50 protein-coding genes (2 of these 50 cut by a window edge) are annotated in these 57671 nt (G+C 45.6%); 32 read left to right on the top strand and 18 right to left on the bottom strand.

Annotated elements, in window-relative coordinates; translation table 11 throughout:
• Positions 1-354, top strand: the 3' end of a protein-coding gene (locus tag GVN20_RS29745; protein WP_166560033.1) for an ATP-binding protein. 1872 nt of this gene lie to the left of the window's left edge; 354 of the gene's 2226 nt are visible here — the last part of the coding sequence; its start codon lies beyond the left edge, outside the window; the stop codon is at positions 352-354.
• A gap of 63 nt (positions 355-417) precedes the next feature.
• Positions 418-1485, top strand: coding sequence for a hypothetical protein (locus tag GVN20_RS19915; RefSeq protein WP_166560032.1), 1068 nt, complete (start codon positions 418-420; stop codon positions 1483-1485).
• On the opposite strand, the gene GVN20_RS19910 is transcribed toward GVN20_RS19915, so the two are convergent.
• The gene (locus GVN20_RS19910; RefSeq protein WP_166560031.1) at positions 1482-2078 is read right to left on the bottom strand and encodes a Pycsar system effector family protein; all 597 of its coding nucleotides are present in this window, start codon (positions 2076-2078) and stop codon (positions 1482-1484) included. The two genes, GVN20_RS19915 and GVN20_RS19910, sit on opposite strands and share 4 nt — an antisense overlap.
• A gap of 147 nt (positions 2079-2225) precedes the next feature.
• Here GVN20_RS19910 and GVN20_RS19905 point away from each other — a divergent pair, with 147 nt between their 5' ends.
• The gene (locus GVN20_RS19905) at positions 2226-3257 is read left to right on the top strand and encodes a S9 family peptidase (RefSeq protein WP_166560030.1); all 1032 of its coding nucleotides are present in this window, start codon (positions 2226-2228) and stop codon (positions 3255-3257) included.
• A 57-nt stretch (positions 3258-3314) separates the two neighbouring features.
• Here the strand turns inward: GVN20_RS19905 and GVN20_RS19900 are convergent, their stop codons facing one another.
• The 4 genes from GVN20_RS19900 to GVN20_RS19885 form a co-directional block, all read right to left on the bottom strand.
• On the bottom strand, positions 3315-3770 hold the full coding sequence (locus tag GVN20_RS19900; RefSeq protein WP_166560029.1) for a Uma2 family endonuclease: 456 nt from the start codon (positions 3768-3770) through the stop codon (positions 3315-3317).
• A gap of 72 nt (positions 3771-3842) precedes the next feature.
• Positions 3843-4430 carry an HD domain-containing protein gene (locus GVN20_RS19895; RefSeq protein ID WP_166560028.1) on the bottom strand — a complete coding sequence of 196 codons (588 nt, stop codon included), beginning with the start codon at positions 4428-4430 and terminating at the stop codon, positions 3843-3845.
• Positions 4431-4493: 63 nt separating this feature from the next.
• A complete protein-coding gene (locus GVN20_RS19890; RefSeq protein ID WP_166560027.1) occupies positions 4494-5972 on the bottom strand; it encodes a PLP-dependent aminotransferase family protein in 1479 nt (492 codons plus the stop codon).
• A gap of 8 nt (positions 5973-5980) precedes the next feature.
• Positions 5981-7414, bottom strand: a complete 1434-nt coding sequence (locus GVN20_RS19885; protein WP_166560026.1) for an amidohydrolase — start codon at positions 7412-7414, stop codon at positions 5981-5983.
• Between the two features lie 115 nt (positions 7415-7529).
• Here GVN20_RS19885 and GVN20_RS19880 point away from each other — a divergent pair, with 115 nt between their 5' ends.
• The 3 genes from GVN20_RS19880 to GVN20_RS19870 are packed head-to-tail and all read left to right on the top strand — an operon-like array spanning position 7530 to position 9073.
• Positions 7530-8165, top strand: a complete 636-nt coding sequence (locus GVN20_RS19880; RefSeq protein WP_166560025.1) for a pyridoxamine 5'-phosphate oxidase family protein — start codon at positions 7530-7532, stop codon at positions 8163-8165.
• A gap of 24 nt (positions 8166-8189) precedes the next feature.
• Positions 8190-8717: a DinB family protein gene (locus GVN20_RS19875; RefSeq protein WP_166560024.1), complete on the top strand. Its 528-nt coding sequence runs from the start codon at positions 8190-8192 to the stop codon at positions 8715-8717.
• Positions 8718-8746: 29 nt separating this feature from the next.
• Complete coding sequence (locus GVN20_RS19870; protein WP_166560023.1) at positions 8747-9073, top strand: cupin domain-containing protein; 327 nt, start codon at positions 8747-8749, stop codon at positions 9071-9073.
• A gap of 55 nt (positions 9074-9128) precedes the next feature.
• On the opposite strand, the gene GVN20_RS19865 is transcribed toward GVN20_RS19870, so the two are convergent.
• The 3 genes from GVN20_RS19865 to GVN20_RS19855 all read right to left on the bottom strand — a co-directional run bounded on the left by GVN20_RS19865 (position 9129) and on the right by GVN20_RS19855 (position 12214).
• A complete protein-coding gene (locus GVN20_RS19865) occupies positions 9129-9779 on the bottom strand; it encodes a YggS family pyridoxal phosphate-dependent enzyme (RefSeq protein WP_166560022.1) in 651 nt (216 codons plus the stop codon).
• A 143-nt stretch (positions 9780-9922) separates the two neighbouring features.
• Positions 9923-11302 carry a sulfatase gene (locus GVN20_RS19860; RefSeq protein WP_166560021.1) on the bottom strand — a complete coding sequence of 460 codons (1380 nt, stop codon included), beginning with the start codon at positions 11300-11302 and terminating at the stop codon, positions 9923-9925.
• 399 nt (positions 11303-11701) lie between these two features.
• Positions 11702-12214, bottom strand: a complete 513-nt coding sequence (locus GVN20_RS19855) for an NUDIX domain-containing protein (RefSeq protein WP_166560020.1) — start codon at positions 12212-12214, stop codon at positions 11702-11704.
• Positions 12215-12436: 222 nt separating this feature from the next.
• Here GVN20_RS19855 and GVN20_RS19850 point away from each other — a divergent pair, with 222 nt between their 5' ends.
• Complete coding sequence (locus tag GVN20_RS19850) at positions 12437-13252, top strand: hypothetical protein (protein ID WP_166560019.1); 816 nt, start codon at positions 12437-12439, stop codon at positions 13250-13252.
• 49 nt (positions 13253-13301) lie between these two features.
• Here GVN20_RS19850 and GVN20_RS19845 read toward each other — a convergent pair whose 3' ends face one another.
• From GVN20_RS19845 to ligA, 3 genes are all read right to left on the bottom strand, one after another.
• A complete protein-coding gene (locus GVN20_RS19845) occupies positions 13302-13640 on the bottom strand; it encodes a nucleotide pyrophosphohydrolase (protein WP_166560098.1) in 339 nt (112 codons plus the stop codon).
• A 105-nt stretch (positions 13641-13745) separates the two neighbouring features.
• Entirely contained in the window at positions 13746-14279 is a 534-nt protein-coding gene (gene pyrR / locus GVN20_RS19840; RefSeq protein ID WP_166560018.1) for a bifunctional pyr operon transcriptional regulator/uracil phosphoribosyltransferase PyrR, read from the bottom strand.
• Between the two features lie 173 nt (positions 14280-14452).
• Positions 14453-16558 carry an NAD-dependent DNA ligase LigA gene (gene ligA / locus GVN20_RS19835; protein ID WP_166560017.1) on the bottom strand — a complete coding sequence of 702 codons (2106 nt, stop codon included), beginning with the start codon at positions 16556-16558 and terminating at the stop codon, positions 14453-14455.
• A gap of 113 nt (positions 16559-16671) precedes the next feature.
• Here ligA and GVN20_RS19830 point away from each other — a divergent pair, with 113 nt between their 5' ends.
• On the top strand, positions 16672-17580 hold the full coding sequence (locus GVN20_RS19830) for an MBL fold metallo-hydrolase (RefSeq protein WP_166560016.1): 909 nt from the start codon (positions 16672-16674) through the stop codon (positions 17578-17580).
• A 1-nt stretch (position 17581) separates the two neighbouring features.
• On the opposite strand, the gene GVN20_RS19825 is transcribed toward GVN20_RS19830, so the two are convergent.
• The 4 genes from GVN20_RS19825 to GVN20_RS19810 form a co-directional block, all read right to left on the bottom strand.
• Positions 17582-18790, bottom strand: coding sequence for an FtsX-like permease family protein (locus tag GVN20_RS19825; protein ID WP_166560015.1), 1209 nt, complete (start codon positions 18788-18790; stop codon positions 17582-17584).
• Between the two features lie 3 nt (positions 18791-18793).
• Positions 18794-20203 carry a glycoside hydrolase family 140 protein gene (locus tag GVN20_RS19820; RefSeq protein ID WP_206023326.1) on the bottom strand — a complete coding sequence of 470 codons (1410 nt, stop codon included), beginning with the start codon at positions 20201-20203 and terminating at the stop codon, positions 18794-18796.
• Positions 20204-20954: 751 nt separating this feature from the next.
• Complete coding sequence (locus GVN20_RS19815) at positions 20955-23513, bottom strand: PspC domain-containing protein (RefSeq protein WP_166560014.1); 2559 nt, start codon at positions 23511-23513, stop codon at positions 20955-20957.
• A gap of 50 nt (positions 23514-23563) precedes the next feature.
• Positions 23564-23932 (bottom strand): PadR family transcriptional regulator, encoded by a 369-nt coding sequence (locus GVN20_RS19810; RefSeq protein ID WP_114070216.1) that lies wholly within the window; start codon positions 23930-23932, stop codon positions 23564-23566.
• 438 nt (positions 23933-24370) lie between these two features.
• Between GVN20_RS19810 and GVN20_RS19805 the strand changes: the two genes are divergently transcribed.
• From GVN20_RS19805 to GVN20_RS19765, 9 genes are all read left to right on the top strand, one after another.
• Complete coding sequence (locus GVN20_RS19805) at positions 24371-24940, top strand: MarC family protein (protein WP_114066626.1); 570 nt, start codon at positions 24371-24373, stop codon at positions 24938-24940.
• A 76-nt stretch (positions 24941-25016) separates the two neighbouring features.
• Positions 25017-25778: a TSUP family transporter gene (locus tag GVN20_RS19800; RefSeq protein WP_206023325.1), complete on the top strand. Its 762-nt coding sequence runs from the start codon at positions 25017-25019 to the stop codon at positions 25776-25778.
• A 181-nt stretch (positions 25779-25959) separates the two neighbouring features.
• Entirely contained in the window at positions 25960-26655 is a 696-nt protein-coding gene (locus GVN20_RS19795) for an NrtR DNA-binding winged helix domain-containing protein (RefSeq protein WP_166560013.1), read from the top strand.
• 7 nt (positions 26656-26662) lie between these two features.
• Positions 26663-28309: a ribulokinase gene (locus tag GVN20_RS19790; protein WP_166560012.1), complete on the top strand. Its 1647-nt coding sequence runs from the start codon at positions 26663-26665 to the stop codon at positions 28307-28309.
• Entirely contained in the window at positions 28293-29777 is a 1485-nt protein-coding gene (gene araA, locus GVN20_RS19785) for an L-arabinose isomerase (protein WP_166560011.1), read from the top strand. The genes GVN20_RS19790 and araA overlap by 17 nt, the downstream gene beginning before the upstream one ends.
• Positions 29778-29819: 42 nt before the next feature.
• Positions 29820-31367 (top strand): alpha-N-arabinofuranosidase, encoded by a 1548-nt coding sequence (locus GVN20_RS19780; RefSeq protein ID WP_166560010.1) that lies wholly within the window; start codon positions 29820-29822, stop codon positions 31365-31367.
• 33 nt (positions 31368-31400) lie between these two features.
• Positions 31401-32129, top strand: a complete 729-nt coding sequence (locus GVN20_RS19775) for an L-ribulose-5-phosphate 4-epimerase (protein WP_166560009.1) — start codon at positions 31401-31403, stop codon at positions 32127-32129.
• A gap of 159 nt (positions 32130-32288) precedes the next feature.
• Positions 32289-33944: a sodium/sugar symporter gene (locus GVN20_RS19770; protein ID WP_166560008.1), complete on the top strand. Its 1656-nt coding sequence runs from the start codon at positions 32289-32291 to the stop codon at positions 33942-33944.
• A gap of 120 nt (positions 33945-34064) precedes the next feature.
• On the top strand, positions 34065-34820 hold the full coding sequence (locus GVN20_RS19765) for an MBL fold metallo-hydrolase (RefSeq protein WP_166560007.1): 756 nt from the start codon (positions 34065-34067) through the stop codon (positions 34818-34820).
• 99 nt (positions 34821-34919) lie between these two features.
• Here GVN20_RS19765 and GVN20_RS19760 read toward each other — a convergent pair whose 3' ends face one another.
• A complete protein-coding gene (locus GVN20_RS19760) occupies positions 34920-35819 on the bottom strand; it encodes a polyphosphate kinase 2 family protein (protein ID WP_166560006.1) in 900 nt (299 codons plus the stop codon).
• Positions 35820-36144: 325 nt separating this feature from the next.
• On the opposite strand from GVN20_RS19760, the gene GVN20_RS19755 reads away from it, so the two are divergent.
• From GVN20_RS19755 to GVN20_RS19700, 12 genes are all read left to right on the top strand, one after another.
• Entirely contained in the window at positions 36145-39600 is a 3456-nt protein-coding gene (locus GVN20_RS19755; protein ID WP_166560005.1) for a response regulator, read from the top strand.
• A gap of 3 nt (positions 39601-39603) precedes the next feature.
• Positions 39604-40431, top strand: coding sequence for a protein-glutamate O-methyltransferase CheR (locus GVN20_RS19750; protein WP_166560004.1), 828 nt, complete (start codon positions 39604-39606; stop codon positions 40429-40431).
• Between the two features lie 15 nt (positions 40432-40446).
• Positions 40447-41022, top strand: coding sequence for a chemotaxis protein CheB (locus GVN20_RS19745; protein ID WP_166560003.1), 576 nt, complete (start codon positions 40447-40449; stop codon positions 41020-41022).
• Between the two features lie 12 nt (positions 41023-41034).
• Positions 41035-42138 (top strand): ATP-binding protein, encoded by a 1104-nt coding sequence (locus GVN20_RS19740; RefSeq protein WP_166560002.1) that lies wholly within the window; start codon positions 41035-41037, stop codon positions 42136-42138.
• 801 nt (positions 42139-42939) lie between these two features.
• Positions 42940-43320, top strand: a complete 381-nt coding sequence (locus tag GVN20_RS19735) for a PleD family two-component system response regulator (RefSeq protein WP_166560001.1) — start codon at positions 42940-42942, stop codon at positions 43318-43320.
• Positions 43321-43390: 70 nt separating this feature from the next.
• Entirely contained in the window at positions 43391-44545 is a 1155-nt protein-coding gene (locus GVN20_RS29990; protein ID WP_166560000.1) for a sugar transferase, read from the top strand.
• Entirely contained in the window at positions 44542-45486 is a 945-nt protein-coding gene (locus GVN20_RS19725) for a glycosyltransferase family 2 protein (RefSeq protein ID WP_166559999.1), read from the top strand. The genes GVN20_RS29990 and GVN20_RS19725 overlap by 4 nt, the downstream gene beginning before the upstream one ends.
• A gap of 13 nt (positions 45487-45499) precedes the next feature.
• Complete coding sequence (locus GVN20_RS19720) at positions 45500-46711, top strand: glycosyltransferase family 2 protein (RefSeq protein ID WP_166559998.1); 1212 nt, start codon at positions 45500-45502, stop codon at positions 46709-46711.
• Positions 46712-46730: 19 nt separating this feature from the next.
• Positions 46731-48191 (top strand): O-antigen ligase, encoded by a 1461-nt coding sequence (locus GVN20_RS19715; protein WP_166559997.1) that lies wholly within the window; start codon positions 46731-46733, stop codon positions 48189-48191.
• 35 nt (positions 48192-48226) lie between these two features.
• The gene (locus GVN20_RS19710; RefSeq protein ID WP_166559996.1) at positions 48227-48799 is read left to right on the top strand and encodes a gluconate 2-dehydrogenase subunit 3 family protein; all 573 of its coding nucleotides are present in this window, start codon (positions 48227-48229) and stop codon (positions 48797-48799) included.
• A gap of 32 nt (positions 48800-48831) precedes the next feature.
• Positions 48832-50541, top strand: a complete 1710-nt coding sequence (locus GVN20_RS19705) for a GMC oxidoreductase (protein ID WP_166559995.1) — start codon at positions 48832-48834, stop codon at positions 50539-50541.
• Between the two features lie 11 nt (positions 50542-50552).
• On the top strand, positions 50553-51389 hold the full coding sequence (locus GVN20_RS19700) for a beta-1,6-N-acetylglucosaminyltransferase (protein ID WP_166559994.1): 837 nt from the start codon (positions 50553-50555) through the stop codon (positions 51387-51389).
• On the opposite strand, the gene GVN20_RS19695 is transcribed toward GVN20_RS19700, so the two are convergent.
• Together GVN20_RS19695 and GVN20_RS19690 are read right to left on the bottom strand one after the other, a co-directional pair.
• On the bottom strand, positions 51386-52024 hold the full coding sequence (locus GVN20_RS19695; protein WP_166559993.1) for a DapH/DapD/GlmU-related protein: 639 nt from the start codon (positions 52022-52024) through the stop codon (positions 51386-51388). The genes GVN20_RS19700 and GVN20_RS19695 overlap by 4 nt on opposite strands.
• Entirely contained in the window at positions 52021-53247 is a 1227-nt protein-coding gene (locus tag GVN20_RS19690) for a glycosyltransferase (protein ID WP_166559992.1), read from the bottom strand. Before GVN20_RS19690 ends, GVN20_RS19695 begins: the two co-directional genes overlap by 4 nt.
• A 607-nt stretch (positions 53248-53854) precedes the next feature.
• Between GVN20_RS19690 and GVN20_RS19685 the strand changes: the two genes are divergently transcribed.
• The 3 genes in view from GVN20_RS19685 to GVN20_RS19675 are tightly spaced (at most 27 nt apart) and all read left to right on the top strand, a layout consistent with a single transcriptional unit that may run on beyond the window.
• Positions 53855-54547 carry a TolC family protein gene (locus tag GVN20_RS19685; protein ID WP_166559991.1) on the top strand — a complete coding sequence of 231 codons (693 nt, stop codon included), beginning with the start codon at positions 53855-53857 and terminating at the stop codon, positions 54545-54547.
• A gap of 9 nt (positions 54548-54556) precedes the next feature.
• A complete protein-coding gene (locus GVN20_RS19680) occupies positions 54557-56764 on the top strand; it encodes a hypothetical protein (RefSeq protein WP_166559990.1) in 2208 nt (735 codons plus the stop codon).
• Positions 56765-56791: 27 nt separating this feature from the next.
• A protein-coding gene (locus GVN20_RS19675; protein WP_166559989.1) for an MOP flippase family protein crosses the window boundary here: on the top strand, positions 56792-57671 show its 5' portion. 557 nt of this gene lie beyond the right edge of the window; only the first 880 of its 1437 coding nucleotides appear in the window; it begins with the start codon at positions 56792-56794; its stop codon lies beyond the right edge, outside the window.

Genomic DNA, 57671 nt, shown 5'->3' with positions numbered 1-57671 from the left:
CGTGTATTACTGAATCTAATAAACAACGCTTTTTATGCCGTTCAGCAAAAAAATGGGGCAAACCCGAACGATTTGTCGGCTCCCTATCACCCAATGGTTATCGTCTCTACCCGAAAAAAGGGGAATCGGGTAGAAATCAAGATAAAAGACAACGGAACGGGCATTCCTGACGCGGTCAGAGAAAAGATTTTCCAGCCTTTTTTTACCACCAAACCTACCGGCGAAGGCACAGGTTTGGGTCTGAGTTTAGCGTACGATATCATCACCAAAGGCCACGGCGGTAGCATCGACGTCATCAGCACTGAAGGTGAAGGTACCACGTTTGTGATTAAATTACCGTACGAAAAAACGTAATTTTACCTTTTGCAATTATTTATCCGAAAGTACATCAGCCAAAACTAAAAACGCTCTTTCTCCGTGACTCATTCTTTCTACCGTAGCCTCATCGCCGTCGCCCTGTTTTTGATTAGTTTACAGGGCTTTACGCAAAAAGAACCCAAGGACTCCACCAAGGTCAAGCTGGGGCCTCTCTTCAAAAAAGAGGATATGTTGGAGCTTAATCTCACGACCAATTTCAGCTCCCTCATGAAAGACCGGAAAAATGCCAAGCAGCCTTACCGATGGGCAAAATTGGAATACAATCGTAAGAAAAAAGGGGAAGTAGCCCTTAATATCCGGGTGAAGGTACGGGGAAATTTTCGGCGCTCTCCCTCCAACTGTACGTTTCCTCCGTTGTTGCTAAATATTCCGAGCAAGAAAGATAAAAATACCATCTTTGAGCGTCAGAATCTACTGAAACTGGTGACGCACTGCCAAAATGAAGAGTACATTTTTCAGGAATATTTGGTCTATAAAATGTATAACTTACTCACCGATGATAGTTTTGATGCCCGTTTGGCCAGGGTCACTTATAAAGATTCGGCTGGCAAGCGCGAAACCGAAACCCGATTTGCGTTTTTGCTCGAAGATGAAACCTTTCTGGCCAAACGCAACAAAGCCAAGAATATGTACCGAAAACAAATACCTATGTACCTCATCGACTCGGTCAGCATGGCTACGGTGGCAGTTTTTGAATACATGATTGGTAATTCAGACTGGTCGGTGCCGTATTTGCACAACATCAAACTGCTGGACAAAACCACTTACATTACGGCGGTTCCTTATGATTTTGACCATTCGGGCATTATTGAGGCCAAATACGCCCGCCCGCCCCAAGCCCTTGACCTATACTCAGTACGGCAGCGCATTTACCGAGGCATTACGTATTCAACCTCGGTGTATCAGCAGGTATTTGATAATTTCAGGCGGGTAAAACCGCAGATTTACGCCTTGTACGAAAACAATCCTCAGCTCGAAAAAGGCTACATCAAGCGCACCATCAACTACCTCGACGAGTTTTATAAAACCATCGACAATCCCAAATCAATCAAAGAGGTATTTACCGTACAAAACGGCACCAAACCCACCATCAAAAACGGCAACTAAGCCCAATACAAGGTGATGAGATAACAAATCAACACGAGCGGAAACCCAAAGATAAAAATCGTGTAGGCGATTTTTATGCGTCGGTATTTACGCTCCATGACTTTGCCTTGGGCGTAAATATTTTTGATGAGGCTATCGTGCAATCGGTCTTCTTTGACCATCATTTCTTTCATTGCTTTTTGGTATTCTTCCAACGTAAGGGCCGTATAATCGGCAAAAAACAGCAAATCCATCTTGTGCACATGCTCCGCACCCAGTTTTTGCGATTGGGACTTTACCGAAGGGCGCGTCGCCAGAAGCGCCACCGTAATGGTCGACAAACACACCACCACGAGCAAGCACGTAGGTATAATCAGGTAAGCATTGTCAAACGATTCGCGCACCATAAAGGAGGCCATAATCGAAATGATAATGGCATTGACCGACACCAGCAAGCCCGCTTTCTGATCGGCCAACGTGCTCAGTTGCATGTGATTGGCCAAGGTAGAGCGGTACATCGTTTCAACGGTCCGGTCAGCTTTCTTTTTTTTCTCTTTTTTGGTTTTGTCCTTGATTTTTTCAGGTTTGGCAAACTCCATCGGTTCCTGCTCCATAAATGTTGATTATGTCTATGCTGATTTTGTGAATACGCAATTTAAGAATATATTTACTTATAGCCATCAATGAGGAATACACCCGTTGTTTTCATCGTCGACCTACTATTTTTCCCTTTTATTTTCATCAATAAACCCTCTATGCCCATGCGTAAATATTACTTTATTTTGCTCTTGAGTTTCATTTTCAAAACGGCGATGAGCCAAACTCCCCCAACCGACCTCGCCGACCGCCTCAAGGCACTTGAAGACAACCTTCGTTTTACCGACCAAGCCCTGACCAAAAACATCGACGACTTGCTGTGGTATCAAAAATTGGGAGATATCGCCATCATCGACAAGGTACGCTACGCCAGTAAGCCCCCGCACGTGGTCAAAAATCCAACGGGACAGGGCGCCAACAATCCCGTGGTGATTCCTGCGTATACTTTTGTCCCAAAGAAATTTTCTTCTTCCAAAAAACTGCCGCTCATGGTACTCATTCATGGCGGCATACACGGCGATTTTAACACATCTAATGCGCACATTGTCAAGGAATTGATTGACCAAGGCTACATCGTCATTGCCCCCGAATACCGAGGCAGTACGGGCTACGGCAGTGCGTTTTACCGCCAAATTGATTATGGTGATTACGAAAACGACGATGTATTGGCAGGCAAGCGCTGGGCCGTCGAAAACATGCCGCAGGTAGATGCCGAGCGGGTAGGAATCATGGGTTGGAGCCACGGCGGCATGATTACGCTCATGAATATCTTTGACCATCCAGAAGACTACCGGGTGGCCTACGCGGGTGTGCCCGTCAGTGATTTGATTGCCCGAATGGGGTACAAAACCCAGACCTATCGCAATGAATTTGCGGCTACAACTCACCTCGGCAAGGATGCCTCCGAAAACGTGGCCGAATACCGGCGGCGGTCGCCAATGTGGAACGCCCACAAGCTCAAAACCCCGCTTTTGGTCCATACCAATACCAATGATGAAGACGTGAATGTGCTAGAAGTAGAAGGGCTTATCAATGCCCTAAAAGCCCACGGCAAGAAATTTGACTATAAAATTTATCAGGACGCTCCAGGAGGGCACATTTTCAACCGGATTGACACCAAATTGGCCCGTGAGTCACGCGAGGAAATTTACCGTTTTATGGCCCCACAGCTGTCGCCGCCCAATCCGGTGAAGTAGTTTTAATTCCAAGGTCTTATGGTGAGCATAAGACCTTGGCTTAAAAGAAAAATCGGGTTATTCTGCAAATAGGGTTCCTACGTCAAGAGAAATTCCAGTAGTAGCATTGTGTATGATGCCAGTTGAAATATTTTCATGTCCTGTAAGGGTCATGATTGTAATTTGCTTAAACTGAGCGATAATCACCCATACTGTATCAACCCCCGAAGGGAAATAAATATCCAACGATTTATCGGTTAAATCACTCAATGCCTGACGAGGTGAAAGTATTTCTATTGCCAGTAAAGGAGGTTGAGTAGGTCTTATAATATCTCTTAACCAACTCACTTTATTCCGATGACAAATGGCGACATCGGGCTTGGCTCGGCCATGAGATAAATCAAATTCCAACTCGGGCAGAATATCGTATTGTTCATCATAAATGCTCAACATTTTAGCCAGTCTATTGGTAATTTTAGCATGATTATAAGACACAACATCCTCTGTTTCAAATTTTAAGGCGGGTGTTTCCATAATCGCTAAATATTTATTTTATAAGATAAATCAATTATTCAATGATAACAAATCTACCTATGTCCAAGCCAATCAATACGTCTTTATGATCTCAGTGAGTTCATCCAGATAAGCCTGTTTTTGCGCATTTCTTCCTGCTTGCGCCGACGCGGTCCAGTAGGTATGAGCCGTTAGAAAACTCACCTGAATTTTGTTCCAAGCCTGTATATCGGGCACCATTTCCCGTTCGCGGAGTTCTTCGTATAAGGAATTGGCAATCGGCCAAAAATCATCGCGCCCCAAATAATCAAGGTCGGCATCGGCAATGATTTGTTCTAGGTGCGTATGGGGAGTTTGCGGGATTTTGGTGGCCCTCACCATTCCGCATATTTTTTCAATCTGAACCGTATCGTACCCAAAATGAGGCAACATAAGCCGCGCAATGCGACAACCTTCCTCTTCGTGGCAGCGATAAGTAGTAATAAAGCCCAAATCATGATACAGGGCCGCTGTTTTGAGCAAAATCAAGGATTCTTCATCCACAATCCCCTCCGCTTCCGCGATTTTAAGCGCCGAAGCCACAACATCGTCAGTGTGATGAGCCCCATGATAATAGAGCGTAGGCGAAAGGCTTTTACGAAGCTTTTCAAGTATATAATTTTCTACGTCTTCAATATTCATTGGTGCCGAAAAAATAAAGGTACAATTTTTAGGAAAAGATTGAGATTTCCAATTATTAACGTTTTATGCCCCCTTCAAAATTATATTTCTCAAAATATTCACACACTTTTCAAGTTCTTCTACCGTCGACGATGCAAAACCCAAACGGGTGGAATTCAGTGCATTACCACGCGAATCATGGTGTTTTCCGTTTGAAAAAACCAGTTCTTTTTTAAGGGCTTTTTCGGCCAAAAGTTCCAAATTAATTTCTTTACTAAACCTACTCCATACGGCCATACCGCCGTCAGGAACCTGAAAATCAAGGTACTCGCCCAACTGTGTTTTCAGTAATTCGCAAAATACATCGCGCCGCTCGCGGTATTCGCGCAATGACTTACGCAAATGCCGCTGAATAACGCCATTTTGGAGCAATTCGGCAAAGCTGTTTTCCAAAATCAAATCCCCCTGCCGGTCAATAATGCGCCGCAATTGGGCCAAATGACTGATGACATTTTCGGGTCCAACCAAATATCCCACCCGAAACGCGGGTGAAATAGCCTTGGTAAATGAGCCGCAGTACAGCACCGTACCAGCGGAGTCGGCACTCGCCAATGGCAAAAGAGGTTTGCTCAAATAATGAAAGTCGTAGTCATAATCATCTTCAAAAACGATAAAACCGTACTCTTCGGCCAAGCGCAGGAGTTTTAGGCGGCGGTCGGCCCGCAATGCAACGGTCGTAGGATAATGGTGATGAGATGTAAGATACACCAAACGAACGGGCCGTTTTTGACAATGTTGCTCCAACTCTTCCACCACCAACCCGTGCTCATCAATGGGAAGTTGGAGCAGATTTGCCCCCGCTTGCAAAAAATTCATGTTGGCCCCCGACCAGCTCAGTGCTCCTACCGCCACATTATCCCCTTTTTTTACTAAACCTGTGGCCACCAGATACAGCCCCATCATCGTGCCGCGCGTAATCAAGATATTCTCTTCGGTGATTTTCAAACCCCTGGTTTCGTTCAAATACAGAGCTAGCTCCCGCCGCAGCCACGCCGAGCCTTTGGTATCTCCATACCCTAGCCGCACGTACTGATTCCCCTGTAAAAGATTGCTACGATACGCCCTCGTTAGCTCGTTTAGCGGGGCCAACCGAGGGTCAGGGAAGCCATCGTCCAAGTGAAGGTCTTGGCCTGAAACCAACGCCGGACGCCATAAATGCGGCAATGTTTCGAAAGAAAACCCCGCCGTTTTAGCGGGGTTCCTGCGTTCTTGTTGCCCATCAACCAGTTTTTGCGGTTTCACTTCGGGCAAATTCTCCACGACATAAGTGCCGCTGCCAGTTCTACTTTCGAGCCATCCTTGCGCCAACAATTCGTCGTAGGCCTGCACCACAGTTTTACGATGAATGCCCAAAAACTGCGCCAATTGGCGTGTCCCGAGGAGTTTTTGCCCCGCCCGCAACTCTCCCCCGCGAACCAAATTCATCAGCTGGTTCGCCAGTTGGAGATACGCGGGCAGTTTTGACGTTTTGTCAATGGCCAAAAGGGTTTGATAAGCAATCATTTTGGCTTTTAATCCCGATAATTTAGGGCTGGTTTTCGGTTGCCTATCAATGCGTTGTATTTAAAATCAGCTCCTCGCCGTTTTTCAAATTCGGCTTTGGCATCGGCAATGGTTTTTTCATTTTGAAACAAATCAATGGCCGTCATCGCCAATGTTTTGGCCGCCACCATCATGCCTTTGCGCCCGATGCTCATTCCACCAGCCGCCACTGCCTGCCAGCTGTGCGCGGGGGTGCCTGGTACCCAAGTGGCAGTACGTAAACCCACCGTCGGCACGTTCCAACTTACATCACCCACGTCGGTAGAGCCACCGCCACCGCCCTCCGTTGCCAAAGGATCCACTTCGGCTGCCGACATAATTTCACGAATTCCCATACCTTGTGAAGTACTGATTTGTTCGGCAAACTTCACTTCTTCGGGAGTGTATTTTACCCCTCCGACTGTTTTCAGGTTGCGGTGCATGACTTGCGATAACACTTCGTTGGGAAGCAGTTCATGAACCCCGCTTATTACTTCTTCATCAACGGTAGTGCCCGTTGCCAACGCCGCACCTTGTGCTGCTTTCTGGACGCGTTCCCAAATAGACACTACATACTGACGGCTCGGGTGACGTATTGTGTAATATACTTCTGCAAAATCAGGAACGACGTTAGGGGCTTTGCCTCCGTTGGTGATGACGTAGTGAATCCGCGAAGCAGAAGGAACGTGTTCTCGCATCATATTGACGGCATAATTCATTACCTCTACGCCGTCCAACGCCGAACGGCCCCGATCGGGGGCTCCTGCCGCATGGGCTGAGATACCGTGAAAACGGAATTTAGCCGATTTGTTGGCCAGTGAAGAGGAAGAATTGGCACTGTTGCCATCACCGGGATGCCAATGCAACACCACGTCTACATCGTTGAATAGCCCTTCCCGAACCATGTATATTTTACCCGCGCCACCTTCTTCGGCGGGTGTTCCATAAAAGCGAATCGTACCTTTGTGCCCTGACTGAACCAACCAATTCTTAACGGCAATCGCCGATGCCATCGAAGCTACCCCAAACAAATGGTGCCCGCAGGCATGACCTGCAATACCACCAATGGCTTTTTTGACAGGAATGGAGTCTTGCGAAAGGCCCGGCAAGGCGTCAAATTCTCCCAAAATTCCGATGACGGGTTTTCCTTCGCCAAAGGTCGCCACAAACGCCGTAGGAATATCGGCCACGCCAGCCTGCACTTTAAAGCCTTCTTTCTGAAGTTCTTGTTGAAGCAATGCGGAGCTTTTTACTTCCTGATAACCCACCTCGGCGTAGTTCCAAATCTGCTTGGCCATCGCACCATACATTTTTTCTTTTTGGTTGATTTCTTTGATGGCGTTTTCGTGGGCTTTATTGGGCGGCGTTTGGGCTAACACACTCCCCATGAGCGAAAATAAGAATAATGTAAAAAACTTTCTCATCGTTGGTTTTTAGTTTTAGGTGAAAGAAGTGGACTACTTAATTTGTCAAAAGTGGACACGTATAGCAATCCAGTAAAGGTATAATTTTGTCAAAAAAAAGCCAAATATTCAACCCATGCAGCCCACCTCCCGTACAATCCCTAGTCGCTCTGCTAAACGCGCTCATTATGACGAAGAAACCGTTTATTCCATTCTGGACGAAGCACTTTTTTGCACCGTCAGTTGTGTCATCAATGGCCAACCGTTTTCCATTCCGACGGCCTTTGCCCGCTACGAAAATGTATTTTATCTGCACGGCTCGGTGGGCAGTCATTTCATTCGTGAAATCGAAAAAGGCATTCCCGTATGCATTACGGTGATGCTGACTGATGCACTCGTAGTGGCAAAATCGGCCTTTAGTCACTCCGTTAATTATCGTTCGGTTATCCTGTTTGCTAAAGCTGAAAAAATTGAAGAATACGATAAAAAAGTAGAAGTCTTGAAATGGATTACCGAAAAAATGGTTCCGAACAGTTGGGAGTATCTCCGCCCCATGACCGAAAGCGAAGTAAGAAAAACGACCGTTTTGGGTTTCAAAATTGAGGAAGCATCGGCCAAGACCCGCACTGGAATGCCCAACGACGAAAAAGAGGATTTGGACTTACCGATTTGGTCGGGCTTGATTCCGTTGCGGAGCGGTCGAGGGATTCCCTTTGCCGATGATTTCAGTAAAAATGTACCTTTGCCTGAGCATCTGAGTCATTTATCCTAAATGTTACAAACAGGAATAATCAATATGAAACGTTCTGATATTAAGCACATGCCCCAATTTTTTGACCGTTATATCCTCCTCGCCGACGACATCGACGTGGTGGAAGGACTCAAACAAACAGCCAATCTATACCATGATGAGGGCATCCGGCAGGCCATGCTTCAACTAGGCGACCAAGTGTATGCTCCAGGCAAGTGGACAGCCAAAGATATTATGCAACATCTCATTGACAACGAGCGCATTATGTCGTACCGTGCCATGCGCTTTGCCCGCAATGATAAAACTGCGCTTCCCGGTTACGACGAAGAGTTGTTTGGGGCCAATACAACAGCCAACCAACGCAGTATCGACGATTTATTGGAGGAATTCTCGTTGGTTCGTCAAGCCACGGTTGCCCTTTTCAGAAGTTTCAGCCCTGAAATGCTGCACCGCGAAGGCATTAGTTTCAACCAACGCATCAGTCCGTTGGCGTTGGGATTTGTGCTGATTGGGCACCCGATTCACCATTTGAAGGTTCTGCAGGAACGTTATTTCCCTTTGATTCAAGCGTAGATTTCAACATTATTTTAACCTATACAGCCATGTTCGCCAACAAAGTAAGCCTCGCCGATGCCAGCGAAAAGTTAAGCCAGCACCACAAAGAGTTCTTGTTGCTTTTTCAAAACGGTACGTTGGAAGTAGAGTTGTATAAACCTCATCTTGTCGATAAGCAGACCCCGCACGACCGCGACGAGGTGTATATTATTGCTACCGGCGAGGCTACTTTTGAATTGGAAGGCAAAACCACCGACGTCAGAACGGGCGATTTTTTATTCGTACCCGCCTACGCCGCCCACAAATTCACGACATTAAGTGAAGATTTTTCGACTTGGGTCTTGTTTTTCGGCCCAGTTGTCATTGAAGAATAAATCCTAACCGTCGGACGGGTACAGCTACTCAAACCACACCCGTCTGACGGTTATGTTATCTTGAGCCAAAAATAGCGCTGCCTACGCGCACCAGCGTGCTGCCTTCTTGTACGGCGAGGAGATAATCTCCGCTCATGCCCATCGACAATTCTGTCATTGAAGAATGAGCCGCCCGGAGGCTGTCAAAAAACTGCTTCAATCCCCTAAATTCCCGACGAACTTGGTCTTCGTTTTCGGTATTGGAAGCCATCCCCATAAGTCCTACAATGCGCACATTTTCCAAAGCCTTAAATTCATCCGACGCCAGCAATTCGTTGGCTTCTTCTTCCGAAAGGCCAAATTTGGTTTCTTCTTGGGCGATAAAAATCTGCAGCAAGCAGTCAATCACACGGTTATTTTTTGCCGCCTGTTTATTGATTTCCTGTAACAACTTAAAGCTATCGACCGAGTGAATCAGGGCCACAAACGGCGCAATGTACTTCACTTTATTGGTTTGCAAGTGCCCAATCAAATGCCACTCAATGTCTTTGGGCATTTGTTCGTATTTGGTCACCATTTCCTGCACTTTATTTTCTCCGTACCGCTTAAAGCCCGCCTCGTAGGCTTCCATGAGCATTTCGACGGGCTTGGTTTTGGTGACGGCAATCAGGCGGGCATTGGGGGCAATCTCCGCCTTTATTCGTTGTATATTCTCGGCAATTGACATAACTCATTGAATCATTTCCCGTAAAATTACCTCTTTCAGGCGCTGAAAAAAAGTGATTTGTCGAAAAAGCAAAGGTTTTGACAAGTTACGACAATGCCTACCAACCCGATTCCAAACATAACAACCAATAACAGAAAAACAACTCATTTTTTTATTGGCATGTTGGCATCAATCTTCGTCAGCCATTCGGTCAACTTTTGGTGTAACTCCTTGGCTTTATCAGGGTTTGCTTTACTGACATCGGTGGTCTCGGATTCATCATTTCGGAGGTTAAACAGCGCCGTTTCGTTGGTTTCGTAGCTTTTTACCAACTTCCAATCTCCCAGCCGCACTGCTCCCGATGGTCGACTCAGTTGATTGCTAAAATGCGGGTAATGCCAAAAAATCAGTCCACGGTCAAACGCGGCATGGGGGTTTTTGAGCAGGGCATAAAAACTTTTGGCGTCAGGAGATACGTTGGGCTCTTGCCCGAGCATTTCCAGCAGTGTAGGCGTATAATCCGTATTGATAAAATACCGGTCACACGTCAGCGACGCAGGCAGGGTGCCTTTCCACGAAATAAGGGTAGGAACCCGAATACCCCCTTCGTAGGTAAATCCTTTCCATTTACGCAGGTTACCCGCCGTAGTAGGAATGGGCCCAAGCTCAGGAATTCCCACGCCGCCGTTGTCAGAAGTAAAAATAATGAGGGTATTTTCGGCCAAGCCTTGCGCCTCCAGCACCTTCATAATTTCGCCGACGCCATCGTCCATGCTTTCAATCATCGCGGCGTAATAGGGGTTATACTTCCCTTGAAATTTTTCGTATTTTTTGAGGTATTTGCTCACTTTATCGCCCCTGGGAATCAGAAATACGTGCGGTGCCGAATAGCAGAGATAAAGGAAAAAAGGCTGGTTTTTATCCGATTTTTTGACAAAATCAAGGGCGTAATCCGTAAGTTTATCGGTCAAGTAAGTGGTTCCTTTATCTTCAAACGTTTTTTGGAAACTATCTTCGTAAATACCATAATTGTAGTAGTCCAGTCCATTTTTACCAATCATTCTGGAATAATCAAACCCCTGTCCCCAGGGAGCCAGCGAATCGCCACCGCCCAGATGCCATTTTCCCACAAAGCCAGTACGATAACCTTGGGTTTTGAGCCGCTCGGCCAAGGTTATCTCTGATGCCCCAAGGTATTTTGTCCATTTGGCAGGCAACAGCGGCGACAATGAATCTGTACGTTCGCCCACCAAAAAGTTGGTCAGTTTGAGTCGAGCAGGATGCTTGCCCGTCATGATAGCGGCCCGTGAAGGTGAGCATACGGGACAAGCCGAATAACTTTGGGTGAATTTTATGCCGCTTTTGGCAATTCGATCAATATTGGGGGTTTCGTTGAATGGATTGCCGTAGCACCCCAAATCTGCCTGCGCCAAATCGTCGGCCAAAATGAAGATGATATTGGGCCGCTTGGTCTGGGCAACACTTTGTTGACTCAACAAAAAGCCCACGGCAGTCACAACCAAGAAAATCGTTGCTTTATTCATTTTACGTACCCCAAGAAAAGTTTATACTATTCATTACCTTTATAAAAGGCACTCCTGTCGTTTTTATCGTGGGTTATTTCCCATTATTTATGATGGCGTCCTCAGAATTTTTCATTTCGACCACCAAGCTTGCTCAGCCCAAGTCTATGACACCTGAGTGGGTACGTTTTTGTCTTTACAAGGTTTAGCCTATAGCCCTGATGCTCAACAAATCGTTAGCTTAGAGCAGGAAGTCGAGTTGCTGCGAAGGCCACTGAAACAAACTAAAATGGAGCGGGACGCGGCGCGAAATCCAAAAAAAGCTGGATAGCGTATGTTTTCGTGTATTTAGATAAAGCTAAAATTCTGTTTTCTGTGCATTAAAGCCTTCCTTGTATGGGAGAATTTAGGCGGGGTTAATTAATTTTTGTTTTCGCCATTTTCTATTTTTCTCTTCGCTAGCCATTCCTTTACGGCTACACCCGTACCAAACGGCCAAGGGCGCAACTTATGTATTGGCACCACTTTATAGGCTTGTAGCTCTTTTTCATCCATCCGTATCTCACCCGTTGCGCGTACATGATAAGCGATGATAAGCTCATTACGTTTAAAAAAAGGATACACGCCCACCTGCTCGACCATTTTGGCCTCCAGCCCTATTTCCTCTTTTACTTCGCGCAACACCGCTTCTTCTGGCGATTCACCCTTTTCCAAAAAACCGCTCACTATCCCGAACCATTCGGCAGGCCAACCTTTGTTCTGAATCAAGATAACGGTATCATTGTCGTACTCCACAATAGCCCCCACCACAGGGAGTGGGTTGTCCCAATAAACATAGCCGCAGCGTACTGAACAAACCAAACGCTCTCTCTGATTTAATTGGACGGCTTCAAGGGTATTTCCGCACTTAGGACAAAATTGAAAGGATGACATGATTTAGGTTGTTAAAAATGGCTGTTGCCTGATAAAAGAACGGATTTTAGAAATCAGGCACTTTTTTTGCTGCAATATATTAAGTTCGTTGTTTGAACGGTATTTTTTGAAATTAAATTGATTTTGATTCAAAAAAGTACCCAAACTGCGTACACAATTAAGTTGGCATTTTTTTTGCCGCATTTTTTTGTCACGCTCCAACTTCGTTTTTATTGAATTGATATGTTTAATAAATCTACTATTTATTTGGGAATACTTCTTTTGTTAATTGGATTGGGCACCTTCAAAGGCTGCCGTCCCAAAGGAAATGAAGTGTCCCCCGCCGTCGATTCAACCGCTATTTCTACCTGCATTTTACTTTCTGAAAGTATCAATAACGTTTTATACCGCGCTTATGAGTATGATTCAACCCGTAAACTTGTAAGGATGGTAGAATATACGACGGGTGGGCCTCATCAAATCACAAAACGGTATACATTTGAATATAACAAAGACAACCTGTTGATTCGCCTGCGAGAAACCAACCTAAAAACCCGAGACAGAAGCTATATTTATGAACTAAACTACGACAATTCAGCTACACTAAGCAGTATTTATTCATTCCGGGTTTTCAATTCTGGCCCCGTGATTGACGATACGCTAAAATTTTCATATAACATTGATAATCAGCGGGTTTCAGAAATGAAATCCAATACGGGGGTCACTTCAAAATGGGAATATGACACCGCCGCCAATGTCAAAAAATGGTTATTGAAGTATGCTAATCGAACCACCGATAGCTTAGTGGCCGAATACGGCGACCATGACGACAAGGTGAATATCTACACTTTCTCGCAGGGGATGCAAGTGCTTAACATGCTCAACGGCCGCGCCCACAGCAAACGTAATCCATTGAATTATACGCTATTGAAGGAAAGTGTAGATGTTGTGTATCAATACAATACAAAACGCGTTCCTACCCTAAGAATCCTAAAGGTTAAATCAAACAACAACCTTTTGCGCGAAACGGTCTATTCGTACGAACTTGATTGCAAGTAATCGGAAGATGTCGATGGTAGGAAATCAAAAGTAGAAAGTAAGACATTCGTCATTCACTTTCTGGTTTCAGTTTAGCGTTTTCGAGGTGGCGAGTGGCGTCGCGTTTTGTCTTTTTTTCTAGGTTTTTCTGAAATGCTTCGGTTAAATCTACGCCCGTTTGATTGGCAAGGCACATCAGCACCCACAGTACATCGGCCATTTCATCGGCTAAATTTTTATCCAAATCTGACTTTTTGAACGATTGGTCGCCGTACGTGCGCGCCATGATACGTGCCATTTCTCCTACTTCTTCGGTCAGAATGGCCAAGTTGGTCAGTTCACTAAAATAGCGTACGCCATAGGTTTTTATCCAGTTATCTACTTCCTGTTGGGCTTGTTCGATGGTCAATTTTGTCATGCTGTAAGCATCTAAAGCGGGTGAATAGGATGTTTTTAACAAACATTATTATTGTGGTAGTTAGAAATATTTGGCGGCAAAAACGCCACCAAAGGCTTAATCTACCAACCAAATGCGGTCGGCTTCGTGGCCTTGTTCGCGCCATTCTACCTGCACGCGTTGGGTGTCCAATGTATTGACTTTCATGCCTGTATAATCAGGTTCGACAGGAATTTCTCGGCTGTATTGACGGTCAATCAGCACCAGTAGTTCCACCTTGCGCGGACGACCAAACGCCTGCATTGCATCCAGCGCGGCGCGTACCATGCGCCCCGTAGCCAGCACGTCATCAATCAGAATGACCTTTTTTCCTTCAATCACAAAATTGACTTTGGTGGCGTTGGGCTTCAACTGCTCACGACGGCGAAAATCATCGCGGTAGAAAGTAGCATCCAAATACCCCAACGGAATATTTTTGCCCGTAATGTTACGCAGTTCGGTGACGACGCGCTCGGCAAAGAAAATTCCGCGCGGCTGCAAGCCCAGCACCACCGAATCGGCAAAATCTCCGTGGTTTTCGATGAGCTGTTGACACAAACGACTGACCATGATTTCAAACAGTGGGCTGCTTAATATAAGACGTTGATTCATTACAGTGATAATAAAACTTTTATAGCTCAAAAAAATGATTTGCCAATGTTGGTGTTTTTCACCAACATTATCGGAGTACTTGGCGGTAAAAAACACCAACAAGGGCATAAATAGGGATGCAAGAATACACTTTTTTGTGGTGAATTTTGAAGAGAAAATAGTAAACTTTTTAATTAATCAACGGATAACATCCCCAAAAACTCCTCCTCCGAAATCATTTTTACGTTCAATTTCGTAGCTTTATCAACTTTGGATGCGCCTGGCTTTTCGCCCACAATCAGAAAATTGAGTTTGGCCGATACGCCACTGAGCAATTTACCACCGTTGGCTTCAATTTTAGCTTCCAGTTGTTCGCGGGTCATGCCCGCAAAAGTGCCTGTGTACAAAAAGCTTTTACCTTCCAACGCGTTGGATTCGGCCACTACGGGTACATCGTCGGTTTCAAATTGCAGACCCGCTGCCCTTAAACGACTGATATAATTGCGGTTAGACTCCTCCGCAAAATAATCTACGATACTTTGGGCAATTTTTCCGCCGATTTCGGGTACGTTACACAGGGCTTCAAAATCAGCCGCCATCAGGGCGTCAATGTTGCGAAAATAGGCTGCCAGTTTTTCAGCCACCGTCGCACCCACAAACCGAATCCCGATGCCAAAAAGCACTTGTTTGAAAGGCGCTTGCTTTGACTGCTCAATGCCTTTTAGGATATTTTCAACTGTTTTTTCTTTGAATCCAATTTTCTTGGTTTTACCCGTTTCTTCGTCCGTGATGACCTTCTCCAAGCCGAAGAGTTTTTCGTAGGTCAAATCATACAAATCGGCGGGAGTTTGCACAAGGTTTTTGTCAAACAACAATTCTATTTTTCCTTCACCCAAGCTATCGATGTTGAGGGCTTTGCGGTGAATAAAATGCTCTACTTTACCGCGCAACTGCGGCGGACAACCGCGCTCGTTAGGACAGTAATGGTTGGCTTCGGTTTCTTTTCGCACCAATTCGGTACCACATTCGGGGCAGTGCGTGGGGTATATAATCGGAGACAACAGGCGGTTCGAGCGGGCATCTACATCCACTCCCGTGATTTTGGGAATAATTTCCCCGCCTTTTTCCACAAAAACTACGTCGTTGAGCATCAAACCCAAGCGCTCAATTTCGTTGGCATTGTGCAGCGAAGCGCGTTTTACCCGCGTTCCCGACAGTTGTAGGCCTTTTCCGTCTTCATTGAGATTGTCCAAATTGGCTACGGGCGTGAGCGCCCCCGTACGGCCCACCTGGTACGAAACTGATTTCAACACGCCTGCTTTATTTTCGGCTTTGTATTTAAACGAAATAGCCCAACGCGGACTTTTGGCCGTAAAACCCAACTCCCGCTGCTGCGCCATCGAATTTACTTTAATCACAATCCCGTCCGTCGCCAATGGCAATGTGTGTCGCTTGGTTTCCCATTCGTGAATGTAGGCCAATACTTCATCAATATCGGCGCATTTTCGCCAGCCCGGCGACACGTTGAAGCCCCACGTTTTAAGCGTCAATAGGCTTTCTTCGTGGGTTTCAAACACTTCTTCGTCGGATAAAAAAGCGTACAAATAACAATCCAATCCCCGACGCGCCGACTCTGCCGAATCCTGCAATTTAAACGCCCCCGATGCCGCATTGCGCGGGTTGGCGTAGGTAGGTTCGTCGGCCGCCTCTAAGTCTTTGTTGAGTTTCTCAAACGACGAAATCGGCATAAAACCCTCGCCACGCACCTCAAAATTTGTAGGAAAACCCAGCTTTCCCTCGCTTTTCACTCCTGAATCCTCGCTTCTTATTTTCAACGGGAGGGTCTTAATCGTCCGCACATTGCCCGTAATATCATCTCCTCTGGTACCGTCGCCGCGCGTCACGGCCCGCTTCAACACGCCGTTTTCGTAGGTCATGCTGAGCGAAATACCGTCAAATTTTAATTCACACACGTATTCGTAGGCTTCACCGTAAAGACCCTTCCGCACGCGCTCGTCAAAATCTCGCAAATCCTGCTCATTGTACGTATTACCCAACGAAAGCATCGGGTAACGGTGCGTTACGGTCTCAAAATTTTTCGTAATTCCCCCTCCTACCCGCAGCGTAGGAGAATCTTCACGGCGCAAATCAGGATATTGGTTTTCCAGTTCAGCCAGCTCTTTGAGGAGTATATCAAACTCATAATCACTGATTTCCGAGACATTGTCTTGGTAATATCGGTGATTATAATGATTCAGTAAATCGGTAAGCTCATTGATGCGTTCGGCAGGATTTTGCATAGGACGGGTTGTAAGCAAGTCTTTTGGTACTCGCGAAGTTAGGGAAGCTAATTTTTCAAACAAAGGAAGTTTTATCTAAATTCGGTCGAAAATAAATTCCTCTCCCTATCATTATGCGCTTTCTCATCATCTTTCTCTTCCTCTCCGCTCTCGCCCGCGCGCAATCCCCTTACGTTTTGGTATTGGGCGTTACGCAAGATGGTGGCTACCCGCAGGCAGGCTGCAACACGCCCAACTGCCTAGACGCTTGGGAAGGACGCCGCCCGCCGCTGTACGTAACGAGTCTGGCGATCGTGGACCCGCTGACCAAACAGCGCTGGCTGATTGATGCCACCCCCGATTTTAAATACCAATTGCAACTGCTCAAAACCAACACCCAAAACACCTCCAACGACTTAGCTGGAATCTTTCTGACCCACGCCCACATCGGGCATTATACGGGCTTGATGCACCTGGGGCGGGAGGCCTTGGGAGCTAAAAACGTAAAAGTCTACGCCATGCCGCTCATGCAGCGATTTCTGGAAAACAATGGGCCGTGGAGTCAGTTGGTGAGTTTGAAAAATATTGATATTCAACCCATGACCGACAGCACCTGGATCGTGCTGAACGAGCGCATCAAAATCCAACCCTTCACCGTGCCGCACCGCGCCGAATATTCAGAAACCGTAGGATTCCGCATTCAAACCGAACGTAAAACATTTGTTTATATTCCTGACATCGACAAGTGGAGCCTTTGGAAAAAAGACCTAAACGACGTCGTCAAAGCGGCCGATTATGCGTTTATTGACGCCACGTTCTTTGCCGATGGCGAAATACCGCGCCCCATGAGCGAAGTACCGCATCCGTTTGTGTCTGAAACCATGAAATTATTGAAAAAATTACCCAAAACTGAAAAGCAAAAAGTCTACTTTACGCATTTCAACCATACGAATCCGTTGCTCAGGCCCGAAACGAAAGAGTTTATTCAAACCGCCAAAGAAGGCTACAAAGTAGCGGAGCAAGGGCAAATGATTGAATTGTAGTTTACCCCATTTCAGCGGCGCGCTTGGCGGGTAAAAACGACACGATGATGGTGACCGAAACGACCAAAAAAGCCGTAATCAAAAAGTCTTGCCACACCATTTTGACGGGGTAGGCATCCACCAACGAACTCACCATTCCCATGGAAACCAAGCCGTAGGTTTGCTGCGCCCAACACACAATCACGCCCAAAACCAACCCCACCGCCGCGCCACTAAAAGCCACCAATCCGCCTTCAAACAAAAATATGCGCTTGACCATGCTGCTTGTAGCGCCCATTGCAAAAAGCATTTTGATATCGTCGCGCTTTTCGATGACGAGCATGGAAAGCGAGAAGAAAATGTTAACCGCCGCCACCAAAACAATCAAACCCAAAGTAACGGTCACAAACAGTTTTTCGAGACGAATAGCGCGGAGTAAATCGGCATTTTGCTCGTCGCGGGTACGAATCACAAAGGTATCTCCCAAGCTTTTTTCCAAGTCACTTTTAATCGCGTCGGCATCGGCATTGGGTTGCAGTTGAAGTTCAAAGGACGAGCGTTGCGTGCCATACCCGAGCAACTCGGCCGCAAAATCCAGCGGTACAATCACGTAATCGTCAAACCGCAGTTCGAGCATATATACGCCACCCACCCGAATGATTTGCTGATTGAAGGCGTCGGGTGAGTTTAGGTTGAGCGAACGGGTATCTGATCGCGGATACCAAAGCTCAAGGGGTGTCAGAATATCGTTGGGATTGATGCTTAACAATTGCTGCACCGTGGCCCCCACCACGGCTTTGGGCTCGCCGTCGGCCATGACTTGCACGGTTCCGTAAACCAGCGCCGTATCCAGTTGATGCCGTTGTTCGTAGGTAGAATCCACGCCCTTAAGTTTGACCACCACGCGACGGTCGCCGTAGCGCGCCAAGGCGTTGTCTTCAATGACCTGCGTGGCAAATTTCACCCCTTTTGTTTGTTTGATTTTCGTCAAAAGTGCGGGCGTAACGTCGATGCGTTTGCCTTTGGCGGGGGTAATTTTTAGGTCTGGGTCAAAACTCCGAAACAGTTGCCGATTGAGTTCTTCCATACCGTTGAAGACCGACAACACAATCACGAGCGCCATCGTACCCACGCCCACGCCCAGCATCGAAATATTGGAAATGAGGCTGATAAAGCTTTTTTTCTTCTTGGAACTGAAGTAACGACGGGCAATAAAAAAGGGGAAATTCATAGTTTACTTTTTGGCTTCTTTTTTCAGTCCATACCCAGCCCACGGCTTGGTGGTGTCGTCGACGACCAGCACCCAGTCGCAGGTGGGACAGCTTACGGGCGTTTTAAATTCCTTGACGCCGTCGTTTTTATAATCACCAATGAGGGTAGTGACGCCATCGCGGGGGTTGAACCAGTAGGCCATTAATTGGGGCGCACTGAGTTTTGCTAAATCGATTTTCAAGGGTTTGCCCGTCGGGGTATAGGCAAATACAAAATCTTTGTTTTCGCCCCAAGCCGCCATTTGATAGCCGGCATCGTCGGGGTTATCGCCCTTCAGCAGCGATTGCTCCGGAATCAGTTGATTCCAAGGGTGTGAGTCGTAAAGTTTGCGCAGGTAGCCCATTTGCCACGCGCCCTCGCTGTCGACCGCCCTTCGCCAATGGGTACGCGCCACGGAGATAGGTTTGTTGCGGTTGGGGTCAAAAAACTGCCATACATTATGGTTGCCGTATGTATGGCCAGCGCCACCAGCCAGCATAGCCCACCACGCCGCCTGTCGGGCGTCGTGCGCATTAAAATAATCGAGTTCGGGTTTCCAGTTGATAGGATGGTCTTCGTAGCGCGGCTCGCCGTCGAGGGTGGGTTTTACGGGAAACAACTGATAATTTTGGCGTTGCATCACGTAATTTTTGGCATTACGCGCCGAATGTCCCGACTGATACATATTGAAATTCAGCCAATTGTCTTTATGAAAAAATGCCGCCGAATTACTGTTACCCATAGGATGATACGTCATGAGCTGCGTGCCGCCGTTGCCCGTCCGAATGCCTTCGGCCATGGCCCGAATGATGGCAAAATGTTTTTCCGCTTCGGGGCTTCTATCCCCGCCCAATATCCAAATGACGGGCTTACCTTTGTAGCGTCTGCCTAACCATTCACCATAAATACGGGCATTTTCAGTGGTAAATACTTCTGGGCCAATGCCCCATTTTTTATTGAACTTGTCGCCCCAAGTGGGCAGCAAGCCCGTCACTAATCCTAGTGAGGCGGCCTTATTGATGACATAATCTACGTGCTGAAAATACAATTCATTGGGTTGCGTCGGGTCATTGTTTTTGAGCGGCAATTGACCATATTGGTTAGGCTGCGTCAGACCGTCAAACTCCGCCAAAGCCACCGCCTGAATGACCGTAAAACCCTGTTCAGCACGACGTTTTAAATAAAAATCAGTTTCTTCTTTTGTCAACCTATGAAACAATTCCCAGGCGGTATCTCCCAACCAGAAAAACGGCTTGCCATCTCCGCGCGTAATAGTCCGTTTATCGGGCATGATATACAATTTAGACCATTGGGCCTGCTTCGGAGCAGGCTGGGCCCGCAGAAACGAAATCAAGAGCAAAAAAAAGGCCGTACAAAGCGTAAGGGATCTCATTATTTATCATTTTTTGAAGTAACGAAGGTAAGTACTTTCGCTATAATTAAGAAAAGGAGCATCCTCCATTTACTTATGAGCATTATACCATGCTAAAAAAGGGGCAAATTAGGTAAGCAAAGAAGGATCAAAAATTCCAATTGTAAAGAACTTATCACGCAAAAAGTTCATCGGGTAATTTGTTTTAGGAATAATAAGAAGTAGAAATTTACAATTTTGCGATGCGGCGTTGTATTGACAAGACAGTAAAGATATAGTCGTATTATGTGTAGAATTAATGGGTAAAGAACGAATTGGCTACATTGTTGGAAATAGGGCGCTTATTGATCATACATGGACTAAGTCTTTAAAAAACAGCAATATACATTTCATAATTCGCTTACCGAAACACCATTGAATCCAACGGAGAGACGGTCGTATTTGTAAAATTAAGAGACTGATTTTACAAAGAGATAGAACGTTAGCATTAGAAAATTATCTAGTTGATGGTATAGTGGCAGATGTTTAAGTTAAATTATTAGCAGTCTGTGATTTTTTACATTTATCAGGTACCGCAAACCCCAAATTTATGGGACAATTATACGCTAAAAGATGGATTATTGAGACCTGTTTCCAAGGGCTGAAAGGTAAAGGGGCATTATCAATAATTTTAAAAAGCTGGGTAGAGTAACGAAAACATTTACTCGGTTACATAACGAAAGGAGTCGCATTGGATTCAATGCGACTCCTTTCGTTATCATTTTATAGAAAGTTATTCTCCTTCTCCCTGCTGATGAATCCGACTGGCTCCCGTGCTGTTTGATTTGAGATTGGGAATACGTCCTAAGTTGGCTTTGCTCACGCCCGAGGCTTGCACATCACCATTCTGAATGTTCATGCGCTCGGCATCCAATGAACAAGCCCCGGCAAGGTCGGCTTCAAGGGTGTTGGCGCTGCCGTGCAACTCAACTTTGGAAGCACCAGCTACGTCGAGTTCAAGTTTTTTGGCATTAACGTCAATGTACGTTTTGGAAGCCCCAGAAATCTCTACTTTCAACGTACCCAAGTTGTCGAAACCCGTTATTTTGCCGAGCGTTGCCCCCGATAAATCAATGGCTTCGATGGTTGGAACGGTAATTGTAATACCCACGCGCTTGTTGCGTTCAAAAAGTTTGACCTTGCGGCGATTTTCTACGCGGAGCGTACCATCTTCCACTTTTACTTCCACATCATCCAAATCGGTTTCGCGGCCGTCGGCTACTACTTTATACACGTCTCCTTTTTGGATGGTCACCACAAAGGCTCCGCCTATTCTGACTTTGCTAAAATTGGTAACGTCAAATTGCTTCACCATTTCGCCTTTGGCATCAAACGATCGGTCAAAGGCTTCGTTCAGGCCAGACTCAATGCCGTCGCTGATTTCGTCCATGTCGTCCGAGTCGTCGTTGTTGCGCGACTCATCACGAACGGAGATTGGACGATCAAGGCAAACCAGGCCCGAATCAGGTTTGATAGCCCAGCGGATATTTTTGAACATTTCTTCGTTGATGTCCAAATCATATTCATATTGGATTTGATTCCGGACTCCCCAAAAGTGGTCATAGAAATCGCGGGTCATGCGGAAGGTTTTGGCGTACGGGAAGTACAATGTCAGGCGCACACTCTGCCCCCGGAAACGCGGCGATTTGTCGGAAAGACTAAAATCTTCGTCAAAAACCAGCGTAGAATCCGTTTGGTTGATGTTGTATAAAATATTGGAGGCGTTGCGCTCGGCATCCTGACGTGAGCGTCCCTGCGAACGGAACCTAAATGCGACTTTGGCATCGGTACTTTCGTAGCCTTCCAAATCCAGTTGCGTATTGTTGTAACCATCTTCGGAGTTTTCCTCGTGGACGTCCAGCAAAATCGGCGTGGCGGGCAGCTTGTAGGTTTGTTCTTTTTCGACCGTTCCTTCGCGGCGGAAGTTAGCGCCGTACTGGAATCCAAAGATGGTACTTCCTAAAAGGCCTGCCAAAAACAGCCCGAGCAAGGTTTGCCAAACCGCAGGGGTAAATTTATTTTCTTTGGTCAACAACGAGATTCCCAACCAAGCCAGCGTGGCAAAAGGGACCCCAATGGCTAGAAAGGCAAAAATGTAAGCTACGGGAGAGACTTCGCCGATGAAGAAATTAAGCGGCATGAGTTCGTTGTCGATTTGCCCAAAGTCCCACGTACCCAATCCGAATACCGCGAAAAGCGCCGTAACCAATCCAAGTAAGGCACCCGCGCCAATGATAAACATAATCAGTCCCGCAAAGATGCGCATGATAACCACCAAGAATTTCATCAGGGGCGTCAATCCGCTGAATACCATCGCTACCGCCCGAAAGGGAAACAGGAGCAGTTTGGTGGCAATATTTTCTTCTTTTTGTTCGGGTTGAAGGGCTTTCTTGACGTTGGTTTCGATGTTTTCGAGCGTAATGGGTTGCCCCTTCATCTCCATTTTTTCGGTCAAAGTATTGGCTTTGGGCGTAATAAGCCACAACACGATGTACAAAAGTAAACCAGTGCCGAAGAACAAAATGCTCAGAACCCAAATAAAACGAACCACTCCTAAGTCGACTCCGAAGTAAGCCGCTACCCCAGCCGCTACCCCACCCACTACTTTTTGGTCAGGATTTCGGTAAAACTTCTTGATGTTTTTGTCTTCTTCCAGCGCATCGGAACCTGGGAAAGAAACCCAGCAAGCAATGTACAGCAAGAAGGTAAATCCGCTCAATGGACCGAAAAACTCAGCACTGTCGCCACCAAACACCCCGCCGCTGATGGCAGGAAGTCCTAAAAAGAAAAGCAGGAACAGCAAACGAACGAAAAGAGGGTCAACGTTGAAATGATGGGCGATGCCTGCACACACGCCGCCCAATAATTTGCGCTTCGTATCGCGAACGAGCTTACGGGACGTTGGGGGCGCTGAGGGGGCGCTTTTGGGGGCTGCAGGTTCGGGATTGCCCGCCGAAGCTTGGCTGAAGCTAGCCGCCTTTTGGCTGCTTGCGGCGGTCTGTGCCGCCAAATCTTCTTCCTCTTCTATGGCTTCAAAGTCAGCCACGGTTCCCATACTTTTGATGAGCTCTTCGACGTCTTCCAGCGCAATCACTTGCGTATCGGCGGCTTTTTGTCGGTTCAAAAACTTCTCCGCAATTCGCCCTTCGATGTCAGAGATAATCTCTTTGCTATCTTCGTACGACGAAAAGTACTTCTGGATGGAGTTTAGGTAATTTCTTAATTTATCGTAGCCGTCTTCTTCGATGTAAAAAATCAGACCGGCGATATTGATGCTGATAGTCTTTTTCATGGCAATGGATGCGTGCGCATCAGTTAACAGTTTTCCTTGATTGTTAAATGTTAGTTGGTTGGCTGTTGCTCATTCTTTGCTCCTAAATCCTGTGTTTTCAACACAATCGTATGAACAGAGTCAGAAAGCTCAATCCAGGTTTTTTGCATTTCTTCCAGAAACTGTTTGCCCATATCAGTCAGTATATAATACTTACGCGGGGGGCCAGAGGAGGATTCTACCCATTTGTAATCGAGCAGGCCCGAGTTTTTGAGCCGGGTCAGGAGCGGATAAAGCGTACCTTCCACGACCATAATCTTGGCGGAGGTCAGTTCATCGAGCATATCGGAGGCGTATACTTCGCCCCGAGAGATGATGTGCATAATGCAGAATTCTAGGATTCCTTTTCGCATTTGCACTTGAGCGTTCTCAATATTCATGCTGTTGTCATGTTTTGGAAATTTTTGATTGAACGTCATGGCTGTAAGAGTTTGGCAGAATAGTCATAAGGTTGTCATTTGTGGTTATGAAGCCGTACAACTTCATTTTGCTTGCTTTGCCGTAATTTATTCCTGACAAAACCTGACTGATTTTTAATTACATGACAACCTCATGACTATTCTATTTACCCGGTACTTGTTTAAAATGGCTGTGTTATAGGTAATCAACAGTACAAAGTTAATGTAAGGTACTTTGCGATGCAAGGTACTTGGTTAATTTTTTAAATTTTATTTTGGAAACGGTAAAAATCAGGGATAAACGGGCAAAAAACAGTTTATAGTGAACCGTTTGTAATTGAGGGCTCATAACCATAAGATTTAATCGTAAATTTGCCCTCGTTCACTGCCGACTGTTCACTGTAAACCGCCAACTTATCTATGTACTCTGTCAATTTCAAAGAGGTTCTTTCCGTCACGTTGATTTTATTTTCGGTCATTGATATTCTGGGTTCAATCCCCGTCATTATCGACCTCCGAAAAAAAGCGGGAGCCATCAACGCCCGTCGCGCTACGCTGGTTTCGGGCGGAATGATGATTGCGTTTTTGTATTTGGGGAAAGAAATTCTGAAACTGTTTGGCGTCGATGTGGCGTCGTTTGCCGTAGCGGGGGCGTTGATTTTGTTTTTGATTGGACTCGAAATGATTTTGGGGCGCAATATTTTCAAGCACGATGCCGTACACAGCAACGCTACGTCGATTGTGCCGATTGCGTTTCCGATGATTGCGGGGGCGGGCACGATGACCACGATTTTGTCACTAAAGGCAGCTTATCAGGAAATCAATATCATCATCGCCATTCTTATCAACCTGATTTTTATTTATCTGGTGTTGCGCTCATCGGCTTGGATTGAAGGCCAATTGGGTGTGGCGGGCACCGACGTTTTGCGCAAGATTTTTGGCCTGATTCTGATTGCCATTGCCATCAAACTGTTCCGTAGTTCTATATAATATAATCTCAAGTATTCACGCAGAGGGGCAGGGAGCAAAGCCGCAGTGCCCCACCGCATACATTAACCCACCGAATTTGGACATTTTTATCGCTTCGTTAGCCGCCTTGTTGGCTGGTTTTGTAGATTCTATTGTGGGCGGCGGCGGCTTGGTGCAGGTCCCCGCGCTTTTTATTTTATTTCCTCACTTTTCGGTTTCGCAAGTGATTGGCACCAACCGTTTTGCCTCATTTATGGGCACTAGTGTGGCGGGGTATCAGTACGCCCGTAAAGTAGAAATGCCTTGGCGCGTGGTACTCATTACCGCGGCGGGTACGGCGGTGATGTCGTTTTTGGGGGCAACCATTGCAAGTCACCTGAAAGCGGAGGTTTTGAAGCCTATTATTTTGTTTTTAATGGCGGGCATCGCGATTTATTCTTACTCCAACAAAACCTTGGGGCATCACGAAAATTTACCAGTATCCATCGTTCGTCTACAGTGGTACGCGCTGCTGATTGGGATGGCAACGGGTTTTTATAATGGGTTTGTGGGGCCGGGCACGGGCAGTTTGTTGGTTTTTGGGTTTGTGAGCGTGATTGGGTATCAATTTCTGCGGGCGTCGGCAGTGGCTAAAATCATCAATGTGGTGGCAGATATTGCCTCGCTGGTGTTTTTTATATGGAAAGGATACGTTGAATTTGACATTGCCCTACCCATGATGGCCTGTAATATATTAGGTTCTTATTTGGGAAGCCGCTTGGCTATTTTGCGGGGTAATGCCTTTATCCGTAACATTTTTTTAGTCGTTATTTTTGCCCTGATTCTGCGTTTTGGGTACGATGTAGTGCGGCTTTTTTGAGCAAATCAACCTGTTTTTTAGGGGTGCTTTCGGGTTCTCAAACCCGAAAGGATGCCGTAAGCTGCGCTTATTTAAAATCATATAAATACTTCATTGTTTACTTTCCTGTTAAAAAATTCAAGAAAGTAGTTGAAAAGTAATAAAAAAGCCTCTATTATTGTGTTGTTTTGACACATTTAGAATGAAAAGCTACGCACACTCCACTCGACTTTTGGTGGCCATTGATTGCATCATCTTCGGTTTTGATGGAGAAGAGCTTAAATTATTGTTGATTAAGCGGCGTTTTGAGCCCGAAAAAGGCAAGTGGTCGTTGATGGGAGGATTTGTAAATGAGGAGGAAGATTTGGAGGTAGGAGCCGAACGAATTTTACATGAACTGACGGGCTTGCACAACATTTACGTGGAGCAATTGCAGACGTTTGGTAAAGTAGACCGCGACCCCGTAGAGCGCACCCTTTCGGTGGTTTTCTTTGCGCTCATCAACATTCATAACCACGATGAGGAATCCGTAAAGTCGCATAGTGCGTGCTGGATTAGCTTGAAGCAGATGCCGAAGTTGATTTTTGACCATGAAAAAATGGTTCAACTCGCACTCGAACGCCTGCGGTATAAGGCGGCGTTGCATCCGATTGGATTTGAGTTGTTGCCCCAACAATTCACCATTCCTCAATTACAAAAACTATACGAAGCCATTTATGATTTGAAACTCGACCGCCGCAATTTCAGTCGCAAGATTTTGTCGACGGGGCTGTTGCTGGATACGGGCGAGAAAAATGCCAATTCGGCTACCAAAAAGGCCATCTTGTATCGTTTGAACAAAGAAAAATACGAAAGTAACTTTAATAATTTTTGGTACTTCATGCCAGTAACCACCTAGAAAAACAATGCAGAATCAGTACGTTATTGGAGTAGATTATGGGACCGATTCGGTTCGGGCTTTGGTCGTCAACGCTCATACGGGGGCTGCCGTAGGGACACACGTTTTTGAATATCCACGCTGGAAAAAGGGTCTTTACTGTGCGCCCGAAATTTCACAATTTCGCCAGCATCCACTCGACTATCTGGAAGGACTGGAAGCGTCCATCAAAGGGGCGTTGGCGGGGGTATCAGAGGAGGTACGCCAAAATGTCAAAGGAATCTCGGTGGATACTACAGGCTCTACGCCCGTTGCCGTCGATGAAAATGGCACGCCGCTCGCGCTGTTACCTGAGTTTTCGGAAAACCCCCACGGAATGTTTATTCTCTGGAAAGACCATACCGGCAACGCGGAGGCCGAAGAAATCAACCAATTGGCACACCACTGGGATGTGGATTATACCAAATACGTCGGAGGGATTTATTCTTCGGAATGGTATTGGGCTAAGATAATGCGGACGATTCGCGTCGATAGCCAAGTACGGGCGCGGGCGTTTTCGTGGGTGGAGCATTGCGACTGGATTTCGGCGGTCTTGACGGGAGATACCAACCCGCTGACTTTGAAGCGCTCGCGCTGTGCGGCGGGCCACAAAGCCATGTGGAATGAGGAATTTCAGGGGTTGCCTTCGGAGGAGTTTTTGGTTGAATTGGAGCCTCAATTGGCGGGTTTGCGTCAACGCTTATTTAAAGATACCTACACCTCTGACGAAGCGATGGGGATAATTTCGGCGGAGTGGGCCACCAAATTGGGCATTCCTGCCGACGTCGTGATTGGCGTTGGGGCTTTTGATGCGCACATGGGCGCGGTGGGGGCTGAGATTGACCCGTACACCTTCGTGCGGGTGATGGGAACATCTACATGCGACATGATTATTGCACCCAATGAAGAAATCGGTCATTTGCTGATTCGGGGTATTTGCGGTCAGGTCGACGGCTCCATCATCCCTGGGATGCTGGGCATGGAAGCGGGCCAATCGGCCTTCGGAGATTTGTACGCATGGTTTCAGCAAGTGATTGTCGAGCCGGTCAAAGCGTTGTTGGGAGAGGAGGCCGCCGCAGAATTACGCAAAAAATTAATCCCTTATTTATCAGAACAGGCGGCCAAACTACCCGTCACCGAAAATGATGTAGTGGCGTTGGATTGGATTAACGGCCGCCGTACGCCCGATGCAAATCACACCTTGAAAGCCACGATTTCGGGGATGAATTTGAGTACTGATGCCGTTAAAATCTTCAAGGCGTTGGTAGAAGCCACTGCCTTTGGCTCAAGGGCGATTGTGGATCGATTTTATCAGGAAGGTGTCGCCATCAAAAAAGTGATTGGGATTGGCGGCGTAGCCAAAAAATCACCTTTTGTGATGCAAACGCTGGCCGATGTGCTCAATATGCCCATCAAAGTGGCAAGTTCAGACCAAGCCTGTGCCTTAGGAGCTGCCATGTGTGCGTCGGTAGCCGCGGGAATTCACCCCTCCATGGAGGCCGCGCAAGCAGCGATGGGTTCAGGTTTTGACGCCGAATACCATCCAAATGCCGAGAAAGTAGCGGTTTATCAAAGCTTATATCAGAAATATCAAAGTTTAGGAAACTATATAGAACAACATGCTCAAAAAATTTGAAGTCTGGTTTGTCACAGGCAGCCAGCATTTGTACGGTGAAGAAACGCTTCGCCAAGTGGATGAACACTCCCAAATTATTGCCGATTCGTTTAACGATTCTCCGCAAATTCCTGTTCGTGTGGTGTTTAAACCCGTAGTCAAAACACCCGATGAAATCTATGCGATTTGTCAGGAGGCCAACGTGGCACCTAACTGTATCGGCATTGTGGCTTGGATGCATACGTTCTCGCCCGCCAAAATGTGGATTCGGGGGCTGAATTGTCTCCAAAAACCACTGTTGCACCTGCATACACAATTTAACCGCGATATTCCGTTCAATGAAATCGACATGGACTTTATGAACCTCAACCAATCGGCGCATGGCGACCGTGAATTTGGGTTTATCATGTCGCGGATGCGGTTAAATCGCAAAGTGGTTGTGGGACATTGGCAACAGGCAGATATACTCCAAAAAATCAACGTGTGGAGCAGGGTAGCGGCGGCCAAATACGAAATGCAGACCATGAAAGTGGTGCGTTTTGGCGATAATATGCGGCAAGTGGCTGTCACGGACGGCGATAAAGTAGCGGCCGAAATGACGTTTGGTTTTTCGGTCAATACCCACGGCGTCGGAGATTTGGTGAAGTACATCAACCAAATTTCGGAAGCCGATATTTTTACGTTGATGCAAGAATACGAAGATACCTACGAACTGATGGATTCGCTCCGAAACGGCGGTTTCATGCGTCAGTCGTTGGTCGAGGCGGCGCGGATTGAGTTGGGATTGAAAGCATTTTTAGAAGAAGGCAATTTTTCGGCTTATACCAATACCTTCGAAGATTTGCACGGAATGCGTCAGCTACCGGGCATTGGTTCACAGCGCATGATGGCGGCGGGCTACGGCTACGGCGGTGAAGGGGACTGGAAAACGTCGGCGATGGTACGTGCCCTGAAAGTGATGGCGAGCGGCATGAAAGGGGGCAACTCTTTTATGGAAGATTATACCTATCATTTTGACCCCGTCAATCCTATGGTACTCGGCTCGCACATGCTCGAAATCTGCCCGTCGATTGCACAGGGAGCCGTAAAATGCGAAGTGCATCCACTCGGCATTGGTGGCAAAGAAGATCCCGTAAGATTAGTATTTAATGCGGCACCCGGGCCGGCGCTCAATGTGTCGCTGATTGACATGGGCAACCGTTTTCGTCTGTTGGTCAACGAAGTAGAAGCCGTTGAAGTTACCGAAACGTTTCCCAAACTTCCCACGGCACGGGCACTTTGGAAGCCTCAGCCAAGCATGGAAATCGGTTTGCAGGCTTGGATTTTGGCAGGCGGCGCGCACCACACCGTATATAGCCAAAACCTCACAACGGAATACATCGAAGATTTTGCGGAGATGTTTGGCGTAGAATTGGTCGTTATTGATAAAAACACCACCATTCGGCAGTTAAAGAATGAGTTGCGTTGGAGTGAATTAGCGTTTAAATAAAACTTTTTTTGTCACGCTGTAAAACTTTTGAATATCCTGACAATGAAACATCTTCTAACAATTCTGTGCGGTATTTTTCTGTTTGTTTCAAGCACGGTCTTTGCCCAAAACAAAGTAACCCTCAGCGGTGATCTAGGAAAACATACCATTAACAAACACATCTACGGGCATTTTGCCGAACACCTCGGTAAGTGCATCTATGGCGGTTTATACGTGGGGGAAAATAATACCAAAATTCAGAACAAAGACGGCGTACGGATGGACGTGGTCAATGCACTGAAAAAAATGAAAATCCCCAATCTGCGCTGGCCCGGAGGCTGTTTTGCCGATACATATCAATGGAAAGACGGCATCGGTCCCAAAGCAAACCGCCCTAAAATTGTGAACGTTTGGTGGGGGAACGTGACCGAAGACAATAGCTTCGGTACGCACGACTTCCTGAATATGTGCGAGTTGATTGGAACCGAGCCTTATTTGGCAGGAAACGTAGGCAGCGGAACGGTAAAGGATTTGGCAGATTGGGTACAGTATGTCAATTTCAAAGGCGTCAGTCCGATGTCGGATTTACGGGCCAAAAATGGTCGCGAAAACCCGTGGAAAGTGCGGTATTGGGGTGTAGGCAACGAAGCCTGGGGCTGCGGTGGCAACATGAAACCCGACTACTACGCCAACATTTACCGTCAATACGCTACGTTTATGAATGCGTCGTTTGAAAACAACGAACGACTGTTTCGGATTGCTTCAGGAGCCAGCGACAACGACTATAATTGGACAGAAACGCTCATGCGGGAGATTCCGCACAACATGCTCGAAGGAATAGCGATGCACCACTACTCCGTCATTGACTGGAAGCAAAAAGGCCCTTCAACGACCTTTACCGAAGAGTTGTATTTCAAAACCATGAAAGAGGCGTTGCTGATGGATGAGCTTGTCAAACGCCACAGCACCATCATGGACAAATACGATCCTGCGAAGAAAGTGGCGTTGGTCGTGGATGAATGGGGTGGTTGGTATGATGTGGAGCCAGGCACCAATCCGGGCTTTTTGTTTCAGCAAAATACCATGCGCGATGCCGTTTTGGCAGGGGCTACACTCAATATTTTCCATAAATATTGCGAACGTGTTCGTATGGCCAACTTGGCGCAGGTGGTCAATGTATTGCAATCGGTGATTTTGACCAACGAAGAAAAAATGATTTTGACGCCTACCTACCACGTATTGGAAATGTACAACGTCCACCAAGACGCGACGATGTTGCCCGTGGAGGTTCAGTCAAATGATTACACGTTTGGCAATGAAAAATTACCCGCGATTTCGGTTTCAGCATCACGTGATAAAAATGGCGCGGTTCATGTGTCATTGGTTAACATTGACCCCAATAAAGCGCAGGAAATCACCATAAATGTTACGGGGGTAAATGCCTCAGGCGTGACGGGCCGCATTCTTACTTCTGCCAAAGTACAAGATTACAATACCTTTGAAACTCCCAATAAAATTCAGCCAGCGGCCTTTAGCGGGGCAAGCCTGAAAAATAATACGCTGACGGTCAAATTGCCACCCGTATCGGTGGTTGTATTGGAATTGAAATAAGTTAGTTGCAAAGCTATTTTAGTAAAAAATACAATGGAAATAATCATTAAACCCCCATTGGGGGAATGGGGGCTTTTACAACAAGAATGTTACGAAGCCAATATGCAGCTGCCAAAGCTGGGATTGGTACTGTTTACGTTTGGTAACGTAAGCGCGGTAGACCGTGATAAAGCCGTTTTTGCCATCAAGCCCAGCGGTGTACCGTATGAGTTTTTGAAACCCGAAGACATCGTTATCATGGACTACGATGCCAAAGTGGTGGAGGGGAAGATGCGCCCGTCGTCGGATACAAAAACGCACGCGTTGCTCTACAAGACTTGGGACGACATCGGCGGTATCACGCACACGCACAGCACCTACGCGGTGGCGTGGGCGCAGGCGGGACTAGATATTCCTATCTTCGGCACTACCCACGCTGACCATACGCACCAAGATATTCCTTGCGCCCCAGTGCTGTCGGACGAAATGATTCAGGGGGACTATGAGTACGAAACGGGCAATCAAATCTTTGGAGTATTTGACGCCCGTAAATTGTCGCACAAAGAAATGGAAATGGTACTTCTGCAAAATCACGGACCGTTTACGTGGGGTAAGACCGCCGAGAAGTCGGTGTACAACGCGGCGGTGCTGGAAGAAGTAGCCCGTATGGCGTACCTGACGCTGCAAATCAATCCCCAAACGCCACGCATTAAAGACACTTTGCGTATGAAACATTTTGAACGCAAACACGGCAAAAATGCCTACTACGGGCAAGGATGTTAAACAGCTTTGTCATTCTGTAAGAATCTATTGTCAAGACATTGATTCTTCGCTTTTAGATGATTCTTTCAGAATGACAAAGAAATGAATGGAATAAAAAACAAAGTATAATTAAAAAATATGTCGATTATTGATTTTTAATTTTTCCAACCCTCGCTTCCTATGACCCTTGGACTTGAAACCCTTGATTACGTTATCTTCCTCATTTATTTTGTGATTGTGTCGAGCTACGGCTATTGGGTATATAAACACAAAGGCAAACAGACCGCCGATTCTAAAGACTTTTTTCTGGCCGAAGGCTCCCTCACTTGGTGGGCTATCGGGGCTTCCATCATCGCGTCCAATATCTCCGCCGAGCAGTTTATTGGCATGAGCGGACAAGCCTTTCAGTTGGGGATTGCCATTTCGGTCTATGAATTGTTGGGCGGCGTAGCGCTCATTATCGTGGCCGTGTATTTTCTACCGATGTACCTCAACAACAAGATTTACACCATGCCGCAATTTCTCGCCAAACGCTACAATGAGCGGCTGGCGACGATTATGGCCGTGTTTTGGCTGTTTCTCTACATTTTCGTTAACCTCACATCCATCATTTACCTTGGTGCATTGAGTTTAGAAAAAATGACGGGCTTCGCCTTCATGCCTTGTGCTATCTTCCTGACCACTTTTGCCGTTATCATCACACTTGGCGGCATGAAGGTAATCGGCTATACCGATGTGATTCAGGTGGTTTGTTTGATTTTCGGTGGTTTGGCTACCACGTATCTGGCCTTGGATTTACTTTCCGATAAAGTCGGTACTGGTTCGGGGGTATTGGAAGGATTGAGTTTGATTCGTGAAAAAGCCGATAGCCACCTGCACATGATTTTCTCGCCCGGACAGTATCAAGTTCACGACGGGCGCGGTGGGTTTATTGATGCTTATAATCAGTTGCCTGGCATCATGATGTTTATCATCGGTGGGCAGTGGGTCAACAACCTTAACTATTTTGGCTGTAATCAATACATGACCCAACGGGCGCTTGGCGCTGACATCAATACGGCTCGTAACGGTGTTTTGTTCGCAGCATTTCTGAAAATGATGATGCCATTCATCGTGGTTTTGCCCGGTTTGGCCGCTTACGTGTTGTTTCAAGAAAATGCTGATGCATCTATTGTCAACGGCATTACCCAAAACGGCATCGTAAAACCCGACAATGCCTACCCAGTTTTATTGAATTTACTCCCAGTAGGCTTAAAAGGCTTGGCCTTTGCGGCCCTGACGGCGGCGATTGTGGCGAGTTTGGCGGGCAAAGCCAACAGTATCTCGACCATCTATATGCTTGATATTCACAACAAATTTTTCAACAAAAACCTTACCGAAAAACAAACCGTTTGGACGGGGCGCGTGGCCATTGTCGTGGCCTTCATCATTGCCCTGATGGTGAGCCCGTTATTGGCCAATTTCGGACAGGCATTTGAGTACATTCAGGTCTACACGGGCTACATTTCGCCTGGTATTCTGAGTATTTTCTTGCTGGGTTTCTTCTGGAAAAAAGCGACCGCCAACGGCGCTTTGGCGGCAGCGGTATTGAGTATTGCGTTGTCGGCCCTGATTGAGAATTTGTATCCTGCCTTCCCATTCCTCAACCGTATGGGTGTAGTGTTCTGGATTTGTTCGGCCGTACACGTAGCCATCAGCTTAGCACAATCGAAAGGTATAGATCAACCCAATGCCTTCGAGGTGCGCCCCGAATGGTTTAAGGTCACGCCTACATTTCGCTACGGTGCCATTGCGGTAGTGGCTACGTTTAGTCTGATTTACTGGATTTTCTGGTAGGGAATACCTTTAAATAAAATTCAATGGAGGGGGTAGCTGACGAAGCTATCCCCTTTTATTTTATCAATATATTTGTTGAATAAATTCATCATTAAAAAAACGAAAAAGTTGGGCATTGTTATGATGACAAGCAGTATTGTCGTGTACGTTCTTGAGGTAAGGTTTTACAATAACGGCAAAGAAGATACTCTGTATCCCGTTATTATAAAAAACGAACACCAAACTATATTGGTAGATTGCGGTTATGCTGGATTTATGCCGCTCATTGAGGATGCGGCCCAGAAACAAGGGCTATCACTTCAAGAACTGACGGGCGTTTTTATCACCCATCACGATATCGACCACTTAGGGGGCTTAGCGGAGTTGAAAAATCGCTACCCTACCCTAGACGTTTATACGCCTGTCATTGAAGCCCCTTATATTAGTGGAAAAGAAAAATCGGTACGTTTAATGCAGGCTGAAAGCTTGTTTGAGTCTTTACCCGAAGACCAAAAATCAGGAGCTTTGTATTTTCAGGAGCTGCTGAAAAATGTTCAAAGTGTTGAGGTGGATGCCGTGTTTTCGGAAGGTGAAACCTTTATGGAAGGCGTGCAAATTATAAACACTCCAGGCCACATGCCGGGTCATGTGTCGCTTTACGTACCGGAGAGCCAAACGCTCATTGCGGCAGATGCGCTGGTAATTGAGCATGGTGAATTTGAAATCGCCAACCCCGCTTTTACCCTAGATTTAGGGGCTGCGGTAGAGTCAGTAAAAAAGCTAAAGCGTCTGGAAATCAAGCGAATGATTTGTTATCATGGCGGTGTTACGGAAGAGGAGATTGTCGCGAAATTGGCAAGATTAATTTCACGCTATCCCCCTCCCCCAGTTCTCTGAAAGTCAGGTATAAATGGTATTTGTGGCTTGTAAAATTGAACAGGCGAGCACTTGGCTCGCCTGTTCAATTTCTTATTTCTATCTCCTCCCACTACCCACTCACTCTCCACTTGCATCCTGCTCATGAATCGTTTCGATGAGTTTTTGCAGGGCGGCGTGCCGCTCTGGGGTGCTTTCTGGAAACGACATATTCATGTTTTTGAGTTCTTCAATCAAAATTTTTCCAACAATAAGCCGCATATTTTTTTTGTCATCGGCGGGGACTACGTACCAAGGCGCTTTTTCGGTAGCGGTGGCGTTGATGGCTTCTTCGTAGGCGTTCATGTAGTCTTTCCAATAGGCGCGCTCTTTGATGTCGTCTTCTTCAAACTTCCAGTTTTTGGTAGGGTCTTCGATGCGTTCGATGAGTTGTTTTCCCTGTTCCTGTTGCGAGATGTTCAGGAAAAACTTAATCACCCTGATGCCGTTATGATAGAGGTATTTTTCAAAGTTGGCGATGTCTTGGTAGCGTTGTTTCCATACTTTGTCCAAATCTTTGGTCAATTCTTTGGGCAACCGCTGCGACTTGGTTAGGATTTCGGGATGTACTTTTACGACCAATACCTCTTCATAATGACTCCTGTTGAAGATGGTAATGTTGCCGCGTTCGGGCAGTGAAAGCAAATGCCGCCACAAAAAATCATGGTCTAGTTCATTGTCGGAAGGTCGTTTGAAAGATTGGATTTTGACCCCCACAGGATTCACCCCCGACAATACGTGCTTGATGGTACTATCTTTTCCGGCGGCGTCCATGGCCTGAAAAATCACCAAGAGCCCGTACCGATTGTGAGCGTACATAAGACTTTGGAGCTCGTCGATGGTGGTCCTAAAATCAGCCAGTTGGGCGGCGTAGTCAGCTTTGTCGTCGTAAAGGTCTTCTATTTTGGTGGCCGTTTTTTTATGATGAAATGTACGGGTGCCGTCGAAGCGAAAATCTTCGGTTTTGAGTGACTGAGACATAGAGGAACGGTTGGTTTTAGTGTTTGTCCGACATATAAATTTGAAAAATCAGGGTAAAATATACCTAAATGCTCACCGCTTGATAATTTTCCGTTACTAATATCCCTGTTTTTTGGGTCAAAGTGGTTATAAACCGAAATTTTCTGTATTTTGAATCGGAATAAAGACCAGCAACAGGCGTTTTTTTGCATATTATTGGCAACAGAGAAACTTTGGCGTTGATTTTGTTTAGTAACCTTTAGAAAAACAGTAGTACTAATTACCCATTCTAACGCTAAACACCATTGATGTCATTTCCTCAAAATGACTGATGCCCGCTCAAATTATGAAACTCACTATTGCCGCTTGGCTGCTTATTGGATCAGCTTGTACCATTTTGATTGGTATTTTTTTGGGCATTTCTTTTTTTAATACCATTCAGCGCCAAGTCGAAGAGGCGGAATGGGTAAAAGAAAAAAACGAAATGCTTGACCAGCTCCTGGCGCTGGAAAAGCTCCTCGTCGATATGGAAACGGGGCAACGTGCGTATCGAAGCACGAACGAAAAAAGATTTTTGCTACCATTTAACCAAGCTCAGATTAATATTGGGCTGGTAGAAGATAATTTAACGAACTATTTCCAGGAAAATCCGCTCAAGCTGTCCCAATTGGCCCAAATACAGCAATCATTGCAATTGTTAATGCAATTGTGGAGCTCCACCCCAGAAAATGAAAGGGGAGTGAACCAGCAAACCCTGATTGAAATTACGGCACGAGAGATGAAAGAAATGGACAACGTGCGGATACTGGTAAAGAAAATGTATACCGCCGAACGTTATGAGTTGTCCAGAAGAGAGGCTTCAATGAAGATGCTCATTGAAAACCTAACCCGTAAAACCGTATTAGGGACATTTTTGCTGTTTTTGGCGGCCGCCGTGCTTACTTATTTTTATGCGTTAGAGTTTAAAAGCCGGAAGAAAATCGAAAATCGACTCAGCAATACTATAGACGAGCTTGAGGAACTTAATAAATCTATCAAAGAAAGAAATTGGTATCTGGCGGGGCTAACGATTTTGAATGACTCCCTTCAAAATACCAATACATTAGAAGCTCTTGGGCAATCGGCCTTAAAAGCCGTTACCGATTATTTGGAGCTACCAGCGGGGGGGATATATTTGGTTGATGAGTCTCAAAAGTTGGTGCTGAAAGCCTCTGTGGCTTTGCCCACTCAAGCGCCCCAATCCTATGCGCTGGGAGAGGGATTGGTAGGCCAAGCTGGGCTTGAAAGGCAAGTACGCATCACTAAGTCAATTCCGTCGTCTTATTGGGCCATTGAGTCGGGAAGCGGCGCTACCAAAGCAGGTGAAATTGCGTGCATTCCACTTTGGTACGGTAAAGAACTCAAAGGTGTAATCGAGCTAGCATCCTTCTCGCCATTTCCTGACCATCAAATAGAGCTTTTGAAAAAAGTATCTAAGGATATTTCCTTGTCGGCCAATGAAATACAGTCTCGGCTTAAAGTTGAGCAGTTGTTGGAACAGTTGAAAGAACAAACGGCAATTTTGGAGAATCAGCAGGATGAATTGCGTCAGACCAACGAAGAATTGTCGCACCAATCCGAGAGCCTGATGGCATCTGAAGAAGAGTTGCGGGTGCAAGAAGAAGAATTGAGACACATCAATTCAGAGTTGGAAGAAAAAAATGAAGCCCTAGAAGTAGCAAGACAGGCATTGGCCCTGAAAGCCAAGGAGTTGGAAGTGACAAGTACGTACAAGTCAGAGTTTCTGGCCAATATGTCGCATGAGTTGCGTACCCCGCTCAACAGCGTTTTGATTTTGGCCAACTTGTTGTCTGAAAATAAATCAAAAAACCTAAGCGAAAAGCAGGTTGAATACGCCAACGTGATTCGAAAATCGGGCACCGACCTGTTAAAGCTCATTAATGATATACTGGATTTGTCGAAGATTGAAGCAGGGAAGATTGATTTTCAGTTTGAAAGTGTACCTGTTAAAAATATTATAAGGGATATTAAGCAATTGTTTGAGGTAGTAGCCGACGAAAAAGGGGTGTTTTTTTTAACGCAAGTAGAGGCCTCGGTTCCCGCAGCGTTGCACACCGACAAACAGCGATTAGAACAAATTATTCAAAATCTGTTGTCCAATGCGTTTAAGTTTACCCCAAAAAATGGGAAAATTACGCTTTCATTTAAGGCCATTGAGCCTCAGCCTGACTTTGCCACCGACGCCCTGAAAAAGGCCGAACAGGTATTGGCTATCAGCGTTGAGGACACGGGCGTGGGAATCCCCGCCGAAAAACAACAGCTCATTTTTGAGGCATTTCAACAGGCCGATGGGTCAACCAGCCGTAAATATGGTGGTACGGGCCTAGGGCTATCCATCATTAGAGAATTGGTAAAACGGCTGGGCGGAGAAGTAAGACTTCAAAGTGAAGTGGGGAAAGGTAGCACTTTTTCGGTTTTTATACCGCTCAAAACCAACGCGACAGGTGCAGTGGCTGCCAACCCTGAAGCGCTGACGATAAGCGAAAAGCGAAACTTCTCCATGACCGATTTTCAAAAAGAGATGGTATCGCAGGCCAAAATAGAAGACGACCGAAATTCGATTGAAAAAGGCGATTTGGTGATGCTAATTATCGAAGACGACCCCATGTTTGCGGGGATTGTCAGGGATTTAGCCCGCAATAAAAACTACAAAACAATCGTGGCCCTGCAAGGCGACGAGGGAATGAGGTATGCCCAGAAGTATCAGCCGTCGGCCATCATTCTTGACGTGCAGTTGCCCGTTGTTGATGGGCAGAGTATTCTTTCGTGGATTAAGAATAACGAACAATTAAAGCACATTCCTGTTCATGTTATTTCGGGGGCAGATGCTTCGAGTCTGTCGTTGGAGGGGGCGCAGGCGTTCATCCAAAAACCCGTCAAAACGCAAGACTTAGAGAAGGTATTTAGTTTATTGGAAGCTCAATTGAATGTTAAAATCAAGAAAGTGCTGATATTAGTCGGGGAGTTTATTCAACGAAATACCATCGGTCAGGTGCTTGGAAAGCGCTATCCAGGCCTCAAATGGGAAGTGGTTGTTTCGGAGCAGGATGCCACCGACCACATTGCCCAGCATGATTATGACTGCCTGATTGTAGACATCCGCAAAAATTTGGATCAAGGCATGGAAATGCTAAGGCGCTTGAAAGAAGCCAGCGCTGCGAAGGTCTTGCCCGTGATTGTGTACATTGACGAAGACCTCAACCTGGCCAAAGAGCGCCAACTAAAAAAACTTTCGAGCGTGATTATCCGGGAGTCTACGCAATCTATGGAGCGACTAATGGATGAAATGGAATTGTTTCTCTATAAAGTGCAGGAAGTAGAAACCAAAAAGCTACCCCAGCCCACCGTGGCCTTCAGTAGCGGAGGATTGGAAGGAAAAAAGGTGCTTCTGGTAGACGATGATATGCGCAATGTGTTTGCTTTGAGCACATTATTGGAAGAGCAACAGATGAAAGTCATTACGGCCGACAACGGCAAGGAAGCGTTGGAAGAACTTAGGCTTCACCCTGATATTGATATTGTATTGATGGATATTATGATGCCCGAAATGGACGGGTACGAGGCCACGTCTCGGATTCGGCATGATTTGCGGTTGTCTAAATTACCCATCATCGCTCTCACGGCCAAGGCCATGCCCGAAGACCGTGAAAAAGTGATTGAAGCGGGGGCATCCGATTATATTACAAAACCAGTGGATACGGGTCAACTTTTTTCCCTGATGCGCGTATGGCTTTCCAAATAAAGAATGGATTCTCAAACACAACTGACTGCTGAAGAGTTAAACGAGATTATTCAACTCATTTATACCCAGCATGGGTATGATTTCAGTGACTATGCCCGATCGTCGCTGTTGAGAAGAGTGGCTCGGTGCATGACGATAGCGGAGTTCAAAACCAGTTATGAGTTGAAATATCATTTGATCAACGATAAATCTTTTTTTGCGTGGTTTCTAGAAACCCTGACGGTCAACGTGACGGAGATGTTTAGAGACCCTATTTTTTATAAAGAGCTTCGGGAAAAAGTGATTCCGACGCTGGCTTCTTATCCGATTATTAAAGTGTGGCACGCAGGCTGCGCCACGGGCGAAGAAGTCTATTCAATGGCAATTCTGCTGCAAGAAGCGGGCTTGCTAAACCGGACCAAAATGTATGCGACCGACCTCAATCCCGTCAATTTGGAAAGGGCACGTCAGGGAATTATTCCTTTAAAACAGATCAAAGAGTACACCACAAATTACATTAAATCGGGCGGAACAAATGATTTTTCGGCCTACTATACTGCGCAATACGACAATGCGATTATCCATAAAGAGTACCGTGAGGAGGTCGTTTTTGCGCGACATAATCTGGCCGTAGACCAGGTATTCAACGAATTTCAGTTGATATGCTGCCGCAACGTTATGATCTATTTTAATCAGGAATTACAAAACCGGGCAGTCCATTTATTTCACGATAGCCTCTCGCCCTTGGGGTATCTAGCCATTGGCATCAAAGAGTCGTTACTTTTTACGGATATAAAAGAGCAATTTGAAGCTATTAGTCCATTAGCCCGTATTTACCGACGAAAAAAATAAAAACAAAGAGAGGCGATGACAAAAAACAACGTTGATATAGTTGTAATTGGCGGCTCCGCAGGAAGTATTCCGGTGATTTGTGAGCTGATTGAAGCGCTGCCATCACCGTTTGATTTTGCCGTTGTCATCGTTATTCACCGTTCCAAAAACGTAATCAGTGAGATGGAACAGATTCTGGCGGTAAAACGAAAAGAAATAATGGTAAAAGAGCCAGATGATAAAGAACCCATCCAAAAAAATTGTGTTTATTTGGCTCCACAAAACTATCATTTGTTGATTGAAGAAACCCATTCTTTTTGTTTAGATTATTCTGAGCTGGTCTCTTATAGCCGTCCCTCAATAGACGTAACATTTGAAAGTATTGCGGAAATATATACTCAAAAGGCAGTGTCAATTCTTTTGAGCGGCGCAAACGGTGATGGCTCACACGGAATGGCAGAGATAATAGCAAGAGGAGGTACTGGCATTGTTCAGGAGCCTTCAACGGCGGAGTATCCCGTCATGCCTCAATTGGCCCTTGATGCCAATGCCGAGGCGAAAGCTTGGACGCCAGCCCAAATTTCTACATATATACATACATTGAACGTATAATTAATCTCAACGATGTTAAACCCTAATCGCGATTTTACAATTCTTTTGGTTGACGACCGTGAAGAAAATTTGTTGGCCCTTGAAGAAATGTTGGCCGATGAAAACAGGGTTTTTATCAAAGCTACTTCTGGCAATCAAGCCCTGCGCCACGCCCTCCGCAACGACAACATCGGCCTGATCATGTTGGATGTCCAAATGCCAGAAATGGACGGTTTTGAAGTGGCAAGGTTGTTGAAAACCAACCAAAAAACCAAGCATATTTCCATTGTGTTTGTGACTGCTATCAATAAAGAAGAGCACTATATGCTCAAAGGGTTTGATGAAGGCGCGGTGGATTACCTGCACAAACCCTTGGATATCAACGTCACCAAAGCGAAAGTAAAGGTATTTCAGCACCTGTATCAATACCAACAAGAACTTAAGTATACGGCCATTGAGCTCCGACGAATCAATCAGCAGCTAGAAAAGTTTGCTTATATCATCGCCCATGACATGAAATCCCCTCTCACGGGTATTATTGGCGCTTTGTCATTGTTGGAGATGGACGAGGACGGCGAATTGAGTGCCGAAGAATGCAAAGAATATATTTCCCACTCCAAAGAAGCGGCACTGTATTTAGCAAATATGATCAATGCCCTGCTGGACTACTCTCGCAAAAGCCTGGCCGACCAAACCGTAGAGGAGGTAAATGTACAGGATATGGTGCAGGAGATTGTGCATAATTTGTTTTTGCCGCCGCATGTTACGTTTAAAATCACGACCCCTTTGCCGATTTTATGGACTAAAAAACTGAAGCTACAACAGGTATTCCAAAATTTAATCAGTAATGCCGTAAAATACAATCACAAACCCGACGCGTCTATTGAGCTGGGATGTCAAGAAAAAGGGGATTTGTACGAGTTTTATGTGCAAGACAATGGCCCTGGGATTCCGTTTCAGGACCATGAAAATATATTTAAATTTTTCAGAACTTCAATCAACATGGCTACCTCAGAGAGCAGTACGGGGGTAGGGCTTTCAATCCTAAAATTACTGGTGGAAGAGCAGGGTGGTAAAATCTGGGTAGACTCTGACCCCAGCCTCGGAAGTGTTTTTTATTTCGAATGGAAAAAGTAATTCTATCTAAACAGTGCCGAAATGCACTTTTGCAAATATCCCAAAAATACAATTTTTTCTACCCTCTTCTAGGTCTTGCCAGCGCGGTACATACAGCAACCGTTCATACCCTATGGAATATTAATATAACAAAAAGAATTAATCATTGAGGAATCATTTGATTTCATGTAAATTAGGTATATTTGTTATACCTATGAGACCATAAATAACATACCAAAACATAACAGTTTGTCAAATTATTGAACTTGCAACAGTTTCATGGGAAAGTTGCAAATCCAACTCAGTATTGTTTGTTGAAAAAGTGATACAATTTAGTGAAAAATTAAAAAAGCCCTGTTTGTTATTGGTTGTTAACTGAGTGTATATTTTCTAATACACGCGCAAACTTTGTGGTTAACCCGTCAATAATCGTTATGAAAAAGGTGGCTTATTTTATAAATCTTCGATAAACCATTTGAAATACGAGTCGTAATGCAAGTAAAATGCTAATTAGTACTTACACAATAATAAACTAAAAAGCATATAAAATATGGTACATATAGAGTGAATATGGTAAACTAAAAAAGTAATGATGACTAATCAGTATAAATTTCTCCTGTAATTTTGAACAGAACAATTTATACCTGAAAGGCCTAAAAAAATCCCAAAAATCTAATCCGTTCTAATTTGGCTTTTGAATTTAATATACTAAAACTACATAATGCACAGATGGCGCTTTTTTGAGTATATAATCTGCATCGGTGTTTATCCAAATGATTTCAACGTTAATGAAACAAAGTCTCATAAAATAATTTAGTACTCATGACTAATCGTTACAATGTTCTTATTGTAGAAGATGATGCGTTTATTCGTAAAGTTCTTCGTCAATCCTTAAAAAATGATTTTGAAGTTACCACTCATGTCAATGGCATAGAAGCCATGAGCTGGTTGGAACAGGGGAATCCTGTGGATGTCATTTTGACTGATTTACAGATGCCATATTTGAATGGCCAGGATTTGATCAAGACGATACGAGCCAGTCCGATGTTTAAAAATCTGCCGATTATTATACTTTCTACCTACGACGATAGCAATACCCGTATAGCCTGTTTGGAATTGGGGGCTGATGATTACATGACCAAACCTTTCAATCCTTTGGAGGTAAAAGCAAAAGTTTTGGCCGTCATGCGGAGATCAAAGTAGTGTTTCTGACCGCTACTGTTTCCGAAAAGTCACTTTATTTCAGTTATTCTATCCCTTGATAAAAAGTCAAATGGAGCCAGAACAAAAGGGTTCGTTTCGAGCACTGTACATTGATGATGACCCGCAACGGGTGTCACTGCTGATTAATGACTTCGGGGCATTAATCAATATTATACCAGAGCCAGATTACGTAGACGCGCTGGAATTCCTAGAGATGGGAAATCCCGTCGATTTGGTCATTTGTAATGACTCTGAAGGCTACCTTGATTTCTTGAAATCACTGCGAAAAACGGCTTATTTTCAATCATTACCCGTTATCTTGTTTAGAGAAAACGGGGAGCTAGCTCCCCAAATAGCACAAGGGCAAGTGATTGATGTGTTTGAGCTACCGTACCCGCTGGAAGCCCTCAAAATCAGGCTCAATTACCTCATCCAGAAAAAACACTACCAAGAATCCACCCGAACTCCTTACAAACCGAAGCGCATCAGAAGTCCTTTTGGAAAAAGGGTGTTTGATATTGTGGTTTCGGCAACGGCCCTACTGATGATTTCGCCTTTGTTGGCGGTGGTGGCCGTGTTGATAAAATTGGATTCCAAAGGGCCGATTTTTTATCGTTCCAAAAGGGTCGGAATGGGCTACCGGATTTTTGATATGTATAAGTTCAGGACGATGCGCACTGATGCCGACAAAATGTTGGCCAATATGGCCTCCCTCAACATGTACAATGTAGCACCTGCGGCTGCCGTGAGCAATTTATGCGATGAATGCCAGGCGGCGGGCACGGAATGTCAACAAATTTTATTTTTAGACAACGAACAAATCTGCGAGAAACTCTACCACCAGAAGCAAAAATCAAAGGCTACCTTTTCCAAGTTTAAAGAAGATCCGCGCGTCACTAAGCTGGGGAAATTTCTGCGTAACTCCAGCATTGATGAGCTTCCTCAGTTATTTAATATTTTGTTGGGAGATATGTCGTTTGTGGGCAACCGTCCATTACCTCCGTATGAAGCCGAAAAACTCACCGCAACGGGTTATGCTCGGCGGTTTGCCGCCCCAGCGGGCCTGACGGGCCTTTGGCAAGTGACAAAGCGCGGCAAATCAAAGGTGTCAGACCTAGAACGCATTCAATTGGATGTGCTTTACGCCAAGAAATATTCGTTCAAAACCGATTTAATTATCATGATTAAAACAGTGAAGGCGGTTTTTCAAAAGGAGAATGTATGAGTACGCAGCCACTTGTATCGTTTATTACCATCAACTACAATCAGGCGCAAGTCACCTGCGACATGCTGGAGTCGACGCGTACCCTGACGTACCCCAATGTCGAAATAATTGTGGTTGACAACGGCTCCGCCGAAGACCCCACGCCACTGATTGAGAAAGGCAACTATCCCAACGTCAAAGTAATCCTGACCCATGCCAATTTGGGTTTTTCGGGTGGCAACAACGCTGGAATCCAACAGGCCAAAGGAGATTACTTTTTTTTATTGAACAACGATACCATTGTCACCCCCACGCTGGTAGAAGACCTGTTGGCCCCTTTTGCCACGGATGCATCCATCGGGATGGTTTGCCCAAAAATTCGTTATCACGACCACCCCACCATTCTTCAATACGCGGGTTATCGTCCGCTAGACCGCCTTACGGGCCGCACATGGGCTATTGGGTTGCAGGAAGAAGACAAAGGACAACACGATGTGTCGGGTGCTACGTATTTTGCGCACGGTGCCGCGATGATGGTACGGCGGGAGGTCATTGAGAAGGCGGGCTCGTTGGAAGATAGTTATTTTTTATACTACGAAGAACTCGACTGGTCGGCGCGAATTCGGCGGGCTGGTTTTAAGATTTATTACGAGGCCAAGGCCCTCATTTACCACCGCGAATCCATGAGCGTGGGCAAAGCCAATCCGCTCAAAGAGTATTATCATACCCGTAACCGCCTGCTTTTTATGCGCCGAAACGTGACGGGCATGACCTTGGTTACTTTCTGTTTGTACTACTTTATATTGGCCCTGCCCAAAGCCGCGCTAGTTCATTTGATGCGCGGACAAACAAAGTATCTGAAAGCCATCAAGGATGCCATCGTATGGAACCTGACCCATAAGGTCAACCAAAACGGCGACATTATTCCGTCAGTGGCGTTGGATAAACCTTACAAAATATAACTCCTTCGGAAAAATGGCAGAAATTTTACTCCTCGTTTGTATCGGTCTTGTGGTATACACCTATCTCGGATACGGATTGGTGGTGTGGTTGCTCATTCGTATCCGAGGAAAACGCCCTTCGGCCAAAACTGATGAATCCTATTCTCCTGAGGTAACCTTGGTGGTTCCTGCTTACAACGAGCTTTCGTGTTTGCCAGCCAAAATCACCAACTCGTTGGGACAAGATTATCCGCGTTCTAAAATCCGATTTTTATTTGTCACCGAAGGCTCCACGGATGGCTCCACGGAGTGGATTAAAGCGCATCACGGACAAGAAGTAGAGGTACTGGGCGGCACCGAGCGCCGGGGTAAAGTGGCAGCCATGAATGAAGCCCTGAAATACGTAAAAACCCCGATTGTGATTTTTACGGATGCCAACACACAACTGAACAAAGAAGCCATCAAAAACATTGTTCGGCATTTTCAGGACCCGATTGTGGGCGCGGTAGCGGGAGAAAAACGAATTCTGACCAACGATGATGAGTCGGCGGCGGGGTCCGGAGAAGGCTTGTATTGGAAATATGAATCACAACTCAAACGCTGGGATTCGGAATTACATACCATTGTGGGGGCAGCAGGGGAGTTATTTGCAGTACGAACGGAGCTGTATGAGCACGTTGAACCCGATACCATTTTGGATGATTTTATTATTTCGCTCCGCATTGCTGGCAAAGGTTACAAAGTAGCCTACGAACCTGAGGCCTATGCGTTGGAGCACCCCTCGTTTTCGATTTTGGATGAACAAAAACGCAAAATCCGTATTGCGGCAGGCGGTTTTCAATCCATTGTACGCCTGAGTTATTTACTCAACCCTTTCAAATACGGCATTTTGTGCTTTGAATACGTTTCTCACCGCGTGTTTAGATGGGCCGTGGCTCCAATTTGTCTGCCCCTGATATTTCTGCTCAACGCGTGGTTGGCTTACTCGGCTTTTCAAGCGCCGTCGCCGATAGGCACTGCTTGGATTACGCTATTTGTGCTGCAATGTCTTTTCTACGGGGCGGCGTGGGTAGGGTATCAATTGGAACAACGCCGTTTGCGCTGGAAATTACTCTTTGTCCCCTTTTATTTTACGTTTATGAACGTGTGCGCTTTGGCGGGATTGGTACGATACTTGCGTGGTAAACAATCAGGCACGTGGGAAAAAGTTCGCCGGGCCGATGGTGTGTTGCTGAAAGTGGAATAGGTAAAAAAGTGCGTATTGAATGATATCTTTACTCAACAACGAACAGTCAAAATTTTGGCTCTACGGCATGGTAGGCGTGGTATGTACGCTTATGTGCGGCTATTTGATTGCGGCGTTGGGTATTGCGGGGGCTGGCGTGGCGGTTGTGCTGCCCATTGCCTGTTTTGTATTGATTGGAGTTTTTGCTGAGCCGCGTATAGGCCTGTTGTTATACCTTCAACTCAATTTTTTGATTGGCGTCGCGGCGCGGTTTCTGACGGTAGATCTTCCCTTCGGAACATTTATTGACGCTTCGCTGATTCTGACGATGTTGAGTTTGCTGGTCAATGCTAAACGCTATGATTGGGGGCGGTTGCACCATCCCGTTTTTTACCTCGTGGCGCTGTGGGTTTTCTTTACGATACTTGAATTCTTCAATCCAGAGGCCCCATACAAACCCGCCTGGCTGTATAATTTTCGGAAATTTTCGCTCTATTGGATTTTGGCCACCTGCATTGTCTTGGTGGTTCCGTTTAAAAAATCTGATATAAAAATCCTGATTCGTACGTGGCTAATTTGGTCTTTTTTGGGCGCACTTTGGGGGTTTAAACAACAATACATTGGGCTTACGGCCAATGAACAAAATTGGCTCAATATGGGGGCTGATAAAACCCACGTGTTGTTTGGGGTTTTACGGATTTTTTCTTTCTACACCGATGCCTCACAGTTTGGGGCCGAAATGGCCGCTACCACCTTGGTCTGTGTCATTTGGTTTTTTGAAGAGAAAAAGTGGATGTACAAGATAGGCTATCTTGCGTTGGCGCTGGTGTATTTTTGGGGATATGCCCTTTCTGGCACCCGTAGTGCGTTGTTTGTGCTTGTGGGGGGCTACGCGTTTTACCTACTTTTACGAAAAGACATTCAAAAGATGATGATTGGAGCTTCCGTAGCGTTGCCAGTTTTTATCATCCTCATGTATACCAACATCGGTAGTGGCAACTATCAGGTGCAACGGATGCGTACTGCGTTACGCCCTATGGAAGATCCTTCTTTCCTATTACGACTTCAAAACAAAGAGAAACTGGCCCGCCTGATGGAAAATTACCCTTTTGGGGCAGGGTTAGGAACTTCTGAAGCCGTAGGGCAACGTTTTTCGCCCAATCACTGGGCCGCTCAGGTGGCGCCCGATAGTTGGTATGTGATTCTTTGGATTGAAACAGGAAGGGTGGGAATGACGCTTTATGTCATTATCTTGGTAAGCATCATCGCCTTTGCCACCTGGAAGGTTTGGCAAATTAAAGACCCTTGGTTGTTCAAAATTATGGTCACTATGCTGGCGGAGTTTGGGGGCATTGCCGTAATGGCTTATTCAAATCCCGTTATGGGGCAGTTCCCGACAAACGGGGTTATTTTTATCTCTATGGCTATGCTCGCGACCTGTAATCGGTGGGATACGCCTGCTGAGGTGGCTGCACCCAAAAAGGAATTGGTAATTACTTAATAATCAATTGATTTGTTGATACCTTTTTTTGACTTATGAAACGTCGTCGCGCGCTTTGGGGAATTGCTTTGCTGGGAGGAAGTTTGGGTTCCTTTGGAATCTTCAAGTGGATAAGCTGGCATAAAACCCCCGATTTGGCGTTTCTTTTGAGTCAAAAACAATTGCTGGCCGCGCTGAGCGAAACCATTATTCCTGCCACCGATACCCCCGGGGCAATTGAAGCGGGAGTGGCTGATTTTATCCTTAAAATGGTCGCAGAAAATATGGATACCGTTGCCCAGAATCGGTTCATCGACGGCCTTAAATCAGTAGAGTCGTTTTCCAAAGATACCTTTGCAAAATCGTACATTGAATGCAACAAAGACCAAAAAAATGCGGTCATGCGGCATTTTGACGAAGAAAGTAAGCCGCTCGAAGGCATCGCGGGGAAGGTACAGCGCAAACTATTCGGAAACCCTTTCTTTCCGATTTTGAAAGAATATACCTGTATTGGTTATTGCACCTCAATGCTGGGTGTCACCCAAGGCCTTGCGTATACGCTCGTTCCGGGCCGCTTTGCGGGATGTGTTCCGATGACTGAAAATCAAAAATCGTGGGCCACAAAATAAATTACTTCTGATTTCTAACACCAACTCAACGCATGTACCCCGTCAATCCTACCCTTAAAAACAAACAGTCATTCACCTTTGACGCTATCGTGGTAGGGTCGGGTATAAGTGGAGGATGGGCCGCTAAAGAGTTATGTGAAAAAGGTTTAAAAACATTGGTGCTTGAGCGAGGTCGGAATGTAGAGCACGTAACCGACTATCCAACCGCGCTTAAAAGCCCGTGGGAGTTTCCGAATCGATTGAACAACGTCATCCAAGATCAGGTCGATAACCCTGTGCAGAGTTTGTCGTATAACGAAGGGAACAAACACTTTTTTGTCAGTGATAAAGAGCATCCTTACATCCAAGAAAAACCTTTTTCTTGGATTCGAGGGTATCAGGTAGGAGGTCGCTCACTGACTTGGGGGCGGCAGTGCTACCGACTCAGTGACTTAGATTTTGAGGCCAATGCCAAAGAGGGAATAGCCGTCGATTGGCCTATTCGTTATAAAGATTTGGCACCTTGGTACGACTACGTGGAGCGGTTTGTGGGTATCAGTGGCCGGGCCGAAGGGCTATCACATTTGCCCGACGGACAATTTCTGCCCCCGATGGAATTCAACTGCATTGAAACGCACTTTGCCAGTCAAGTAAAGAAAAATTACAAAGACCGCCTGGTCACCATTGCCCGAACGGCCAATCTCACCAAAGGATGGAACGGGCGTGGACCTTGCCAGTACCGCAATCTTTGCGACCGAGGCTGCCCCTTTAGCGGGTATTTTAGCAGCAATTCCGCCACCCTACCCGTGGCGATGGCCACAGGTAATCTAACATTGCAACCCGATTCCATCGTTATTGAGGTGTTGTTTGACGAACAAAAAAATCGGGCAACGGGTGTGCGTGTCATGGACGCTCACACCAAAGAGGTGAAGGACTACTACGCCAAAATCATTTTTTTGAATGCTTCCACCATTGCTACCAGTGCGCTTTTATTAAATTCGGTCTCGCATCGTTTTCCTGATGGATTAGGAAATTCGAGTGGACAGGTGGGCCGCAATCTCATGGACCATTTCATGATGGGCGGCGCTATGGGAGAGTACGAAGGTTTCAAAGATAAATACTACGAAGGTAGGCGCCCTATCGGAATTTATGTACCTCGTTTTCGAAACCTAAACGCCCAAACCAAACAGAAAGATTATCTGCGGGGGTTTGGCTACCAGGGAGATGGTGAGCGTGCCGAATGGAGCGATCAGTATAAACGGGTAGAAGGTTTTGGAAAAGATTTTAAAAAGGCACTGACCCAACCAGGGCCTTGGACGATGTTTATCGGGGCGTGGGGCGAGACGCTGCCCTACGCTGATAACCGTATTTGGTTGGACAAAGAGCAAAAAGACTCATGGGGGCTACCATTGGTTCGGATATTTTTTGAATACCATGAAAATGAAATTAATATGCGCAAAGACATCAAGGAAAGCGCCGAAGAAATGCTCCAAAAATCAGGTTTTCAGAAAGTACAACAATTTTATTATGACCTACCTCCAGGCTCGGCAGTACACGAAATGGGCACGGCTCGGATGGGCCATGACCCCAAAACTTCTGTGTTAAATGGCTATAATCAGATGCATGACGTCAAAAATGTGTTTATCACGGATGGCAGTTGTATGACATCGTCGGCCTGCCAAAATCCGTCGTTGACTTATATGGCGCTTACAGCTCGGGCATGTGATTATGCAGTTTCGGAACTCAAAAAATTGAATTTATAGCAAAAGGAAAAATGAAAGTTGCGCACTTGATTTTGGCACATGCTCAGCCTCAGCAACTTGCAAGGCTTATTAATTCTTTGCAGCATCCTGATGCCGATTTTTATATACACCTTGACAAGAAAACAGATATTAGACCTTTTCAAGCCCTTATTCATGGCAAAAACGTCTTTTTTGTAAAGCAAAGAGTAAAAGTAAGATGGGGCGCTTATAGTATAGTTCAGGCTACTTTGAACGGATTTGAGGACATTTTGGCATCGGGCGTGGCGTATCAGTACGTAAATTTGTTGAGTGGACAAGATTATCCTCTAAAAAAAACAGCTGACATTCATGCCTTTCTTGAGGTTAACTACCCGACGCAGTACATGGAGTTTGTCTCGGTCCAAAATGATTGGCAAGAGGCAATCCCCCGCATCAGTCGTTATCATTTGGTTAATTTTGATATTCCGTGGAAATTTAAAATAGAAGAGTGGATAAACAAGGTATTACCTGATCGAAAAATGCCCAAACAATTGGTGGTCGTTGGTCGCTCACAGTGGTTTACCATTACCCTCGATGCCGTTCGTTACATCGTGGATTACCTGGAAAAGAACCCTCGCTTGGTCCGTTTTTTTAAGTTTACGTGGGGCGTAGATGAAATTATTTTTCAAACTATTTTATACAATTCTGATCTAAAAACTACGATGGTTAACGAAAACCTGCGTTATATTGATTGGTCGGAAGGAAAAAGCAGCCCCAAAACCCTAACCATGGTTGATAAGGAAACCTTGGGAAACTGCGGTAAATTCTTTGCCCGAAAATTTAATGTCGAAGTAGATAAGGAGATTTTAAATTACCTCGATTCACGTTAAGGAGTGAGCGGCTGTGCAATACTCGGCCTTTGCCAAAGCCCGCTTGTAGCATCATATTGTTTGAGAACACGGGCGGGGTTTCCTCCCACCACTGTATACGGCGGCACATCCTTCGTGACCACACTTCCACCCGCCACAACGGAGTGTTTGCCGATAGTCACTCCCGCCGTAATAACGGCATTGGCGCCAATCCAGCACTCTTCTTCAATGACAATCGGACGGGTCGTAACGGGTTGACGGTGAATGGGTAATGTGACATCTTCGTAAACGTGATTCAGGCCCGACATTACTACGTGCTGTGCAATAATGACGTCGGAACCAATCGTGACGGGGCCAATCACCACCGAACCGATTCCGACCGTGCAATGCTCGCCGATGGTCACATCTCCTACCCCGTTGTTGACCACGCTAAAAGACTCAATCGTACTGTATGCTCCCAGGGTGAAAGCATTGAAAGGTAGTACATCCATTCGTACGTTGGCACGAATGGCCGCCGACCGGTGCTTTTTATGAATAAACGGATTGACAAACCAGCTCACCCACAGGCGTGGCCGCGCCTGACCCGTAGGAATGAGCATCCAATGGACCAATCGTTTGAAGGATGGACGGCTGTCCAGATAAGTTTTTATGCTCATTTTTTTGGTAATGCTTTCGCGAAAAAACGTGTTTCAATGGCACTCATTAAATCTCCCACCGAATTTTCCCATGAGTGCTCATGTGCAAAGGCAATGCGGGCTTCTGGCGTAGAAAGTTGTTTGCCTTGAAGCACATCCTCAATCTGCGCGATGAATTGGTCGCTGTTTTCGGCCAAATTTACGTGGTCTTTAAACAAATCCATGGTCTCGGTTTTGACCGCAACGATGGGTTTGCCCATGGCAAGGTACTCGTCTATTTTGCGGGGATAATTCCCAATCGTTACCTCGTTCAGTTTTTGGGGATTAATCAACACGTCCATTCCTTCTAGGTACGCTGGGATTTGTTGAGGAGTTTTGGAGCCCAGAAAGTGTACATTAGGAAGTGCTTTTAGACGTTCAACGGGAAAAGAATCGTCGGTTGAGCCAATCAAAACGACTTGCCAATCGGGACGTTGGGCCGCAACGGTTTCAATAAGTGCGCCATCAAGGCGCAGGCCCGTCAGCGCACCCGCGTAGCCTACCCGAGGGTGCGGAATTGCCTCCAAATCAGCGGGAATCTTGTCTATTTTGTTCGAGTCAAAAAGTTCTAAATCACAGCCTTGACCCACGTACACCGATTGAGGGTTGTATCGAGCCGCTTGATTGGCCAAATAAATAGAATTGCTGGCTATCATGTCTACTTTTTGCATCAGCAAAGGCTCCAGGCGCAGGCCGTGCTTGCGCCAAAAATCAACGGCCAAAAAATTATCCCTTAAATAGTACACTGATACCTTAGGTTGCAGGAGTTCTTTCATAAAGAAGCCCTGCAACATATCGTTGTCATTGATTAAAATAAATGAATCCCAGCCCAGTTTTTTGACGGCGGCGGTGATTTCATGGGCTATTTTTTGAGTATTATAACGATTGAGCCAATCATAAAACGCACCGTCGGGCATCCAATTGATGGAGGCCATCACCGATTCAGGGCTTAACACCCACAAATTAGCCCCATCCTGAATCAGGCGTTGGCCTTGATGCTTTGCTAAAAACTCACTTCGTAGTTGCGCACGGCCTGATTTTTGTGAAATGACGGTCGACCAGTCCAATGGGTCATTTACAAATAAAACCTGATGAGATTGAGATAAGACCCGGGCCATATCCCGAATATTACTGCCCAAATGCGTCTCTTCCCAAATTTGCCGGGAAGTAATAACAAAATTAAACTTTTTGGAGGATATGCCCATCTTATTGGCGGTAGAGTTAGGGATATTTTATTAGATTACTTTTTATGGATATTTTATTGCGCTGGCTGGAGATTTTCAAACAAAATACTTCGGGCAGAAAATGCTCAAGTTAGTAATTTGGCATGGTTTTTAGGGATATAAAGAAGGGCATTTTCAGGTTTGGGATTGTTCGTTCTCAAAACGTGTTTTACAAGCGCGAAAAAAGTCATAACGTTAATAAACCAAAGATAATAAACGATTTATCTCTTTCAAGAAAACACACAAGAGTGTGCGGAGGGTTTGATTTGATAAATATATTATAGTTAATTTTGGTAAGCAAGGACTGTTTTATTTTTTACCCTTAGCATGAAGCCTTCTGCATATTTAGGGTGTATCTTTGGGGTCGAATAGTATTAAAACTTAATCGACCAAAATTGGTTTGTTAGGTATCAAAAAGACAATCTTTTAGGTATATATATATTAATTGATTAAATGGATGATTATGTACTTTTACAAGTGGTCTTCTTTTTTTTGCCACCATTATTGTCTGTTATTGATTAGTGGGGTATGTCTGTGGGGGCCATTATTTGGACAAAATTCATCTTTTCAAAAAGCGCCCACTACCACCATGCGTGCCTCTACATTGGGGACGGCAGACTCGCTGTATGTTGATTTTAGTAATGATATAGCGATGCAGTTGTTACCCTTTAATGACTTGTTTGAGTTGGCACTGGCGCATTCTCCATTGCTCAATTTTGAGAAAGAAGTGGCCAATGCTCAGCAGGCGTCGTATAAACTTTCAAAGTTACAAATCTTGCAATCTGTGACGGCTGGCGGGAGCTATTCGGCGGGTAATCAGGCCATTATATCGACGGGGTCGGGGTCTACGGGAGATGCAATCGGGCAAATTGCAAACGGATACCGGGTAGGGTTGAATCTGCAGCTTAGTCTGTATGAAATCATAGGCAGAAAACACATGCTTACGCAGGCCAAAGCCAACTACCAATCTATGCTCAGCCGTAAAGAAATTCAGGAATTACAGCTGAAAAGGGAGTTGATTGATTTGTTTCAGGATTTGGTGACAGCGCAGAAAGTGCTTCAACTTAGACTGAAAGACCAGCAAATGGCGACGGTTGCGTACCAAATCGCAGAGGTGGAATTCAAACAGCGGAAATTGGATGTGAATGCATTCTCGAATGCGAGCAAAAGCTATTTTGGCGTTCTTTCTTCCATTGAGGAAGCGAGAGGGGCTTTTTTAAAGTATTTGTATAATCTTGAGGCGCTAGTGGGAGTTCCGATTCAGCGCCTAAAACGTAAATAAACTTGACGGATGACAGTTAATCATTTTATACGTCTTCTGAAAGAAAATACGCTATGGATTATTCTGTTTCCGCTGCTGACGGCGGGGGCAGTTTATTATTTTACCCGTAACGAACAAAAAGAATACACCGCCAAAGCAACCGTTTATACGGGGCTTGCCTCGGGGTATTCTATTCAATCTGTCAACAAATCAGGGACTTCTGATTACACAACCATCAGCAATGCTTTTGATAACTTGCTGACAACGTTGAACTCAAACGAGACCATGCGTCAGATTGGTTTGCGCTTAATGGCGCAGCACCTTATGTTACCCAAATCCGATAGCCTCATTTTAGCACAACCTGGATTTTCTGAACTACAAGATGCGATTCCCTCAAGTTTTCGGCTTGATTTATTGGCCAATTTAGACTCCACAGGGCTGTATCCTAAGCTAGAGGCACTGGCCAATTCAGATAAAGACAATCCAATTAAGAGCCTCTTAAACAATCCTTATTCGTACTATTCTACCGAAGGAATTGCCAAAAAATTGAAGGCAAACCGAAAGAACAACAGCGATATGATTGAGCTAGAATACGAGTCGGACGACCGGGGCGTGACCCAGCAAACGCTCGCTCATGCCATTCGGGTGCTGAATGCACGCTACGTTTCTTTAAAAAGTATCGACGCAAATCCTGTTATTGATTATTACAAAGGCAAATCGCAGGAAGCACGGGATAAGCTGGAAGAGATAGAATCCAAACTACGGGAATTTAATATTAAACACGAACTGGTAAACTTTGCCGAAGAATCCAAAAATGCGGTTTTTTCCCGGGATGGTTTTGCCAAAGAATATACCACAGAATTGATGCGCAACCGCGCCGTCAAAGCGGGCATGGATGCCCTCCAAAAACGAATGGGCCAACGGGGCAATCTACTGTCAATCAATGATGATTTGATTCAAAAACAGACTGAACTATTGTTTGCCGAAACTGAGGTCGTAAGTGCGCAGTCGAGCGGGCAGAGCAACGGCCAAGTCAGTAGTTTGCAGGCAAAAGCAGACCGGATAAAGGAAGAAATGAAGGAGATTTCGCGGAGGTATTATGCCGCTGGCAATTCTCCCGAATCCCTACCCCAAGATAAACTGGTGGAAGATTGGTTGGAAAAAGTGATTGAGTTTGAAGAGTCAAATGCCCGCCTCGACGTGTACAAAAAACGCCTTGGGGAATTTCAGGCTAAAATGACTGAATATAGCCCGCTCGGAACGGACCTTCACCAACTGCAACGCGAACTCGACGTGGCCGAAAAGGAATATCTGGCTTTGACAGCCAGCCTCAACCAAGCACAAATCTATCGTCAGGATGTGTTGGAGGATGATATACTGAAGATACTGGACCCGCCTAGTTATCCGTTAAAGCCCAAACCGAGCAAGCGCCTGTTGCTGATTGTGGTGGGTTTTGGAGTTGGTTTTTTTATTGCGCTATTGATGACGGTCATTCGTTTTCTGCTCGACCGCCGGCTTGATTCTCCCGAAAATGCCGAAGCAAAAATTGGCAAACCCGTGACTATTGCTTTTCCAAAAGTAAAGAAATTGACCCTTGGCTCGAAGGAGAGCCGAGCAGCAATGAGTACTTTTGAGCAGTTGACAAATGCCATCAACATTGAGATTTTACAGTCGGCTTCTCAGGTCCCGATTCCGTTGATTACGCTGGTGAGTATGCGTTCTAAACAGGGCAAAACATGGGTAGCCCAAGGACTGGCGCGCTTGTATGCCGAGACGGGGCAGCAAATAGCCTATTTTTACCCAAAGATTACTAAAAATGAACTTCCGTTTGAACAAAAGGGAGTCCATTTTTTCCCCTATTCCATTCGTCCAGATTTTATGAATGTGTCTGATTTGACGGGGCTGTTGGAGGAAGATAAACCCTTTGCGACTTCGCCTTTTCATAAAATTATCTTGGAACTACCTCCGCTGGTAAGTAGTCCTTTACCGCTGTACTTGTTTAACAAATGTCACGTTTCGCTTTTGGTTGTGGATGCTAACAGCGTGTGGGGACGTAAAGAGAAACAGTTGATGGATTTGTACAATAAAATTTCCACCAAGAACCCCATAATTATTTTAAATCGTGTTGAAAAGGAGTATATTGATGCCCCAACGGTGAAAGAAGCAGAGCAAATTTTGGTACCGTCTGAGGTGTTGCTCAAACACCAGCGGAAACTACCGTCAGCCTCCCAAACCTAACCGATTTAAAGCACGTTTGCCAACGTTATGAGTAACACTAAAAAAGCGATTGATGGAGGGAAATGGATTACTATTTCTACCGTCATATCCACTGTATTTCAGTTTGTTCAAGTCACAATTCTCGCCCGATTATTGGACCCCGCCGTTTTTGGGGTCGTAAGTGTAAGTACCTTAATCATTAATTTCTTCTACATTTTCAGTAATCTCGGCTTTTCAAACTCTATCATTTATAAACAGGAAAATGACCAAAAAGCGTTGTCTACGCTGTATTTCCTGAGTCTCCTGATGGGTTTTTTTATTTTCCTTATCGTCTTTTTTAGCTCACCGCTTATCATTGCGTATTACCATGAGCCGCGGCTTGATAAGGTCATCAAATTGGCATCGCTGTATTTTGTGATTATTTATTTTGGCCAAATTTACCTGTTTCTGCTCCAGAAAGAACTGCGCTTTAAGTCGATTGCTCTGATGGAAATTGCGGGAGCGGTGGTGGGGGCTGTTACTTCTATCTCGTTAGCATACAGTGGTTTTGAAGAGTTGTCGTTGATTTATGGACAATTGGCCATGCACATTGTTCGTACAGGATTGCAAATTGTTTTTGGGCTAAAGTTCTTTTTCCCGTCGTTGTATTTCAACTTGGGAATGATCAAGGAGCATATTCGTTTTGGAATGTACAATGTAGGCGATGGACTGCTGGGGTTTATCCAAGGAAACGCAGATACAATTGTGGTGGGGGGTGTGTTGGGGGTTAAATCGTTGGGTTTTTATACGGTGGCGGCCCAATTGGCGGTGTTTCCGATTACTAAACTCAACCCGATTATATTGCAGGTGGCGTACCCTTTATTAGCCAAAATGAAAGACAAAGATTCGGAGCTACGCAAGTCATATATCAAAATTTTGGACCTGATTA

Origin of the sequence: Runella sp. CRIBMP (assembly GCF_009905605.1) — a bacterium.
Taxonomy (GTDB): Bacteria; Bacteroidota; Bacteroidia; order Cytophagales; family Spirosomataceae; genus Runella.
The sequence above is the reverse complement of the archived record's forward strand: the minus strand, read 5'-3'. Positions and strand labels throughout refer to the sequence as shown.

Bases quoted from the DNA above. Each gene is read 5' to 3' on its own strand.
- GVN20_RS19810 (WP_114070216.1), bottom strand. From the start codon at position 23,932: ATGAATATTGAGAACGCTCAAGTGCAAATGCGAAAAGGAATCCTAGAA.
- GVN20_RS19905 (WP_166560030.1), top strand. From the start codon at position 2,226: ATGCGTAAATATTACTTTATTTTGCTCTTGAGTTTCATTTTCAAAACG.
- GVN20_RS19695 (WP_166559993.1), bottom strand. From the start codon at position 52,024: ATGAGCATAAAAACTTATCTGGACAGCCGTCCATCCTTCAAACGATTG.
- GVN20_RS19760 (WP_166560006.1), bottom strand. From the start codon at position 35,819: ATGTCTCAGTCACTCAAAACCGAAGATTTTCGCTTCGACGGCACCCGT.
- GVN20_RS19885 (WP_166560026.1), bottom strand. From the start codon at position 7,414: ATGAGAAAGTTTTTTACATTATTCTTATTTTCGCTCATGGGGAGTGTG.
- GVN20_RS19865 (WP_166560022.1), bottom strand. From the start codon at position 9,779: ATGTCAATTGCCGAGAATATACAACGAATAAAGGCGGAGATTGCCCCC.
- GVN20_RS19820 (WP_206023326.1), bottom strand. From the start codon at position 20,203: ATGAGATCCCTTACGCTTTGTACGGCCTTTTTTTTGCTCTTGATTTCG.
- GVN20_RS19900 (WP_166560029.1), bottom strand. From the start codon at position 3,770: ATGGAAACACCCGCCTTAAAATTTGAAACAGAGGATGTTGTGTCTTAT.
- GVN20_RS19850 (WP_166560019.1), top strand. From the start codon at position 12,437: ATGTTTAATAAATCTACTATTTATTTGGGAATACTTCTTTTGTTAATT.
- ligA (WP_166560017.1), bottom strand. From the start codon at position 16,558: ATGCAAAATCCTGCCGAACGCATCAATGAGCTTACCGATTTACTGAAT.
- GVN20_RS19750 (WP_166560004.1), top strand. From the start codon at position 39,604: ATGGATTCTCAAACACAACTGACTGCTGAAGAGTTAAACGAGATTATT.
- GVN20_RS19720 (WP_166559998.1), top strand. From the start codon at position 45,500: ATGGCAGAAATTTTACTCCTCGTTTGTATCGGTCTTGTGGTATACACC.
- GVN20_RS19690 (WP_166559992.1), bottom strand. From the start codon at position 53,247: ATGGGCATATCCTCCAAAAAGTTTAATTTTGTTATTACTTCCCGGCAA.
- araA (WP_166560011.1), top strand. From the start codon at position 28,293: ATGCTCAAAAAATTTGAAGTCTGGTTTGTCACAGGCAGCCAGCATTTG.
- GVN20_RS19795 (WP_166560013.1), top strand. From the start codon at position 25,960: ATGAAAAGCTACGCACACTCCACTCGACTTTTGGTGGCCATTGATTGC.
- GVN20_RS19710 (WP_166559996.1), top strand. From the start codon at position 48,227: ATGAAACGTCGTCGCGCGCTTTGGGGAATTGCTTTGCTGGGAGGAAGT.
- GVN20_RS19815 (WP_166560014.1), bottom strand. From the start codon at position 23,513: ATGAAAAAGACTATCAGCATCAATATCGCCGGTCTGATTTTTTACATC.
- GVN20_RS19725 (WP_166559999.1), top strand. From the start codon at position 44,542: ATGAGTACGCAGCCACTTGTATCGTTTATTACCATCAACTACAATCAG.
- GVN20_RS19680 (WP_166559990.1), top strand. From the start codon at position 54,557: ATGACAGTTAATCATTTTATACGTCTTCTGAAAGAAAATACGCTATGG.
- GVN20_RS19890 (WP_166560027.1), bottom strand. From the start codon at position 5,972: ATGATTGCTTATCAAACCCTTTTGGCCATTGACAAAACGTCAAAACTG.
- GVN20_RS19780 (WP_166560010.1), top strand. From the start codon at position 29,820: ATGAAACATCTTCTAACAATTCTGTGCGGTATTTTTCTGTTTGTTTCA.
- GVN20_RS19745 (WP_166560003.1), top strand. From the start codon at position 40,447: ATGACAAAAAACAACGTTGATATAGTTGTAATTGGCGGCTCCGCAGGA.
- GVN20_RS19870 (WP_166560023.1), top strand. From the start codon at position 8,747: ATGTTCGCCAACAAAGTAAGCCTCGCCGATGCCAGCGAAAAGTTAAGC.
- GVN20_RS19790 (WP_166560012.1), top strand. From the start codon at position 26,663: ATGCAGAATCAGTACGTTATTGGAGTAGATTATGGGACCGATTCGGTT.
- GVN20_RS19880 (WP_166560025.1), top strand. From the start codon at position 7,530: ATGCAGCCCACCTCCCGTACAATCCCTAGTCGCTCTGCTAAACGCGCT.
- GVN20_RS19705 (WP_166559995.1), top strand. From the start codon at position 48,832: ATGTACCCCGTCAATCCTACCCTTAAAAACAAACAGTCATTCACCTTT.
- GVN20_RS19855 (WP_166560020.1), bottom strand. From the start codon at position 12,214: ATGTCATCCTTTCAATTTTGTCCTAAGTGCGGAAATACCCTTGAAGCC.
- GVN20_RS19700 (WP_166559994.1), top strand. From the start codon at position 50,553: ATGAAAGTTGCGCACTTGATTTTGGCACATGCTCAGCCTCAGCAACTT.
- GVN20_RS19895 (WP_166560028.1), bottom strand. From the start codon at position 4,430: ATGAATATTGAAGACGTAGAAAATTATATACTTGAAAAGCTTCGTAAA.
- GVN20_RS19805 (WP_114066626.1), top strand. From the start codon at position 24,371: ATGTACTCTGTCAATTTCAAAGAGGTTCTTTCCGTCACGTTGATTTTA.
- GVN20_RS19775 (WP_166560009.1), top strand. From the start codon at position 31,401: ATGGAAATAATCATTAAACCCCCATTGGGGGAATGGGGGCTTTTACAA.
- GVN20_RS19860 (WP_166560021.1), bottom strand. From the start codon at position 11,302: ATGAATAAAGCAACGATTTTCTTGGTTGTGACTGCCGTGGGCTTTTTG.
- GVN20_RS19740 (WP_166560002.1), top strand. From the start codon at position 41,035: ATGTTAAACCCTAATCGCGATTTTACAATTCTTTTGGTTGACGACCGT.
- GVN20_RS19910 (WP_166560031.1), bottom strand. From the start codon at position 2,078: ATGGAGCAGGAACCGATGGAGTTTGCCAAACCTGAAAAAATCAAGGAC.
- GVN20_RS19735 (WP_166560001.1), top strand. From the start codon at position 42,940: ATGACTAATCGTTACAATGTTCTTATTGTAGAAGATGATGCGTTTATT.
- GVN20_RS19715 (WP_166559997.1), top strand. From the start codon at position 46,731: ATGATATCTTTACTCAACAACGAACAGTCAAAATTTTGGCTCTACGGC.
- GVN20_RS19875 (WP_166560024.1), top strand. From the start codon at position 8,190: ATGAAACGTTCTGATATTAAGCACATGCCCCAATTTTTTGACCGTTAT.
- GVN20_RS19685 (WP_166559991.1), top strand. From the start codon at position 53,855: ATGCGTGCCTCTACATTGGGGACGGCAGACTCGCTGTATGTTGATTTT.
- GVN20_RS19770 (WP_166560008.1), top strand. From the start codon at position 32,289: ATGACCCTTGGACTTGAAACCCTTGATTACGTTATCTTCCTCATTTAT.
- pyrR (WP_166560018.1), bottom strand. From the start codon at position 14,279: ATGAATCAACGTCTTATATTAAGCAGCCCACTGTTTGAAATCATGGTC.
- GVN20_RS19830 (WP_166560016.1), top strand. From the start codon at position 16,672: ATGCGCTTTCTCATCATCTTTCTCTTCCTCTCCGCTCTCGCCCGCGCG.
- GVN20_RS29990 (WP_166560000.1), top strand. From the start codon at position 43,391: ATGGAGCCAGAACAAAAGGGTTCGTTTCGAGCACTGTACATTGATGAT.
- GVN20_RS19825 (WP_166560015.1), bottom strand. From the start codon at position 18,790: ATGAATTTCCCCTTTTTTATTGCCCGTCGTTACTTCAGTTCCAAGAAG.
- GVN20_RS19765 (WP_166560007.1), top strand. From the start codon at position 34,065: ATGATGACAAGCAGTATTGTCGTGTACGTTCTTGAGGTAAGGTTTTAC.
- GVN20_RS19755 (WP_166560005.1), top strand. From the start codon at position 36,145: ATGAAACTCACTATTGCCGCTTGGCTGCTTATTGGATCAGCTTGTACC.